Raw genomic sequence first — 57,671 nt, 5'->3', positions numbered from 1 at the left:
CCAGGCTGCCTGCGGTGAAAAGGGGAATTGGGTCCGCCAAAAAAGTCCTGGAAGAATTCGGGGAGCTGCTCGAAATCCCGCTGGCTGAATGGAAGACCGTAGCGCGTGCCGGACTGCATGGTCTGGGTGGTACTGATATTAACCACCGCACCGGAGTTTTCCTCAACCAGCTCCGTGAAGTCGGGTAACGAGCGGGCGGCGGCAGATTGAACCCCGAGCATCGACACCAACAGCGCAACAACACCTAATATCAGGGGCACTCCCGGTAACTTGATCGCAGAATCACACGTTTGTCGTGACATCGTGAACTCCCTAGCAATGTGATCTGGTGGGCAAACCTCCGAACAGTCCCGGTTGACCACGGCCCCGACGCTGTTCGGACGCTTTTCGGTTATTCTGTGGGCGTATCTGAAGTTTTCAACTTACAAATCAGTAGGGTGAGCATCGACACCCCGAATCGCCGGGCCATTGATCCGGAGCAGGAGGGGCGCGTAGTCGTCCGCGCTGCGATGCTGAGAGGTTCGGGCCAGGCCGAATCCGGCCGCCAAGCCCGCCAACGACCCCAGGATGGCCACCCCCTCCGACTCCGGCGCGGCCCAGTGCCCCAGCATGGCCCCAAGCACGAAGAGCGCCAGCGGCAGCGCGTAGATCAGCAGCGATGCGCCCAACAGAGCCGATTCGGCAATGGCCACGGTCACCTCATCACCCACCCGGGCCCCCAGGTGGTTGGCCACCAGCACCTGATTGGCCTTGCCGCCGGAGACACTGGCCAGGACCCGCTGGCCGCAGCCCTGCCGGGCCGAGCAGCTCTGGCAGGCGCTCTGGCGAATGGTCTGTACCCAGACCTTGTCACCCTCCTGGGCGACGACTTTGCCGGTTTCCGTAATCATGGTGTCTTGGTCCTGAATGCCATGGCATCTTCAATGTCCACCGAGTTGGCCACCCGCATGGCGGTTTCCGGAGGAATTTCCCCCACCACGGTGACCAGGAACGTCCGGTCACCGGCCTTCAGTTTACGCATGTAGGCGGTGGTGGCACCAATGCGGGACACGCCGGTGGGCATCTCCAGGGCGCCGACCGGCTCGACAAACACCGAGAAGGCCGCGAGACCGTCCGAGAATGCAACCGCCTGCCCCTTCCCCGACCCGGGGGCCGCCGCAGGCATGAAGCCGGCCGGCTGCCATCCCAGCGTCCAGCCGTTCATCCGGTTCACCACAACAGCCTCGGACGTCGACGGTAACGTTCGCGACACGGCTTCCCCGGTGGTCTGCACCTCGAATTCACTGTCCGGCAGAGCGTCGGTGATTTCCAGGTCGGTGAACTGGAAGCTCTCCAGGACACGGCCATCCTCACCCCTCACATGGCTCTTGACCAGCAGCCCGGTCTGCTGCTCAAGCCAGAAGCGGTGACTATAACGGTCACCATCTCTCGCCTGCAGAGCGATCACCTTCACGCTGTAGCCGGCCACCCGATCCTCACCCAGCAACTCCGGCTGGTACCATTCGCTGGTGGCGACCAGTTGATGGGCAAAGGTCTCGGCAAAGGGGCCGGCTGGCATTACCTGTTCCAGCTGAATACGGCCGTGGCGCGGCAGCACGCACACCACGCGGGTTCCCTTGCGGACAATTTCGCCGCCTTCCCCGTCCTGCTGCACCAGCCGTTCCTCCACGATTCCGTCACGGTAGCGGTGGGCCACCCGCATGGAACTGACCTGGTCGCCGCGGGCATAGACAAAGACCCCCCGATAGGTGGTCATATTCAGCGCCGGCCCCAACCGGGCCAACCAGCCACGGGCGTCCTCAGAGGGGGGCGTCTCCGCCACAGCCAGCGGCGCCGTCATCACCCACACCCCCAACAGTGCCGCTTTAAGCCACACCGAAAGCCCTCCCCCTGTCATAGCGACCCGCTCAGTCATAGCTTTCATCAAACTCAATAGGCCGGGGTCGACACGCTGGCCAACCGGGCATAGCCCACCGCTCCCCGCCCAGCGGCAACACTGTTGTGCTGGGCGTGTTCAAGCAGGTAACGGCTCAAATGTTCCCACTGCTGCTCATCCAGCCCCTGTAAGGCGATTTCCGGCATCACCTCGGCGCTGGTCGCCCCCGCAGTTTCCGCTGGCCCCAGCCTCGCTTCCCGGGCCAGCACCGGCGACTCCGCCTGCTGGATGTCCCAGCCGGTGCCCATACCAAAGCCCACCAGCAGGCCGGCCATCACCATGGCCACCGCCGGCCAGTGCCAATTGGTCGGCTCCCGGGGCTCGGGCTCCGGTTGCGGCAGGTCCACGGTCAGTCCGGTCCCGGCGAGCGACTGGCGGACCCGGTGACTGACATCGATCGGCTCCACACGCCCCTGGCCTTCATGCAACAGCTCTCGCAACTGGTGCCAACGCTGCCACTGTGACCGGACCTGCTGCTGTTCGGTATGGGACAGCACGCGCCGCACCGACAGCTCATCGGCCTGGTCGTCCAACATTGCAGACAGCGTTTCTTTGAGACGATCATCCATGTGATGCAACCTCGTTAAACCGTTCAGAATATGTCACCCTCAACCGGCGCCCAATATCGGCCCCAGCTGTCGATCCACTGCATCTCGTGCCCGGAAGATCCGTGACCTGACGGTGCCAATCGGGCATTCCAGGATACGAGCAATGTCTTCATAACTCAGCCCGTCGTACTCCCTGAGCAAAAAGGCAGAACGCAGCTCCTCCGGCAGAGCCGCAATGGCGCGGCTCAGCTCCTGCTGCAACTGGTCCCGCTGCAGCTCCCGCTCCGGCGAGGCGGTGTCCCTCAGGCGGGTGCCGTCGTCAAAGTTTTCGGCGTCCGCGGCATCGGCACTGCCCTGCGGGCGCCGGCCACGGGCCTCCAGGTAATTCTTGGCGGTGTTGACAGCAATCCGGTACAGCCAGGTGTAAAATGCACTGTCACCACGAAACCGGTCGATGGCACGGTAGGCTTTAACAAAGGTTTCCTGAGCCAGGTCCATCACTTCCTGGCTGTCATACACATAGCGGCTGATGATGGAGGCAACCCGGGACTGATACTTGATGACCAGCAGATCAAACGCGGCCCGATCGCCATGACGAACCTTCCGCACCAGTTGCAGATCGGTCTGGCTATCGGGGAGTTCCTCAACGCGTTTGCTGGGTTCAGCAGTCATGGATGGGTTGCCGGGGCTCACTCGGTGATCGGCCGGAGGGCCTGCGAGCTGTTTCTCTGTGAGTGTCATCCTGATGTCTTATCCGGCAGTATGGAATGGTCGAATAACCCGTTCGCAGCGCCGTATCAGCGCCGCGCCCCATGTGGCCAAATAGACAGCAGGCGCAAAGTTTAGTTCAATACACCTCCACATTATGGCCCCTGACTACGATCCAATGCCACAGCCTTACGATTACGACGTCCTGATAGTCGGCAGTGGTGCCGCCGGCTTGACCGTTGCACTGAACCTGCCCGAGCATCTTCGCATTGCCGTTATCAGCAAGGCCGATATCAGCAGCGGCGCCACGCTGTGGGCTCAGGGGGGCATCGCGGCGGTGCTCGACGACGAAGACTCGGTGGAGCATCACATCAGTGATACCCTCAACGCCGGCGGCGGGTTGTGCCACGAAGACGCGGTGCGATTCACCGTGGAACACGGCAAGGAAAGCATCGACTGGCTGATCGACAGTGGCGTGAAGTTCACCCGGGACGAAAATGCCGAGCTGCACCTCACCCGCGAGGGCGGCCACAGCTATCGACGCATCATTCACGCCGCCGATGCCACCGGCCACGCGGTGTCCAGCACCCTGACCGAGCAGGCGGCGGCACGAAGCAACATCGACCTGATGTCCCAACGGGTGGCGGTGGACCTGATCACCAACCGCAAGCTGTGCTTGCCGGGTAACCGCTGTGTCGGTGCCTATATCCTCAACCTGGAGACCAGCCACGTGGAGCTGTTCCGGGCCCGGTTCACGGTCATTGCCACCGGCGGCGCCAGCAAGGCCTATCGCTACACCACCAACCCCGACGGCGCATCCGGGGACGGCATCGCCATGGCCTGGCGTGCGGGCTGCCGGGTGGCCAACATGGAGTTCAACCAGTTTCACCCCACCTGCCTGTACCACCCCCACGCCAAGTCATTCCTGATCACCGAGGCGGTGCGGGGTGAAGGCGGCCACCTGCTGCTGCCGGACGGTTCGCGCTTCATGGACCGTTTCGATCACCGGGCCGAACTGGCGCCCCGGGACATCGTCGCCCGCGCCATCGACCACGAGATGAAGCGCCTGGGGGCTGATCACCTCTACCTGGACATCAGCCACAAGCCAGCGGATTTCATCAAGCAGCACTTCCCGACCATCTACGAAAAGTGCCTCAGCTTCGGAATCGACATCACCCGGGACCCGATTCCGGTGGTCCCCGCCGCCCACTATACCTGTGGCGGCATAGTTACCGACCACCGGGCCCGTTCCGACATCAACCAGCTGTATGTGGTTGGCGAAGCCGCCTTCACCGGTCTGCACGGCGCCAACCGCATGGCCAGCAACTCCCTGCTGGAGTGCCTGGTCTACGGCCGCGCCGCCGCCGCGGACATTACCCGGCGCGAACACGATATCCCGGCGCCACCGGAGGCGCCCGAATGGGACGAATCCCAGGTTCGGGATTCCGACGAGGACGTGGTGATTTCCCACAACTGGGACGAGCTGCGTCACTTCATGTGGGACTATGTGGGCATTGTCCGCACCACCAAACGCCTGCAGCGAGCCAAGCACCGGGTCGACCTGCTGGCCAGCGAAATCAGCGAGTTCTACAGCAACTACCGGGTCACCAACGACCTGCTGGAACTGCGCAACCTGGTCACGGTATCCGATCTCATTATCTGCTCCGCGCTGCAGCGTAAGGAAAGCCGGGGCCTGCACTACACACTGGACTACCCAGGGCTGTCCCCGGAAATCAAGGACACCGTCCTGGTGCCCACCACCTACCGGACCGTTGCCCCCTGACCGGCTGCGCAACGGCCATTGACCAAACGCGAGAACAACGATGTCTGACAACACCGAATTCAACCGCCTGTTCTGGCACAGCCGCCGGGGCATGCTGGAGCTGGACGTGCTGCTGATCCCTTTCCTCAAGGAGGCCTACCCGGATCTGCCGAAAGAAGACCAGGCGCGCTACCACAAGCTGCTGAACTGTGAAGATACCGATATGTTCGAATGGTTCATGCAGCGCAGCCGCCCCGAGGACCCGGACCTGCAGCGGATCGTCGACCTCATCCTCAACCGTGTCCAGCCGGACTGAACTGCATCTGTACCCCAGCCTGGCGGCCGGCCTGATCGTCGCTGCCCCCTGGCTGCTTCTGTTGCTGACCACACTGTACCTGGCCGCTAGCGGCCCGTTTATCCTGTTTCTGGCGACGCCGCTGGCCCTGGCCGGCGCCCTGGTGCAGTTCCGGCGCTGTGGAAGGCTGCAGGGGCTGGACTCCGTCGTTGCCCTCAGCGTGCAAGAAACCGGGCTCTGGGCCCAACTGCGAGACGGTCGCCGACTGCCAGTGCGCGCCTCCGGCGACAGTCGCCTCGGAGGCCGTCTGGCACTGCTGCGGCTGTCCTGCCCCGGCAAGCGGTTCTGGTCCCGCACCCTGGTACTGATTCATTACGGGGACCGGCTCCACAATGTGGATCCGGAGCCATTCCGGCAACTGCGGGTCTGGCTTAAGCTGCGGCCATCCCGTTAAGCTGTCCCCATCGCTTCACCGCAGACCCCTAACCGTTGGGAGATTTTTCATGACCGAAGCCACCCCTTCCGTTGCCGATACCCCGCTGCCCGCCAGCGGTTATGCGGCGCTTGAGGATGAGAGACTGGTTCGGGTGACCGGACCGGGCACCCGGGATTTCCTCCACGGCCAGTTCAGTCAAAGCCTGGACGAGGTGACGGACAGCCATTCCCCCCGGGCCGCCGCCTGTACTCCCAAGGGACGAGCCTACTGCCTGACCCGTCTGGTCCGCGATGGCGAGGACGTGCTGTTGTCCCTGCCGACCGAGATCGCCGACGACATCCAGCAGCAGCTCGGCAAGTACCTGATGCTGTTTCGTGGCACGTCCATGTCGGCGGAACCGGACGCTCGAATGATCGGCCTGTTTGGCCTGGAGTTGGCGCGACAGCTCAGCCCCGAGGCCGACACCGCGCTGACCAGCCCCGGCGCCACCGTCGCGGTCGGACGCCACCGACTGATTCGCAGCGAGGACACCGCCGAGGGCCTGGCCCGCTTCGAATGGTGGCAGTTGGGTCCCCTCTCGGATCAGCAGTCGGCGGCGTTGACCGGCGCTGTGGCGACCACTCCCGCCAATTGGCGGGCCTCGGAGATTGCCGCCGGCGTCGCCCGGCTAAGCGCCACCAGCCAGGCGGCCTACGTGCCGCAAATGCTCAACTGGCAGCACCTGGGAGGCATACACTTCAAGAAGGGCTGCTACACCGGCCAGGAAGTGGTCGCGCGCATGCACTACCTGGGGCAGTTGAAGAAGAGCCTGTTCCGGTTGCGGGCCGGGCACTGCCCCGAGCCGGCACAGCCCGGCACAGCCATCCTCGCCGGAGACCGGAGCGTCGGCGAAGTGGTCAACGCCATCACGAACACCGAGGCCGTCACCGAGGTGCTGGCCGTGATTCGCCACGACGCCGACACGGAGGCGCTGACACTCGGCGAAGGCGGGCCTGCCCTGACCCCGCTCCCCCTGCCCTATACCGTCACCGAGCGGAGCCCGGATACATAAGTTGACAGGCAGCAGGGCAGGAATTTGCTATAACTTAGGGGTCTTCATACGCGTCCCGGATATGGCATCCGGGGCCCCACGCTAACAATCAGCGCACGGATTCCAACTGACTATGTCAACGATTGTTGAAACCATTACCAACGACCTCGTAGAAGCCATCGAGAACGACAAGCTGGTCTTGCCCACCTTGCCCGAGGCCGCTCTGCAGGTGCGGGAAATTGCCGAGTCCGACGACTCCTCCATTGCCGACCTGGTCAAGGTTATCAGTAACGACACCGCACTCTCGGCCCGCCTGATCCGGGTCTGCAACAGCCCGCTGTTCCGGGGTTCCCGGGCCATCGACAACCTGAACATGGCGGTCAGCCGCCTGGGCATGGCCTACACCAGCAATCTGGCCATGGGCCTGGCCATGGAGCAGATGTTTCAGGCCACCTCCGACATGATCGACAAACGCCTGCGCGCCACCTGGCAGACCAGCACCGAGGTGGCGGGCATCTGCCACGTGCTGGCCCAGCACTACACCCGCCTCAAGCCGGACCAGGCTACCCTCGCGGGCCTGGTGCACCTGATCGGGGTCCTGCCGATCCTGCGGTATGTGGAGGACAGGGACATCCAGATCAGCAGCCTGATGCTGGACAACGTGGTGGACGAACTGCATCCGCGCCTGGGCAGCCAGATTCTCAAGAAATGGGACTTTTCACCGGAACTGCAATCGGTACCCCGGGAATACATGAACTTCCAGCGCCAGGCGGAGAAAGCCGACTACGCCGACCTGGTGATGGTGGCAAACCTGCAACTGGTGGCAGGTTCCGAGCATCCTTGGGCGCAGATGGACTGGAAGGGCATTTCCGCGTTCGACCGCCTGGGACTCGACCCGGACATCGACATGAGCGAGGAAGAGGACCTGAACGCCGAGATGGAAGCGGCCATGGCCCTGCTGCAGTAAACGCCGATGAACCGGCGCCGCTACTTGCGGTACCGGGCCAGGAGCTCTTGCTTGGAGGGCAGTTGCCAGTTCACCGGGCGCTGCCCCTGCTGCTGCAGCCAGTCGTTGGCCCGGGAGAAGTGGCGACAGCCGAAGAAACCGCGGTAGGCACTGAGCGGGGACGGATGCGGCCCCTCCAGCACCAGGTGCCGCTGCCGATCGATCATCTTGCCTTTCTTGCGGGCATAGCTGCCCCACAACAGGAACACCACCCCTTCGCGCTCCCGGTTGATCACATCAATCACCCGGTCGGTGAAGGTCTCCCAGCCCTGCCCCTGGTGTGCCCCAGCCTGGCCCTGCACCACCGTCAGCACGCTGTTGAGCAACAGCACCCCCTGTTCCGCCCAGGGCTGCAGGCAGCCGTGATCCGGCACGGTGATGCCGACGTCGTCCTGCTGCTCCTTGAAGATGTTGACCAGGGATGGTGGCGGTGGCACCTCCGGGCGCACGCTGAAGCACAGACCATGGGCCTGGCCCGGGCCGTGGTAGGGGTCCTGCCCCAGAATCACCACCGACACCTGGTCCAGCGGCGTACTGTTGAGGGCATTGAAGCAGTGCTGACTGGCGGGGTACAGCACCTTGCCCGCCTGCTCCTCGGCGGCCAGGAACTCCGCCAGGGTATGCATGTAGGACTGCTCGAACTCCCCCGCCAGATGTTCGGACCAGCCCCGGTCCGGCCGGAGCTGGCTCGCCAGTGTCTGGGCCGGACTCATGCTCAGTCGTCCTTTGCGGCGCTGACCTTGTGCTCCGGCCGCATCGCCGGGAACAGGATCACATCGCGGATCGACGGCGAGTTGGTCAGCAGCATGGCCAGGCGGTCGATGCCGATCCCTTCGCCGGCCGTAGGCGGCAGGCCGTATTCCAGCGCCGTCACGTAGTCTTCGTCGTAGAACATCGCCTCGTCGTCACCGGCGTCCTTCTCCGCCACCTGGGCGCGGAAGCGTTCCGCCTGGTCTTCGGCGTCGTTCAGCTCGGAGAAGCCGTTGGCGATCTCGCGACCACCGACAAAGAACTCAAAGCGCTCGGTGACGAACGGGTTGGCGTCGGAACGACGGGCCAGCGGCGACACCTCGGTGGGGTACTCGGTGATGAAGGTCGGCTGCATCAGCCGGTGCTCGGCGGTCGCCTCGAAGATCTCGATCTGGACCTTACCCAGGCCCCAGCTGTCTTTCAGCGGAATGCCCAGGCCCTCGGCCAGCTGACGGGCGCTGGCGTCGTCCGCCAGTTGCTCGGCGGTGACATCCGGGTTGTACCTGAGGATGGCCTCCACCACGGTCAGCCGGTCGAAGGGCTTGCCGAAGTCATACTCGATGCGTTCTTCCCCGCCATCCGGAAGCGCCCGGGTGTTGACCACGATGTCGCTGCCGGTGACCGCACGGGCGGTTTCCCGCAGCATTTCCTCGGTCAGGTCCATCAGGTCGTTGTAGTCGGCGTAGGCCTGATAGAACTCCAGCATGGTGAACTCGGGGTTGTGCCGGGTGGACAATCCTTCGTTGCGGAAGTTGCGGTTGATCTCGAACACCCGCTCGAAACCGCCGACCACCAGGCGCTTGAGGTACAGTTCCGGCGCGATGCGCAGGTACATGTCAATGTCCAGCGCGTTGTGGTGGGTGATGAACGGCCGCGCCGTGGCACCACCGGGAATCACCTGCAGCATCGGCGTTTCCACCTCGATGAAATCCCGCTCGGCGAAGTAGTTGCGGATGCAGTTGATGATCTTCGAGCGGGCCAGGAACACCCGCCGGCTGTCCTCGTTGGTCATCAGGTCCACGTAGCGCTGGCGATAGCGGGCCTCGGTATCGGTCAGACCCTTGTGCTTCTCCGGCAGCGGACGCAGGGACTTGGTCAGCAGCACGTAGTGGTCCATGGTGACGTAGAGGTCGCCCTTGCCGGACTTGGCCAGGGTGCCGCGCACACCCACAATATCCCCCAGATCCCAGTGCTTGGTGGCTTTCTGGACATCCTTGGCGGCGTAGATCTGGATCCGCCCGGACATGTCCTGGACCACCTTGAAGGCCTTGCGATCGAGCATCAGGCGACCGGCGATGGCCACCTGGATACCCAGCGATTCCAACTCTTCCTTGCTCTTGTCGCCGTACTTCTCCTGCAGTTCGGCGGCGGTGGCGTCGCGACGGAAATCGTTGGGAAACGGCGAACCCTGTTCGCGCAGTTCCGCCAGCTTGGCACGACGCTCTGCGATCAGTCGGTTGTCTTCCTGCTGGACGTCGTTGGGCGTTTGCTCAGTCATGGTCTCTCACTAACAGTCGGGTCTAATGGGGAAAACTTGGAATACCGGTTCAGCTTACAGGGCCATCTTGAGGCTGGCCTCGATGAACTTGTCGATGTCGCCGTCCAGTACGGCCTGGGTATTGCTGGTCTCAACCTTGGTCCGCAGGTCCTTGACCCGGCTATCGTCCAGCACGTACGAGCGAATCTGGCTGCCCCAGCCAATGTCGGCCTTGGCGTCTTCCTGCTTCTGTTTCTCGGCGTTGCGCTTTTGCATCTCGAACTCGAACAGCTTGGCCTTGAGCTGTTTCATGGCCTGGTCCTTGTTCTGATGCTGGCTTCGGCCGGCCTGACAGGCCACCACGATCCCGGTCGGGTTGTGGGTCAGTCGCACCGCGGACTCGGTCCGGTTGACGTGCTGACCACCGGCACCGGAGGCGCGATAGACGTCCACCCGCAGGTCGGCCGGGTTGATCTCGATCTCGAAACTGTCATCCACTTCCGGCGAGACGAACACCGAGGAAAAGGAGGTATGGCGGCGGTTGCCGGAATCGAACGGTGACTTGCGCACCAGTCGGTGAACGCCGGTTTCGGTACGCAACCAACCGTAGGCGTAATCGCCCTGGAAATGCACCGTAGCACTCTTGACGCCAGCCACCTCACCATCCTGGGCCTCGACAATCTCGGTCTTGAAGCCGTGACGCTCGCCCCAGCGCAGGTACATGCGCAGCAGCATGTTGGCCCAGTCCTGGGCCTCGGTGCCGCCGGATCCCGCCTGGATATCGAGATAGGCATTGTTGGCGTCCATCTCGCCGGAGAACATGCGGCGGAACTCGAGCTTTTGCAGCTCGCCATCGAGCCCGTCCAGGTCGGCGACAATCTCGTCCGCCGTGGCCTCGTCGTCCTCTTCGACTGCGATTTCCAGCAGGCCTTCGGCGTCTTCCAGGCCGGAGGTCAGGTTATCGATGGTCTTGACGATCAACTCCAGGTCCGACCGTTCCTTGCCCAGAGCCTGGGCCCGCTCCGGATTGTCCCATACGGTGGGCTCTTCCAGTTCGCGCTCTACTTCAACCAGCCGTTCGCTTCGGTGGTCGTAGTCAAAGATACCCCCTAAGCGCATCAGTGCGCTCACGAAGCTCTTTGATCTTCGTCACAATGGGATTGATTTCCATGAAACCGTTTCTCACCTTCCGGAAAATTGTGGCAGCCACGCCCTGCCCCTTGCTAAAAGCGGTCGCGACTGCAATAAATCAGACGCGGCATTTTAACGGAAATACCGGGGTAAATCAGCCTGCCAGGCCAACCTTCAGGGCCTATCCAGTGGTGGAACGATCAAGCGTCGGAGTCGGACACCGGTTCCAGGTAGTCGATCAGCAGCTGCAGACTGGTCCGGCCGCGAAAGGTATTGGCGTCCGGCTTGTACACCACCCGGGCCCCAGTTTGCGTATAGTCCGGTACCTCGGCGCCGGTATTGAAGGCGATGCCGTCGACCACCTCGGCGCTGCCGTGCGGCCGCAACACCAGCTTGAGGTGATTCTGCCCGACGACGCGCTGACTGATGACCTGAAACTCGCCATCAAACAGGGGTTCGGGAAAGTGCTGCCCCCAGGGGCCAGCCCGACGCAGCAGGTTAGCAGTCTCCAGGGTCAGCTCGTGGGGCGCCAGGGGGCCGTCGGTGGTGATCACCGCCTCCAGGTCTTCGGCGGTGATGGTGTCCCGCACCGCCAGGTCGAAGGCCTCGGCGAAGGCATCCAGGTCCTGGTGGGCGATGGTCATACCGGCGGCCATGGCGTGGCCGCCAAATTTCTTCAGCATGCCCGGATGGCGGGTGTCCACCATCGCCAGCACATCCCGGATGTGCAAGCCTGGAATGGAGCGTGCGGAGCCCTTGATCTCCTCGCTGTCTTCGCCGGGGGCGAACGCGATGACCGGCCGATGGGTCTGCTCCCGGATCCGCGCCGCCAGAATGCCGATCACCCCCTGGTGCCAATCGGGATCGAACAGCGCCAGCCCCCAGGGCAGGCCCTCCAGGTCCAGCGACATGGACGCCAACAGGTCCTGGGCCTGGCTCTTCATATCCCGCTCGATGGAACGCCGTTCCCGGTTGAAGGTATCCAGTTCGCTGGCCAGGCGACGAGCCTCCTCCGAACTCCCCGCCAACAGGCAGGCAATGCCGACGCTCATGTCGTCCAGGCGACCGGCGGCATTGAGCCGCGGCCCCACCACAAAGCCCAGGTCGGTGGCGCTGATCTGGCGGTAGTCTCGCCCGGCCACTTCCAGCAGCGCCAGAATGCCTGGCCTGGCCAGGCCCTGACGGATCCGACGCAGTCCCTGTTCGACAAAGATGCGGTTGTTATGATCCAGCGGCACCACGTCAGCCACGGTGCCCAGGGCCACCAAATCCAGCAGGCTGCCCAGATTGGGTTCCGGCTCCGGCAACTCGCCAAGCTCCCGCAGGCGCCGCCGCAGGGCAGTCAGCACGTAGAACATCACGCCAACACCGGCGGCGTTCTTGCTCAGAAAGGGACAGTTGGGTTGATTGGGATTCACGATGGCGTCGGCCTCGGGCAGGGTGTCCCCCGCCAGGTGGTGGTCGGTCACCAACACCTTGACGCCCAGCTTTCGGGCCTCGGCCACCCCCTCGATGGCCGAGATGCCGTTATCCACCGTCACCAGCAGATCCGGCAACGCCCCCTCTGCCTGCAAGCGGTGCAGGATGCCCGGCGTCAGGCCGTAGCCGTCGGCAAACCGGCTGGGCACCCGAAAATCCACATCCGCCAGGCCGAGCATGGACAACCCCAACACGGCCACGGCGGTGCTGGTGGCGCCGTCGGCATCGAAATCGCCCAGCACCAGAACCCGCTGGTTGTCACGAATGGCCCCGGCCAGCAGCTCCACCGCCCGGTCGATACCCCGCATATCCAGCGGGGAGGCCAGGTGTTTCAGGGTGTAGTTGAGTTGCTGCTCGGAGTTGACGCCGCGGGCGGCGTAGAGGCGACGCAGCAGCGGAGGCAACTGCGCGCCCCAGTCCGGCTCGGTGGCCGGTCCGGGACGACGGACGATCTTCTTCGGGGTCATAGGAGCCTGAAAATGGTTAGGCGTGCTTCCAGTGGCTGGCCATGAACGACTGCACTTCGGCCAGGTCGTTATCAAGCACCGTACAGCGTTCCTCCCGCTCGAACAGGTCGGCCATGTGGGGGGGCAGCTGGGGCTTGACGCTCAAACCGGCTTCCGCGATGGCATCCGGGAACTTGGCCGGATGGGCGGTACCCAGGGTCACCATGGGCACACTGGCGTCGCGGCGACAGTTACGGGCCGCGCGTACGCCGATGGCAGTGTGCGGGTCAAGCAGGTATTCGGTCTGCTCGTACACTTCACGAATGGTGTCGCAGGTCCCCTTGTCATCCACCGCATCGCTGTCGAACAGCTTGCGGGCGTTGCGCCAGCGGTAGTCCTCGATACTCACCGGGCCCTGCTGGGCGCGCTCCAGCAGATCCTTCACCGCGGCGCCGTCGCGACCGTGGAGGTCGAACAGCAGTCGCTCGAAGTTGCTGGACACCATGATGTCCATGCTCGGCGACAGGGTATGCTCCAGCTGGTGCTGCTCGTACTTATTGCCGCTCATGAAGCGGTGGAGGATGTCGTTGCGGTTGGTGGCAATCACCAGCTGGGCAATGGGCAGCCCCATCTTCTTGGCCAGGTAGCCGGCGAAGATGTCGCCGAAATTGCCGGTGGGCACGGAGAACGCCAGGCTGCGATCCGGGCCACCCAGGGCCAGGGAGGCCTGAAAGTAGTAGACGATCTGGGCCATGATTCGCGCCCAGTTGATGGAGTTTACGGCCGCCAGCTGGGTCTTGCCGCCCAGGAAGGACTGGTCGCCGAAGCTCTGCTTCACCATGCGCTGGCAGTCGTCGAAGTTGCCCCGCACCGCAATGTTGTGGATGTTGTCACCCAAGACGGTGGTCATCTGGCGACGCTGCACCTCGGACACCCGCTCGTGGGGGTGGAGGATGAAGATGTCGACGTGCTCGCAATGGCGGCAGCCCTCGATGGCGGCGGAACCGGTGTCGCCGGAGGTGGCCCCCATGATCACCACGTGCTGCTTGCGCTTCTCCAGCACGTAGTCCAGCAGCCGGCCCAGCAGCTGCAGCGCAAAGTCCTTGAACGCCAGGGTGGGACCGCGGAACAGCTCCATCACCCACTCGTTGGTATCCAGCTGCACCAGCGGCGCGACCGCCGAATGGGAAAAGTGCTTGTAGGTCTCATCCAGCATCGCCCGGAAGTCGTCCGCCGGGATGGCGTCGTCGACGAACGGGTGCATCACGTTGAACGCCAGCTCGCTGTAGGACAGGCCACGCCAGCTGCGAATCTCCTCCAGGCTGAAGTGGGGCAGCGACTCCGGCACATAGAGACCGCCATCGCCGGCCAGGCCGGTCAGCAGAACATCCTCAAATCCCAGGGCAGGGGCCTCACCCCGTGTACTGATATATCTCACGCTGTCTTCCTGTTAACTGAAATTTTCCGCACGGATGCGCACAACCTGGCCCTCGATGTCGGCCAACGCTTCGATGTCCTCGATCGCCCGGTTGATCTGACGCTCCTGCACCGTGTGGGTCAGGATGATCACCGGAATCTTGCCGTCTTCCAGCTCGGACTCCTTCTGGACGATGGACTCAATGTTGATGCCGTGTTCGCTGAGGATGGCAGAGACCTTGGCCAGCACACCGGGATGGTCCACCGCCTGGATACGCAGGTAATAGGCGGACTGGATATCCTCCATCGGCAATACCGGCAGGTCTTCCAGCGCCGCCTGGGCAAAGCCGAGGTAGGGTACCCGGTGGTTGCTCTCGAGGGCCACGGCGCGGGCCACATCCACCACATCGGCGATGACCGCCGAGGCTGTCGCCTCATCCCCCGCCCCTGGGCCGTAATACATGGTCTGGCCAACCGCATCGCCATCCACCAGGACCGCGTTGAGCACCCCGTCCACCTGGGCGATCAGGTGTTCCTGGGGCACCAGGGTCGGGTGCACCCGCAGTTCGATGCCATGCTCACGGCGACGGGCGATGCCCAGGTGCTTGATACGGTAGCCGAGCACTTCGGCATGGGCGATGTCGTAGGGTGTGATCTTCGAAATGCCCTCGGTGTAGGCTCGCTCGAACTGCAACGGCACCCCGAAACCGGTGGAGGCCAGGATCGTCAGCTTGTGGGCGGCGTCGATGCCTTCCACGTCGAAGGTGGGGTCCGCCTCAGCGTAGCCCAGCTGCTGGGCTTCCTTGAGCACATCGGCGAATTCCCGCCCGGCACGCATCTCGGTAAGGATGAAGTTGCCGGTGCCGTTGATGATGCCGGCAATCCAGTCGATGCGGTTGGCCGCCAGCCCTTCCCGCATGGCCTTGATCACCGGGATTCCGCCAGCCACGCCGGCTTCGAAGGCGACAATCACCCCCTTCTGCTCCGCCGCCTCAAAGATTTCATTGCCATGGACCGCGATCAGCGCCTTGTTGGCGGTGACAACGTGCTTGCCGTTATTGATGGCACTCATCACCAGCTCTTTGGCGGTTTCATAGCCGCCGATTAGCTCGATAACAATATCGACACCGGGATCGTTGACCACATCGAAGATATCAGTGGTGAAAGGAATATCGCCCAGGTCAAGGTCGGTGCGCGCGGTGCGACTCGCCACCCGGCTGATTCGAATGTTGCAGCCCGCCCGGCCAGCAATCTGGCTGGCGTTCCGGTTCAGTACATTGAAGGTACCGCCACCTACTGTACCCAGCCCGCAAATTCCGACATTGACGTCTTTCAATCTCTCACCCCTGTTCCTGATGATTGGCAAGCCTGCGAACCACCAGCCCGGATTCTATCCCGGAGCGGTCCGCAGGCTTCTTGAATTATGCGACGGCATAGTATACCGGCTAAGCAGCCGGTTGTGTTAGGGCTGCCGACAAAAGGCCAGGATCACGGCCTACTGGCAGGGGTGACAGGGCTCAACGAACGCCAAGCCCCTTGGCCAGCTGCTCGGCCGGCACGTAGCCACGGATCATGTTGCCGTCTTCCAGCACAATCGCTGGGGTGCCGGTTACGCCGAGCTGTCGCCCCAGTTGATACTGGGCCAGTACGGGGTTCTCGCAGCTGGCTGCCGCCACACGCTCTCCCCGCTTGGCGGCGTTCATCGCGGCCCGCTGGTCGTCGGCACACCAGACCGACTCATACTTGGCGAAGGAAGCGGTATTGGGACCGGACCGGGGGAAGGCATAATAGTTGACCGTGATGCCCATGGCATTGAGCTGCGGGACCTCGGTATGCAGCTTGCGGCAGTAGCCACAGTCGATATCGGTGAACACGTTGATCTGGGCCTTTTGCTCGCCCTCCGCCGGGAAACGAATCAGACCCTCCTGCCCCAACTTGTTCATGGCCGCCACCCGGATCTCCGCTCGCGCGTTCTCAGACAGGCTCACCAGGCCATCGTCCGTCAGCTGCAAAAGCTCACCGCTGATCAGGAACTGGCCGTCCTCGGTGGTGTAGATCAACTCATTCTGTTCACTGACCACCTTGTACAGCCCCGGTGCCGGGGTCGGCTCCACCACCACCTGCCCCAGGGCCGGCAGCGACTCCGACAAACGCGCGGCAATGGCTTCCTCGATTTCCCCCGCCCAGGCGGTGGCGCCGGCGGACACCGCCACCGACAACAGCAGGGCCTGCAGTTTACGGACGATCGTATTACTTCTCGACATAATGAATCCTGTATTTGTCGCCCAGCATGCTGGGCACTGGATCGGGAAACACCGACCGATTTCTGGAACCTTTGCGACCTTGGCGGCGCGGAAAAGTTCATTCACCGCTCTGGCGCACAATGTACCAAGTCGGCGGCCCCGTGACTAACCTCTGGGATGATGGGTGCGATGCAGAGACTGCAGGCGCTGGCGGGCTACGTGGGTATAGATCTGGGTGGTGGACAAATCGGAATGGCCGAGCAGCATCTGAACCACCCGCAAGTCCGCGCCGTGATTCAGGAGATGCGTCGCAAAGGCATGACGGAGGGTATGCGGGGACAGATGCTTGTGGATTCCGGCCCGCACCGCGTACTGCTTGATCCGGTGCCAGAAGGCCTGGCGCGTCATTGCGCAGGCCCTGTTGCCGGGAAACAGGTCATCGCTGGCCCGCCCCTTCAACAGCGCCCCGCGCCCGATTTTCATGTAGCGAAGCAGCCAATCGACGCCTTCCTCCCCGAGCGGCACCAGGCGCTCCTTGCCGCCCTTACCGGTGATCCGGACCACCCCCTGGCGCAGGTTGACCTGATCCACCCGCAGGGTGACCAGCTCCGTTACCCGCAGGCCACAACCGTAGAGAATCTCCAGCATGGCCTTGTCACGAAGCTCGATGGCGACGGCCGGATCCGGCTCATTGAGCAGGGCCTCCACCTCCGCTTCGGACAGGGTATCGGGCAGCCGCTTCGGCAGCTTGGGACTGTCGATGCGCAGCGTGGGGTCTTCTTGAATGACTCCCTCCCGCAGCAGGTAGCGGTAAAACCGCCTCAGGCAAGAGAGGCGACGGGCGGCGGTGGAGCTCTTACGCCCTTCCGCCATTCCCCGGGACACCCACTCCAGCAGGTCGCTACGGACCGCTGCGGCCAGCGTCTTGCCCCCCGGCCGCTCCAACAACCAGGCGGCCAGTCGCTCCAGGTCGCTGCGGTAGGCCGATCGGGTATTCTCCCCAAGCCCTTCCTCGAGCCAGATCGCCTCGCAGAAACGCTCGATCAGTCGACCATTCTCCAGGGCCATCGATTCAGTCACGCCACTCTCCCGCGATTGCCATTACCAAGCTGCCCCTCTAGCTTCCATCGCCCCGAATCTCCCCCACCGGATTGGCTTCGGCCAGACGCAAAAAAGGCAGCCAATGGCTGCCTTTTTATCCCGCCAGACCCAACAGGTCCGGCTTGCCGACTGACCCGAAAAGGTCGAATCAGCCCAGCTTCTCCTTGATGCGAGCAGCCTTACCGGACAGGTCACGCAGGTAGTACAGCTTGGCCTGACGCACGTCACCACGACGCTTGACGTTGATGCTGTCGATCAGTTTGGAGTAAGTCTGGAAAGTACGCTCTACGCCGACACCGTAAGAAATCTTACGAACGGTGAAGGAAGAGTTCAGACCACGGTTGCGCTTACCGATCACCACACCCTCGAACGCCTGCAGACGCTCACGGTTACCCTCGGTTACACGCACCTGAACAACCACGGTGTCACCCGGCGCGAAGGCAGGGATTTCCTTGGTCATCTGTTCCGCTTCAATCTGACTGATGATGTTGTTCTTGCCGCTCATCGAATTGCTCCTGATACCCAATCTCTCAATGCCCTGATCACTCAGTGGCACCCGGTTCATTTAAAATTTCATCCAGCAGCTCACGCTCTTCGTCCGTAAACACCCGCTGTTCCAGCAGGTCGGGGCGTCGCTCCCAGGTTCGCCTCAGCGACTGCTTCAGCCGCCAACGCCGGATCTGGTCATGGTGACCGCCGAGTAACACGTCCGGCACTGCCATACCCTCGTAAACTTCCGGCCGGGTATAGTGCGGACAATCCAGCAAACCATCGGCAAACGAATCCTGTTCTGCCGACTGCGCATGACCCAGCGCTCCGGGGATGAGGCGTGTAACCGCATCAATCACTGACATCGCTGCCAGCTCGCCACCGGACAGCACAAAATCGCCCAGCGACACTTCCCGATCGACTTCCGTCAAGATCAGGCGTTCATCAACACCTTCGTAACGCCCCGCGACCAGTATCAGGTTTTCCGCCGCAGCCAGCGACTCCACCACCGACTGGTTCAGGGTTTCCCCCTGAGGCGAAAGATACACCACACAAGCCTTACCCGGCGCCGCCTCCCGAGCGGCATGGATGGCATCCCGCAGGGGCTGGATTTTCATCAGCATGCCAGGGCCACCGCCATAGGGGCGATCATCAACGGTGCGGTGCCGGTCATGGGTGAAATCCCGCGGATTCCAGCTCTGAAACCTGAGCAACCCGTCACGAACTGCGCGACCGGTGATGCCGAACTCCGTGACCGCGCCGAACATCTCCGGAAACAGGCTGACTGCGCCGATCCACACCCGTCAGAACTCCGGATCCCAGTCCACCACCATGGTACCGGCGGCAAGATCGATCTCCCGGATTACCTGCTCGGGGAGATAGGGCACCAACCGCTCCCGCTGGTCGATGGAGTCGCTACTGGCGCGAACCACCAGGACGTCATTCGAGCCGGTCTCCATCAAGTGGTGCACCTGGCCCAGACAATCGCCAGCGACAGTAACCACCGTCAGGCCTTCCAGCTGGTGCCAGTAATATTCGCCTTCCGGCAGCTCAGGCAGGGCATCGATTGGCACCACGATGTCGGCACCACAATAACCACGCGCCATATCCCGGTCGGCAACACCGGCCAACTTGACGACAATCCCCGGACCGTGCCGGCGACCTTCCTCAAGCCTGATTGGCTTTCGCCGTCCATCCTGAACCAGGGTCCAGTCTGGATACTGCAAGATGCCGTCAATGGGATCGGTGTAGGAATAAACCTTCAACCAGCCCTTGACGCCATATACCGAGGTAATCCGGCCAATCACAGTTTCCTGCGAACGCTGTGTCATGCCTTCACCCCGGCCTAGATCGAACTTACTCGGCGCCTTTCAGCAGCTGAGCCACGCGTTCGCTAGCCTGGGCGCCCTGACCCAACCAGTAGTCTACGCGGTCACGATCGATACGCAGGCGCTCTTCCTGACCACGGGCAACCGGGTTGAAGAAGCCAACACGCTCAATGAAACGACCGTCGCGGGATTTGCGGCTGTCAGTGACTGTCAGATGGTAGAACGGGCGCTTCTTGGAGCCGCCACGAGCCAAACGGATTGTTACCATTTCGACCAATATCCTGTTCAGTTGTACGAACTTTGTACGATTCGCACCAGCTCAAATGCGGCTGATACGAAGACCCATACTCGAAAGGGGCGCTATTCTATGCTAAAAAACCGCCAAAGAAAACAGCTAATGCATGCGGCTATTACATACGCCCCATCGGCGGCATTCCACCACCGCCACCTGGCGGCATCATCCCGCCCATACCACGCATCATGTTGGCCATGGCGCCTTTCTTGCTGAACTTCTTCATCATCTTGGACATCTGCTTGTGCTGCTTCAGCAGCCGGTTGACGTCCTGTATCTGGGTGCCGGAGCCGGCGGCGATTCGACGCTTGCGGGAATTGTTGATGGTGTCGGGGTAGCGACGCTCTTTAGGGGTCATGGAACAGATGATGGCTTCCATCTGCCCAATACTCTTGTCATTGACCTGCTGCTGGGCCACCTGGGCCATCTGCCCCATGCCAGGTAACTTGTCCAGCAACCCACCGACACCGCCCATATTCTTCATCTGCTGGATCTGGTCGCGAAAGTCTTCCAGATCGAAACTCTTGCCCTTTTTGATCTTCTTGGTCAGCTTCTGGGCTTTTTTCTGGTCGAGCTTGCGTTCGGCTTCCTCTATTAAGGAAAGCACATCGCCCATACCCAGGATCCGCGACGCCACCCGGTCAGGATGGAACGGCTCCAGGGCATCGCTTTTTTCACCCACCCCCAGGAACTTGATGGGCTTGCCGGTGATGTGGCGCACCGACAGCGCGGCCCCACCGCGGGCATCACCATCGGTCTTGGTGAGCACCACCCCGGTCAACGGCAGCGCATCATTGAACGCCTTGGCGGTATTGGCGGCGTCCTGACCGGTCATGGAGTCAACCACAAACAGGGTTTCGATGGGGCTCACCGCCTTATGGAGCCGACCAATCTCGCCCATCATCTGCTCGTCGATGTGCAGCCGGCCAGCGGTATCGAGTATCACAACGTCGATATGCTTCTTGCGGGCGGCATCGATCGCCCCCTCGGCGATGTCCACAGGATCCTGGTCAGCGCTGCTGGGATGAAACTCAACGCCCACTTCCCCCGCCAGGGTCTCCAACTGGTTGATCGCCGCCGGGCGGTAGATGTCAGCACTGACTACCAGCACCGATTTTTTCTCACGTTCTTTCAGCAACCGGGCCAGCTTGGCGACCGTGGTGGTCTTACCCGCCCCCTGCAGACCCGCCATCATGACCACTGCCGGCGGCTGGGTCGCCAGGTTCAACGCCTCGTTGCCCTCGCCCATGACCTTTTCCAGCTCCTGCTGGACCACACGGACGAACACCTGCCCCGGCGTCAGACTACGCCGCACCTCCTGACCGATTGCGCGCTTGCGGACACTGGCAACAAACTCCTTCACCACCGGCAAGGCCACGTCCGCCTCAAGCAGAGCCTTGCGCACCTCCCGCAGCGTGTCCTTGATGTTGTCATCAGTCAGTCGGGCCTGGCCGGAAATCTTCCGTAGGCTGCCTGAGAGTCGGTCTGTCAGGTTTTCAAACATAGCGTAAATCCGTACCCCTGATTATTGGGTGCATGAACAGGGAACCGGTTGATTCCGGTTGCACAATCGCGACATTATAACCAGACTATCGCGCTGAAACGACCAGCCCGGTCAAATCATTGCATAACAGGTAACCTCTGGGCCCGTCCAGAACGCCCCAAGGCCCCTAGTGTCCCGATCAATCAACCAAATAAGGACGACATGGGAACGCTGATTCTCGCGGTGATCTCGCTTTTTCTCTACAGTGTCGGCACCGCCCTGCAAGCGCTCAGCTTTCGCGGCCGTGTTCACACCTCTCCAGCGATCACCGGGCTGGTTGGCGTACTGGCCCTGATCGGACACGGCCTGCTGATCTGGCAAACCGTGCACCATGACGGCGGCTTTGACCTCGGCTTCTTCCAGAGTTCGGTGCTGATCTCCTGGATCATCGTGGCCCTGCTGCTGGCCCTGGGCATTCGCAAGCCCGTCCACAACCTGTCGCTGGCCATCTACCCGCTGGCGGGAATCACCATTCTGGTACTGCTGGCCACCCCGAGCAGCCCACGGCTGGTGGCGGACGACAATTACGGCATGCTTTCCCACATCGCGCTGTCCATCACCGCCTACAGCCTGCTCTCCCTGGCGGCGGCCCAGGCGGTGCTGCTCTACTTCCAGAACCGGCAGCTCAAACACAACTACAATAGCCCGCTGGTGCGTAACCTGCCTCCGCTGCAAACCATGGAATCCCTGTTGTTTGAAATGGTATGGGCCGGCGTTGTCCTGCTGGTGCTGGCCATTGCCACCGGGGCCCTGTTCGTCAATGACCTGTTTGCCCAGAACGTAGCCCACAAGACCATCTTTTCCCTGATGTCGCTGGCGGTGTTTGTGGCCTTGCTGATTGGGCGCTACACCAAAGGCTGGCGAGGCACCACGGCAAGCCGCTGGACGCTGACCGGGTGCGCCCTGCTGATGCTGGGCTTCTATGGCAGCAAGTTCGTCCTGGAACTGGTCTTCCAGCAACCCGGTTAAGAAGCGCACCGGCCAGGCTTGACAGCAGCCACAGTGACCCCCTATTTTCGCAACTTATCCGCAACATAAGGACTCCCTCTTTTGAACGAGGCATCGCTTACGGCGCTGTTTTCGCTCCTCGCGGGGCTCATTTTACTGTCCGCATTTTTCTCCAGCTCCGAAACCGGCATGATGTCGCTGAACCGGTATCGCCTGAAACATCTGGCGAAAACCGGCCACAAAGGCGCCCGGCGAGCCCAGAAGCTGCTGCAGCGCACCGACCAGTTGATCGGCGTCATCCTGATTGGCAACAATTTTGTCAACATCCTGGCCTCGGCCATTGCCACGGTGATCGCCATCCGGATCTGGGGCGATGCCGGCATCGCCATCGCTACCCTGCTGCTGACCATCGTGATCCTGATCTTTGCCGAGGTCACCCCCAAGACCCTGGCAGCCCTGTTTCCGGAAAAGATTGCCTTTCCCGCCAGCCACGCCCTGGCTCCCATGCTCAAGGTGCTCTATCCGGTGGTCTGGCTGGTTAACCTGTTCACCGGATTCATCCTCAAACTGATCGGCGTATCGGCCCAGGACGCCGCCAATGACCACCTCAGCCGCGAGGAACTTCGCACCCTGGTCAACGAGGCGGGCGCGCTCATCCCCACCAAGCATAAGGATATGCTGGTCAGCATCCTGGACCTGGAAAACGTCACGGTGAACGACATCTTCGTTCCCCGCAACGAGGTCATCGGTATCGACCTGGACGACGACCTGGAGACCATCCTGCGCCAGCTGCGCAGCAGCCAGCATACCCGCCTGCCAGTCTACAAGGGCGACATCAACAACGTTCAGGGCGTGATGCACCTGCGCAATACCTCCAAGCTGCTGATGCAGGAAGACATCAACAAGGCGATGCTGATGCAGCTCTGCCGCGAGCCCTATTTCATCCCCGAAAGCACACCGCTCAACACCCAGTTGATCAACTTCCAGAAGGCCAAACGCCGTTTCGGCATCGTGGTCGATGAGTATGGCGAGGTGCTGGGCATTGCCACCCTGGAGGACATCCTGGAAGAAATCGTCGGCGAATTCACCACCGACTACGCCGCCACCAGCCCGGACATCATCCCCCAGGACGATGGCACCTACATCATCGACGGCACCGCCGCGGTACGTACCATCAACAAGACCCTGGGCTGGAAACTGCCCACCGATGGCCCCAAGACCCTCAATGGCCTGATCACTGAAACCCTCGAATCCATCCCGGAAACCAACATCTGTCTGCGGGTCCAGGACCACCGCATCGAAGTGCTCCAGATCAAGGACAACGTGGTCAAGGCTGCCATCGTTCATCCCCTCAAGCGCCGCGGCCGGGGTCATTGACCGCCGGCCGTCGCCATATACGATTCTGTTATAGTAGCCCACCGGCTAGAAAGATCATATTTTAACCATTTCCTTGACCTTGCAGCCGCCAACTCCAAAACTGAAATTGCAGTCGTGCATAATAAAAACAGGAGTGCGAGCCATGAGCCTGGGACACACGTTTGGTCTACTCACCCACCCGGACCAAGAGTGGGAAGCGATCAGAAAAGATTCAGAATCCGTCAGTAAACTGTACTTTGGGCATATTCTCCTGCTCGCCCTAATTCCTGCCGCAGCGGGCTACTACGGCAGCACACAGGTTGGCTGGCAGGTCGGGGACGGCCAGATAGTCCGACTCACCTCCGGCAGCGCCCTGCAATTGTGCGTACTGTTCTACGCAGCCATGCTGGCCGGCATCTACATCATTGGCCGGTTTATTGACTTTTTCGCAGCGACCTATGAGGTCAGGGAGCAACAGCCCCATGGAGTGACACTGGCAGCCTATACCGCCACCCCGGTGTTTTTACTGGGGGTAATTGCCGCCTATCCGAACATCTGGGTAAACATGCTGGTAGGGCTGCTCGCGATCGCCTATTCCGTTTACCTGCTTTATGAGGGGTTGCCGATACTGATGAAGATCCCGGCTGACCGCGGCTTCATGTTCGCGTCGTCGGTGCTGACCGTGGGTCTGGTGATGTTTGTGGCGCTGCTGGCAATCAGCGTCGTTATCTGGAGCATGGGGGTTGGGCCTGTTTATACCAACTGACACCAAAGGAGGGGCATTCACGCCACCTCGGTCCGGAGAGCGAGGACGGTCTTCGAACCCGAGAGAACGGAATACAGACCTTAATCAATTGGTCATTTTACCTGACAGGGAATTACGGTAAATTACGCGCATAATCATAAAAGATGCAGTTTAGCTCGGTCATGTATCCGGTTGAGGCGTAACAGGAGTCGGCCATGAAAAAGCAGTCCGGCATACATTATATCCGTGAGCACAGGGATGCCGGCAGTAAATCACAACTTCCAAGGGAGGTGGTACGGATTCGTGACACTGTCACCGCCGGGCTATGCGATTTATTGCAGGGAGCTTTCGATGCCGTAGACGATTCGTTGTTCGAGCTGGCCAACAACGCGCGGAGCAATAACGAACAGAATCGCTACTTCGAAGCCATGCGCGAGATCCGGATCAAACGCAAAGGCATAGAAAAGCACTTCCAGACGGCAATCGCCGAGCTGTTTGACCACCCTCCCCGGGCGGGCTCCGCCTTGCCTGCGGACCAGGACGCCAACAAGGCCACCCTGGATACCCTGACCCTGGTGCAGGACGACGACCTGGAAGAACAGGTCGCGCTCAATGCCATGGTGAGCAAATCCCGCGCTCATTTTCAGGGGCCACTGATTCAGCTGCAGACACGATTCTCGGTGATCTACCCGGGCGCCAGCGAGGAAGACCCGGTCAACCCGCTGGCGCCCGAGCACTTGTGCGCAGCCTTCGTGGAGGCCACCCAGGCACTGGAAATCCAGATTCGCGAGCGGCTGATCGTTCTCAAGCAGTTCGACCGCTATGTGGTCGCCAACCTGGGCATGCTGCTGGACGAGGCCAACCGCATCCTGATCCAGGCCGGGATCATTCCCAACTTCCGCTACCACGGCAAGACCAATGCCCAGGCGAGTCCATCCGGCCAAAGTCCGGGCGAATCAGCCGGCACACGGTCTTCGGCCCCGCCAGCGGATCGCGGCAGCCCGGAGAGCGAAGCGCTGTTCGAGCAGATCCGGCAGTTGCTGAACCGACAGCGACAAGTCAGTGGCCAAGCGCCCAGAGCCGCAGACCCCAACGTGCACGTGGTCGGCGGCCCGGAGTTGGCGCATCTGCTGGCATCACTGCCGCAGGCCCCCCAAGATTCAATCCAAGGCGATCTCAGCGGCGGCAAGCCGGTGGTGCTGGACCTGCACCAGGTCGTTGAAAGCCTGTTGAGCAAGACCGAAACCGCGGACGGCAAGAAACCGGCCCTCAACGAAACCGATGAAGACCTGATCAACCTGGTCTCCATGCTGTTTGAGTTCATTCTCGACGACTACAACCTGTCAGCGCCCATCCAGGTACTGATCAGCCGATTGCAGATCCCGATCCTGAAGGTCGTCATCAAGGACAGATCCTTCTTCAGCAAAGCCGGTCACCCGGCACGGCGGTTACTGAACTCGCTGGCCCGGGCCGGGATTGGCTGGAGCGAAAGCGACGAGAAAACCCGCGACAAGCTGTACGACCAGATCCACACCATTGTGTTGCGGATTCTGGAGGAATTCGACGGCGATATTTCGCTGTTTGAGCAGCTCGGCGATGATTTCGAGCAATTCCTGGCCCGGGAAAATCGTCGGGCGTCACTGGTGGAACAGCGTACCCGGGAATCCGAACGCGGACGCATCAAGTCCCAGAAGGCCCAGGAAACCGTCGACAAACTCCTGCAGGAAAAGCTGTCACAGCATTCCATCTCAGACACCGTCCACGACATTCTGGTGAACGGCTGGAGCAGGGTCATGTTCCTTGCCTACCTGCGAAACGACGTCGAAAACCGGTGGAACAGCGCCGTGCGCGTGGTCGACGACCTGATCTGGTGCCTCCACCCCCGCCTCGATGACGAAGCCCGCGATCAGTGGGTACGGGTGGTACCCGCCCTGCTGAAATCCTTGCGGGCTGGCCTGGAGGAAGTGTCCTACAACTCCAGCAAGCTCGATACCATGATGAGCGACCTCAAGCACGAGCTGACCGAGGCGTTTCGGACCCATGCCCTGGCCGAGGCACGGGAGACGCCCAAGGAGCCGGAGCCCGAACCGGAGCCCGAACCCAAGCACCCAACCGCCGTTGAGCGGCAACAGGAGCTGGAAGACGCCGCTATTGCCGAGTACATCGAGAAAGTGGATGCCATCGACATTGGCACCTGGGTGGAGTTTGGCCTGGTGAACGGCGCCAGCTTCCGCTGCAAACTGACCGCCATCATCGAAGAGGCGGACTGCTTCGTGTTCGTCAACCGAATGGGCCTCAAGGTCATTGAGAAAAAACGCGTGGAGCTGGCCCACGAAATGCGCCGGGGACGCCTCACTGTGCTGGAACAGGGGGCGCTGATCGATCGAGCACTGGATGCGGTCGTTACCACCCTGAAAGGCAAGGCGGCGGGCTAACCCCCGCCCTACCCACGCTTGCCTGCAGCCGTTATCAGGAGCCGCCCCCGTTTCATGTTTGACACCGGCAGCCGCCCCCCCCTCCCGGCCAAGTACCGGTTGCTCCTCGCGCTGTCAGTCGCATTGTTGCTTCACACCCTGGCGGTGTCACTGGTGCCGCTCATTTCCCTGCCGGATGACCGGCCGGCCCCCTCCGCCCTCAGGATTTCGTTGTCACAGCCCGCCAACGCCGACAACCAACAGGCGCGCCCCCCTGCACCTGAACGACCGGAAACACCGGTAACGCGCCCCCCCGAACCGGAGCCGGTAACGCCCGTGATCCAGAGCAGGCACGCCACCAGGACAGTCGCTACCACCCAGACGCCGCCGGCGCAGCCGCAGCCATCGTCCACGACGACACCGCGGCCTGCACCGCCGCCGCCCCGGCCAGCGGCAGCGAGCCCTGCACCTTCGACCAGCCCGGTTGAACGCACCACCGATCAGCCCCAGGAAATCACTCAGCTGGGCAAACCGGTGGAAACATCTCCCTACCTGACCGCACTGGCGGTGAGGATCGCCCGCCATGCTCGTGGGACCTTTGCCCAGGCATTGACCGCCACCCTGGAGCACGGGCAACCCGCACCGGTGGAAATTGAATTACATTTGATGGGAAATGGGGCCTTGATCGGCGCCACGGTCAGCCGTTCGTCGGGTAACCCGGTTATAGACCGTGCAGCGTATCAGGGCGCACTCAGTGCCAGCCCTTATCCACCGCCACCCGAAGGCCGTCAGAGCAGTAACCGTTTCCGGGTGGACATCGTCTTTACCCCGGAGCGACTGTGAGCTGGGCCAGGGGAAGGCCCAGCTCCAACAAAATCAGGCTTCGGCCTGTTTGGCGGCAGCCTTGACCATTTCGGCCAACTCGCCGCTCTCGGACAGCTCCAGCACGATGTCGCAGCCACCGACCAGCTCGCCATTGATGTAAAGCTGTGGATAGGTGGGCCAGCTGGAATAGACCTTCAGTGCCTCACGCAACTCCTGATTGTCCAGGATATTGACGAAGGCAAACCGTTCACCGCATGCCATCAGCGCCTGCACCGTTCTGGCGGAGAAGCCACATTGGGGAGACTGCGGGGTACCCTTCATGTAAATGATGATCGGGTTCTCCTCCAACTGACTCTTGATCGTTTCGTTAATATCCATGCACTCTTACCTCTTCGTTGCTATCCGGAACGTCACAGCAGGCTGCTTGTGGTTGACAGAGACGCCTGACCGGGGACACAAACCCAGCCGGTACACCACACCCCCTGGGACAGGGAACTTTTCAGCCTATTGTACACACCCTGTCAATCCCGCACCAAACCCTCCCGCCGCCGGCAGCATTGTCATCCCAGGATTGACCCGCTAGACTTGGCCTTTCGCCTGTCGTCGGGCACGTCACGCAATTCCCGCGGGGCTTCCCGCCGGATACCCGCTCAGCATTCAGCGGCACGGGTACTCCGGGATAAACTTGACTCCGGATTGCTATCTCTCGTTTTCCGCTTCCCAAGGATCAGCTAAAGGCCGTGAACATGGCAGTAAGACATTTTCTGACACTGAATGATTTGACTCCCGACGAGTTGGACCTGCTTTTGGCCCACGCCAGCAAGCTGAAACAGGAGTGGCGGTCTGGCCAGATTCGCGATTCCCTGAAAAACCGTGTGCTGGCCATGATTTTTGAAAAATCGTCCACCCGCACCCGTGTCTCCTTTGAAGCCGGCATGGCACAACTGGGCGGTTCCGCCCTGTTCCTCTCCCCCCGGGACACCCAACTGGGCCGAGGTGAACCCATCGAAGACTCCGCCATCGTCATATCCAGCATGGTCGATGCGGTGATGATCCGAACCTTCGCCCACAACAAGGTCACCAGCTTTGCCAGCGCCTCCCAGCGCCCGGTGATCAACGCCCTCACCGATGACTTTCACCCCTGCCAACTGCTGGCCGATATGCAGACCTTCCGGGAGCACCGGGGCAGCATCCAGGGCGCGACGGTAACCTGGGTTGGCGACGGCAACAACATGTGTAACTCCTACATCAATGCCGCCATGCAGTTTGACTTCAATCTGCGCATTGCCTGCCCGAACGGCTATGAACCGTCCAGGGAACTGCTGAATTGGGCCGGCGATCGGGTGACCGTCATCACCGACCCCGCCGAGGCAGCCCGGGGAGCTCACCTCCTGGTCACCGACGTCTGGGCTTCCATGGGGCAGGAAGAAGAGCAGCAGGCCCGGGAATCCGATTTCAGGGAATACCAAATCAATCCCAAGCTGATGCAACTGGCGGACCCGGATGCCCTGTTCATGCACTGCCTGCCCGCCCACCGGGGTGAAGAGATCTCCGATGACATGCTCGAGCATGCCAGCTCGGTGGTCTGGGACGAGGCGGAGAACCGCCTGCATGCCCAAAAGGCCCTGCTTGAGTTCCTGATTCTCGGCCAACTGGGCTGACCACGTCATGACGAGCGGCAAGACCCCTGTCTCCGATTGGCTGCTGGAGGTCAACAACCTCGCCTGTGGCTACAATGGCGAAACCGTGGTTCACGACGTCAACTTCGCCCTCGGTCACGGTGACATCGGCTGCCTACTCGGTCCCAGTGGTTGCGGCAAGAGCACCATCCTGCGAGCCCTCGCGGGCTTCCTGCCGCTGAAGTCCGGCGAGATCCGTCTGCAGTCGCGGGATATCAGCCTGCCTGGCCGCACCCTGGCACCTGAGAAACGCAAGATAGGCATGGTGTTCCAGGACTATGCCCTCTTCCCTCACCTGACGGTGGCGGGCAACGTCGGCTTTGGCCTCAAGCACAGCTCCCGCGAGGAGCGGCAGCAAAAAGTCATGGAGCTGCTTGATCTGGTGCACCTGAAAGACCTGGCGCACAATTACCCGCACGAACTTTCTGGCGGCCAACAGCAGCGCGTTGCCCTGGCCAGGGCTTTGGCACCAGAGCCCACCCTGATCTTGCTGGACGAGCCATTCTCCAACCTGGACGCCGACCTGCGCCGTCGCCTGAGCCTGGACGTGCGGGAAATCCTCAAGTCCCTGGGCATCAGCGCCCTGCTGGTCACCCACGACCAGCAGGAAGCCTTCGCCATGTGCGATCAGGTGGCGGTGCTTCGGGCCGGTCGCATTCAGCAATGGGACGAGCCCTACAATTTATACCACGAGCCAGCCAACCGCTTCGTAGCCGGCTTTATCGGCCAGGGCGGATTCATCCCCGGCACGGCCATGGGGCCGGATGCCATCGACTCGGAACTGGGGGTGATCCGCGGCAACCGGGCCTACAAATGGCCATCCGGTACTCTGGTGGACGTGCTGATCCGCCCCGACGACATCGTTTACGACGCCGACTCGCCGCTGCAACCCCGGGTGGTGGAAAAAACCTTTGCCGGCACCTCAACACTGTACCGCTTCAAGCTGTCTGACGAGACCGAGTTCGAAGCTCTGTTCCGCAGCCACCTGGACTTCCACCTGGGCGAAACCGTACCGGTCAGGGTTGAGGCCGATCACCTGATCGCCTTCGAGCGCTCGGAATAACCGGAGCCCGCCAGCCCTGGCAGGCCCCTGACGACGGCATCAGTTGTGGCTGATGCGTTCGACCGCATCTTCCCAGCCGGCATAGAGCGACTCCCGCAGCCCCGGTGCCATCTCCGGCACAAAGCGGCGCTCCCGCTCCCACATAGCGGCAATGTCCTCCAGCCCCTGAAAGACCCCCACTTGCAGCCCAGCCAGGTAGGCCGCGCCCAGGGCTGTGGTCTCCGTGACCCGGGGGCGATCCACCGGCACATTGAGGATATCCGCCAGGAACTGCATCACCCAGTCGTTGACCGCCATGCCGCCATCGACCCTCAGCTCCTCAAGCCGGGCACCGTCATTCTGGATGGCCCGAATCAGATCCTTGGTCTGGTAGCACACCGACTGCAGGCCGGCGGTCACAACCTCCGCAATCCCGGTATCCCGGGTCAGCCCAAGGATCGCCCCCCGGGCATCCGGGTCCCAGTGCGGGGCACCCAGCCCGGTAAACGCCGGCACCATATACACCGCATTCTCCACGCCAACCGCCTCGGCAAGGGCGGTCGACTCGCGGGCATGGCCGATCAGCTTGAGACCATCCCGCAGCCACTGCATGGCGGCGCCGGCCACAAAAATGCTGCCCTCAACCGCGTAATTGGTCTGGCCATTCAGCCGATAGGCGACGGTGGTCAGCAGCCGGTTTTCGGACCGCACCGCTTCGGTGCCGGTATTGAGCATGAGGAAACAGCCGGTGCCATAGGTACTCTTGGCCATGCCACGCTCGAAACAGGCCTGCCCCACCAGGGCCGCCTGCTGATCGCCGGCAATGCCCGCCACCTTGATCGGTGCGCCCAGAATATCGTCCGTCAGGGTGCCAAAGTCGGCTGCCGAGTCTTTCACTTCCGGCAGGATGGCCCGCGGCACCCGGAACAACGCCAGCAGTTCGTCATCCCAGCTCTGGCTATGAATGTTAAACAGCGCGGTACGCGAGGCGTTGGTGGCGTCGGTGAGGTGGGAGCGACCGCCGGTGAGCTGCCACAGCAGCCAGGTGTCCACGGTACCGAAGGCCAGTTCACCGGCCTCGGCGCGGGCCCGGGCACCCTCCACCTCGTCCAGGATCCAGGCAATCTTGGTGGCGGAAAAGTACGGATCGATCAACAGCCCGCTACGCTCCACCACCAGGTTTTCATGGCCCTTGCTTCTCAGCTGGGTACAGGTGGCGGCGGTACGCCGATCCTGCCAGACCACCGCAGGATGGATCGGCTTGCCGGTCGCACGGTCCCAAATGACGGTTGTTTCACGTTGGTTGGTGATGCCGATCCCGGCGATGTCCCTGGCCTCAATACCGGCCTGGCGAACCGCATTGCGGCAGACTTGCAGCGAGCTTTCCCAGATCTCCATCGGATCATGCTCGACCCAACCATCGCGGGGAAAATGCTGTCGAAACTCCTGCTGGGCAACCGCAAAAATTTCACCGCGACTGGTGAAAACGATAGCCCTGGAACTGGTCGTGCCCTGGTCTATGGCCAGCAGATAGGTTGGCATCCTGAACATCCCTCTTCGTCACGTGAAAGCCGCTTAATTATCGCATTTATTGCTCGGGACTTGGCCCGAAAACGGCGGTTTGTCGTTGGATTTTCTCAAACGAAAATTATAATGAAGGCATTTTCGTTCGGAAACCCACACAGCCTTACCCACGTCACACAACCGGATCGAGCCCATGACCCTCAATGCCCGCCACGAAAACATTGTCGAACTGGTCAGCGACCGCGGTTTCATGACCGTCGAAGCCCTGGCCGAGCATTTCAATGTTACTCCGCAAACCATTCGCCGGGACATCAATACGCTTAACGAAGCAGGCAGGCTGAGGCGCTACCACGGCGGCGCCGGCCTCCCGGCCAGCACTGCCAACCTCGCCTATTCCGAACGCCGCATCCGCAACCCGGACGAAAAACAACGCATCGCCGAAGCCATTGCCGAGCAGGTTCCCGACAACAGCTCGCTGTTCATCAACATCGGCACCACCACCGAGACCATCGCCAAGGCGCTGCTGAACAAATCCGGGCTGACCGTGATCACCAACAACCTGCACGTAGCCAGCATCCTGTGCAGCAAGGACGACTTCACCGTGATCATCGCCGGCGGCATGGTCCGCAACCGGGACGGCGGCATCATTGGCGAGGCCACTCAGGAGTTCATCCGTCAGTTCAAGGTCGACATTGCGGTCATCGGCATCAGCGGCATCGATAACGACGGCGACCTGCTGGATTTTGATTACCAGGAGGTGCGGGTCGCCCAGGCCATCATCGAACACAGCCGCCAGGTTTTCCTGGCCGCCGACCACACCAAGTTTGGACGCAACGCCATGATTCGCCTGGGCCACATATCCCAGGCCACCCACCTGTTCACCGACCTGCAACCGAACAGGCGCCTCAGCGCCTGCATCAAGGATTCGGGCGTCAACCTGATCATTGCCCCGGAATCAGACACTTTCCGAGCGTAGATGTTCGATCTCGAATATTTCACTTGGTTTCCGCTTCGACTTTTCGCTACTATGCCCCATATTTTTTTACTTATGAATATCCGGAAGACAAGATGGGCACTCAGGACAGCCGAACGAACAGCACTTCCTACACGGTATCGAACACTTATGACCTTCTGGTGATCGGCGGCGGCATCAATGGCACCGGCATCGCCGCGGATGCGTCCGGTCGCGGTCTCAGCGTCCTGCTCTGTGAGCAGAACGACCTGGGCTCCGCCACCTCATCCGCCAGCAGCAAACTGGTGCACGGCGGCTTGCGCTACCTGGAGCACTACGAGTTCCGGCTGGTCCGGGAAGCCCTTGCAGAAAGGGAAGTGCTGCTGAAGATTGCGCCCCATCTGGTGCGCCCGATGCAATTCACCCTGCCGCACCGCCCGCACCTGCGCCCCGGCTGGATGATTCGATCCGGCCTGTTCCTGTACGACCACCTGGCCCCTCGGGAAATCCTGCCACCGGCTCGCAAGGTGCGCTTCAACGGCTCAGGCCCCCTCAATCCGGGCATCCGCAAAGGTTACAGCTACTCGGACTGTTGGGTGGACGATGCCCGCCTGGTGATCGCCAATGCCCAGGCGGCCCGCAACCATGGCGCCCGGATCATGCGGGACACCCGCTGCATCAAGGCTTGCCAATTGAAGGACCAGGCGCTGTGGGCAGTGGACCTGCAGGACACCCGCTCCGGCGACGCCCACACCGTCTACGCCAGGGCCCTGGTCAACGCCAGCGGCCCCTGGGCCGCCCGGATCTTTGACCAGGCGCTGGACCGGCCTTCGCCCCACGGCGTTCGGCTGATCAAGGGCAGCCACATCATCGTGCCGCGGCTGATCGAGTCAGAGGAAGCCTACATCCTGCAGAATACCGATCGCCGCATCGTGTTCGTGCTGCCCTACGAGGAGCGGTTCAGTCTGATCGGTACCACCGACAAGGAGTATCAGGGCAATCCGTCCGAGGTGGGCATCGACGATGACGAAATCGACTACCTACTCGAGGTGGTTAATGACCACTTCACCGGCCAGCTCACCAAAGAAGACGTCGTTCACACCTACTCTGGCGTGCGCCCGCTGCTGGATGACGAGTCCACCGACCCGTCGGCGATTACCCGGGACTACACCCTGGAGCTGCAGGGAGATGGCAATGAGGCCCCACTGCTGAGCGTCTTCGGCGGCAAGATCACCACCTACCGCAAGTTGGCGGAAGCAGTGGTGGAACGCCTGCGAGACTGGTTCCCCACCATGGGGCCGAGCTTCACCGCGAGCGCCCCGCTACCGGGTGCCACGCGGCAACTGAACAACCATGCCGGGATCCTGGAATGCCTGACCAGCCTCTACCCCCAGTTTCCCCCAGAGATGCTCGAACGCTTCAGTCGCAGTTACGGCCTGCTGGCCATTCGCTTCCTGGGTGAACGCCAGAGCACCGCCGAGCTGGGCCAGCACTTTGGCAGCACTTTGTACGAATGCGAAGTCCGGTACCTGATGGAGCAGGAATGGGCGCGAACCACAGACGATGTGCTGTGGCGGCGCAGCAAGCTTGGCTTGCATCTCGAACCGGAGGAGGTGGAGAGCCTGCAGCGATGGATGGAAGAGCGGGGCGGTCGCGGCGGACAAAAAAAAGGGCCGGAAATTCCGGCCCTCAAATGACGAATGAAACAAGGAAAGTTCGTAAGAACTACAACCTCAAAAGTCATCCCTTACACGTGCAGTATGCTCGCTGCCCCCCAGCGGCTCAGTGAGCATTACGTGTGTCTTTGTTACATTGGGTGACGTACCGGTACAGGTGTCACAAAAGCATCACGGGGCGACTGTCTCCAACGGCTTCTTCCGCGGCCAGACCAGACTGAAACGGGCCCCGCCGAGATCCTCACTCCGGTTCACGAAGGCCTGGCCACCATGCCAGTACAGGATACGCCGAACAATGGACAGGCCCAGGCCATAGCCGCCGGACGTGCGGGTCCGGCTGTCATCCAGCCGGGCAAAGGCGGTAAAGACTTTTTCCCAGTCTTCTTCGGGGATGCCAGGGCCATCATCCTCGACATCCACCCGGCAGTTGTCTTCATCGAGCTGGCAGTGCACCCGGACCCGGCCTTTGGCGTAGCGGGCGGCATTGCCCACCAGGTTCTGAATCGCCCGGTGGATGTAGCGGGGCTCGATATCCGACAGGGCCCAGCGTTCTGATGCCTCATCAATGTCCGCCTCGATGACCGTGTCCGGACGAATCAGCTGCTGCTCGCCGACCACCTGCCGGACCAGGTCCGTCACCGAGGCCTCCACCAGGGTGAACACCGGCCCCCCCTGTTCCAGCCGGGCGTAGGTCAGAATCTCATCGATCAGTTCGTCCAGCTCCTGGATATCGCCGTCAATGCCGTCCAGCTGCTTCTGCAGCGCTTCCGGACTGCTGCAGCCCTCCAGCATCTGAACCCCGAACCGGATTCGTGCCACCGGCGTACGCAACTCGTGGGATACTGCGTGAATCATCTCCCGTTGCACCCCTACCAGACGCTGGATCTGCTCGGCCATGCCATTAAAGGCGGCGGCCAGCCTGGACACCAGCGTACTGTCGCTGGCCTCCACACGGGCCCCCATCTCGCCCCGGGCAATCCGCACGGCGACCGATTCCACGGCACGCAGGTTGTGGTCGACATCCCTCAACAACAGGTAGAGTGCGGCGGCCAACACCCCTGCGGCCACCAGGGCAAGCAACAGAACCACGGTCCAGTGCCATGAATTGAACGGTGGCGACAGGGACATACCCAACAGGGTGCCATCCTGCAGGCGGATCAGGACCTGGGAGGTCTCGCCGTCGGCGCCCCGGTAAAATGCGACATGGCGCTGGGTCACCTGCTCCAGCACCTCGCTCGCGGGCACCCGGGCATCGGAGATAGGCCGCAGGCGCACCCCCAGGGATTCGGAGAGCTGGGCCATCAGGGCGTCCCGGTCATCCGGGAGGGTTTCGTTCAGATGGTAGAGGGAAATGTAGGCAACCGCTTCGGCCACCTGCTTGTAACTGTCCTGGAAATGGGCCACCAGTGCCCGCCCCTGCCCCCTGGCCAACATCACCCGCCAGCCCAGGCTGGTTTTCTGGGCAACCAGTTGACCATACCCCAGGCGTTCTGCAACGACCGGGGTCACGTCCAGTTCCTCCATCGCGGTGAGCCGCAGATCATACAACTGGGCCAACCAGTGGTACTGGCCCAGCGGATCCGGCACCGAGGCCAGCCACCGCATCATGGGGGCGGGGTATTGTTCTTGCCAGGCTTGCAGTCGAACGGCGTTGATTCCCCAGAACAGGGAGAAACACAACAACAGGACCACTGTTGTCAGCCCGATTAACCGCAGGTACAACTTCAGGAACAACTTCAGGGGCATTGGTCCTACCCTGGAGATACACGCCGGCCTTCATCCGGCGCTGGCGACTGGTAGTCAGGCTTCCTTGACGAACAGATAGCCCTTGCTGCGAACGGTCTTGATACGCCGTGGGTGCACCGGGTCGTCGCCGATCTTGGGACGAATCCGGGAAACCCGGACGTCAATCGACCTATCCTGGCCATCGTATTCAATGCCCCGCAACGCCGTGAAGATCTCCTCCCGGCTCAGTACCCGGCCGGCGCTGCTGGCCAACAGCCACAGCAAATCGAACTCGGCACTGGTCAGGTCGATGCTCTTGTCGTTGAGCCAGGCCTCGCGCATGGAGCGGTCCACGACCAGGTCATTGAACTGCAAGCGGACCGGTTCGTCTTCACCCTCGGCCTCGGCGGCGGTGCCACCGGTCTCGCCTACCCGGCGCAGCAGTGCCCGAATCCGGGCCAGCAACACCCGTGGCTGAACCGGCTTGCCAATGTAGTCATCCGCGCCCATTTCAAGGCCCAGGACTTGATCCAGATCGTCGGTCCTGGCCGTCAGCATGATGATCGGCCCTGAGAAAAACGGCCGCACCCGACGGCAAATGGACAAGCCATCCTCCCCGGGCAGCATCAAATCCAGCACCACCAAATCCGGCTGTTCGTTGCGGATGCGTTCGACCGCGTGCCCGCCGTGGGACTCGACCGCCACCGTGAGCCCGTTGTTCTCCAGGTACTCCCGGGTCAGATCCGCCAGCCGTTCATCATCCTCGACTATGAGGATACGCCAACTTTCATTCGTCTGTTCCACGCCATCCATCTCTGATTTTGTTTTCCGGAACGGGTACCCGCCATAAGACAGGCCCAACCTCACCTCCGCCTTACGGAGATCGTAACTGCCTGAGCGCAGATTAGCCGCCATGGCCAACCCTTCAACTATTGCTGACTGAGAGCACTCCTGATCTTACGTACTTCCGACTTTAAGTACTCTCTCAAACAGTACAGGCAACGTCCTGTAACAGCAATTATACATGCTATTCAGAAATATACATGGAACCGCCCATTCGCAACCCCCTGTTACGTTCCAGCCCGCTCCCGGGATAGCACATTCACCGGACGGGAGACCGACACCTGGCCCAATCGGCCAGGCTCCTGTCACAGTCCCGTCACCACCGCTTCATCGCGCTGTCACACCGGCTTCATAGGCTTGTCTGAAAATGGAAACAAAGAGACAGCACCATGACCGTACAAACCGCTCGCGCTGCCCGTTCTGCCCGTCGTCTCAAGACCGTCATTACCCGCCAGCCCAGTCTGATTGAGGCGGCCCAACGTCTGCGATACGAGGTGTTTTCCGAAGAGTACGAGTCTGACCTGGGAAGCTGCACCCCCGGCCTGGATGCTGACGAGTTCGACGGCTGGTGTGACCACCTGGTGGTCACCGACGAGGCCAGTGGCCAGTTGGTCGCCACCACCCGCATCCTCCACCGGGACAGCGCCGATCAGGCGGGAGGCTTCTACTCCGAGGGCGAGTTCGATCTGTCCAACCTTTACCAGCTGCCCGGGACCGTGGCCGAGCTGGGCCGCACCTGCGTCCACCCGGACTACCGCAGCGGCGCGACCATCAGTCTGCTGTGGGCCTCGGTGGCGGAGTACCTGGTGGCTCACCAGGTCGATTACCTGATCGGCTGCGCCAGCATTGGCATGTCCGATGGCGGCCAGAAGGCCTGGCGTATCGCCAGACACCTGCAACAGGAATACCTGGCGGATAACCGGTTTCGGGTTACCCCCAGACGGGAACTGCCCCACCTGACCCACCCGGTCGGCGACGACCGTCCCGTGGAGGCGCCAGCGCTGATCAAGGCCTACATGCGTCTCGGGGCGCGGGTCTGCGGTGAGCCCTGTTGGGACCCCGATTTCCGCTGCGCCGATCTGCTGGTGGTGCTGGAGGTCAACAAGCTGGCCGACCGTTACAGCAAGCACTTCATGCGCCGCCAAAAGGCCTGACACCGATTAACCAAGGGAGACATGCATGGGCTATCTTCGACTGGCCGCTCGACTGATCCTTTTCTTGCTGTTCCTGGTCTTTACTGCCGGGGTCGCCGTGACCGTATCGCTGGCAGAATGGATCAAACGGCGTCCCATCGACCGCACGCCCTATGCCCGCTTCTGTTTTCACGGAGCCGTGCGCAGCCTGGGAATTCAGGTTCAGCAGCAAGGCCAGGCTGCCCGGGGCCCGGTGCTGTTCATCAGCAACCACATTTCCTGGTCGGACATTCCGGTGCTCGGCGGTACCGCCCCACTCCGCTTCCTGTCCAAGGCAGAAGTGGGCCAGTGGCCGGTCATTGGCTGGCTCGCCCACCAGGCCGGCACCCTGTTCATCCAGCGGCGAAGCGGCAAATCCGCCCGCAGTCGGGAGGAAATTGCCAACACCTTGCGCCAGGGGCAGTCGGTCCTGGTATTCCCGGAGGGTACCACCACCGCAGGCCTCACCGTCCTCCCCTTCCATCAACGACTGCTATGGGCGGCGGCGGATGCCGGTGTCAACATCCAGCCCATCAGCATCGGTTACCTGCGAGACGGTCAGCCGGATCACCTGGCACCGTTCATCGGCGACGATGACTTCCAGTCACATCTGACGCGACTGCTGAAAAAACCGGCCGTGAAGGTGGGCGTGATCTATCATGCCCCCGTCGCGGTAAGCGCACAGACGGATATGGACGCGTTGTGCCGGCAACTGCACCAGACCGTAACGGCCGGCCTGAGGCGGATTCATCAGGCCGATGGGGCACACGGGGAATCCGCCAGCAGCCCCATCACCGCCAATTAACAGCCCCTGATCAGCGCCGGATTCAGGCCAGCGGGCGACCTGCGCGAACTTCCTCCTCCGTCGCTTCCCGCCGGGCGACAATCTCCAGGTCGAAATACAGCGTCAGTCCCGCCAGCGGGTGGTTGGCGTCCACCATCACCAGGTTGCCGTCGATCCCAACCACCTGGACCACCTGGGCCTGCTCGCCGGTATTGGTCTGGAACTTCATGCCCACCTGCAGATCCTCGATTCCCTCAAAGGCGGAGCGGGGCACCTTGCGGACCAGGTCCGGATTGTGCTCGCCATAGGCCATGGCCGGGGGAATGGTCACCTCCAGGCAGTCGCCGGGACCTCGCTGCCGCACGGCTTCCTGGATTCCGTCGATGACGCCGTCGCCGCCGAGCAGAAAGTGCAATGGCTCACCGCCCTCGGAGGTGTCGACCACCTCGCCGGTCCGGTTCTTCAGTCTGTAGTGAACGGTGTAGACAGCAGTAGTTTGCATTATGCCTTTGGTGATCCCTTGGTTTTGAGGAGGCCAGCCAGCAGGAATCCCTGTACCAGCAGGCGCTGATCCAGCTTCTCCCGCACCCCTTTCGGTGCATCCAGCCCCATGCGTTTCAACAGTGGCATTACCGGCGAGACGTCCGCAGGAGCCCGCAGGGCGCGCCACAACGTCACCAGTTTACCACGACGACTTGCCATCGCCGCTTTCAACGCCTTCAGCGCCCGACCGAGCTGCAGCTCCTGGTCGCTGAAATCACAGCCGAACGGAAACGCCGGAAACAGGTTCTCATCCCCCCCTGGCTGGAACAGTGCCCGAACGGCCTCCGGGGTGTTGTGGCACCAGGCGTCCGGGAGTTCGAAGTCCGGTGCCACCTTACCCGCCTTCTTGGCCTGTTTCAGCAAATCCGGCTGGAACCGGGAGTCGGCGATGCGAATCATCTCCAGATACACCTGCTCGTCCGACTTGCCGCGTAGATCGGCAATCCCGTATTCGGTCACCACCAGATCCCTCAGGTGCCGGGGAATGGTGCAGTGGCCATAGCTGAACACGATGTTGGAAACGGTCCGGCCACCGCTGGAGCGGGTACTGCGCAGGGTAAGGATTGAACGGGCATCCGGCAGCTCATGAGCCATGGCCACGAAGTTGTACTGACCGCCAACCCCGCTGACCACGCGGCCGTCGTCCAGGCCATCGGACACCGCCGCCCCGCCCAGGGTGTACATCATGGCGGAGTTGACGAACCGGCTCTCCTTGCGCTGGGCCGCCTTCAATTGCTGGTTGCCGAAGGCGTGGTCGTAGAGGTGATTGATGTAGTTGACGCTGGTCATGCAGATACGGTCCCGCTGTTCCGGGGTCAACTCCCGCAGTTGCTGGTAGAAGGCTTCCGGCCCCAGGTAGAAACCACCGTGGAGCACCACCCCGCCCCGCAATCGCTCGCCGAGCGCCAGCAGCTCCAGCCGCTCGCGGGCGGCGGGATCGTCCAGGTCGGGCTCCAAGGTCTGATCCTCCACCACCAGGCGCCCACCCTTGAAGCGCACAGCCGGATGGAAGATGCCGTAACGGCTCAGCCAATGGACGTCCCGCGCTCGCAGGGGCGAATGGATCAATTCGGCCTCTCGCAGAGTATCCAGCGTCGCCAGACTCACCTCGGCGCCGATTTTGCCCTCGTTGATCAGCCGCTGCAGCCCGGCGTGATCAAAGACTTCCCGCTTGAGCACCCCGGCCTGCAACAGGTAGACAAAGCCATCCACCATCATCTCACTGCAGCCATAGAGCCCCTCGGCAAAGGGCCCGGTGCCGCCCCAGCGCTCGACCACCGGATTGCGGCGGGCCACTTCGAGGCGGTCATATACCTGTCGCCAGGCATCGTTGCGGGTATGGCGCAGCACGGTGCTGTGCACCAGGGCGGCCCCCAAAGAGCCAATGCCGACCTGCAGGGTGCCGCCATCCTTGAGCAGGGCGCTGGCATAGAAACCGATGGCGTGATCGGCCGGGGTCACGGCCATCTGCGGAACGGAGAACAGGGGATACTCGCTCCGTTGCCGGTCCAGCAGGATATCGAAGCTGCTGCCGGACACCTCACAGTCACGACCGAAATAGGGCAACTGACGATTGGTTTCGGCCACCAGGGCGATGGCATCTCCGGCCTCGGCGCGGGCGCGAAACACCGGCAGCAGGTCCAGCGACAGGTCCGGGTTGCAGCTCAGGCTGACCAGATCCGAGTCTTTGTCCGGCGAGGGTGCCACCATCTGACCAACCACATTGACGCCCTGGGCCAATAGATCGCGAACCGCATGGGTGTAGTTGGTGCACACGTAGTTGCGTTGCTGGTCCGGGTGATCGAGGAAGCTCCCGGCCTTAAAAAAGAATTCCGACACCCGGACATTGGGCGGCAACTGACCGTCCACCACATCCCGGGCGTATTCCAGCTCGGGTATGTCACCATACAGGCGGTGGACGAAGGGCTCCAGGAAACGCTGTTCCAGGGAAGAATGGCCCTGCGGGGCCAGCATCGATATGGCGGTAATGATGTGAAGTTCGATGGAGGCGTCCTGCTGGGCGCGACGGTACAGCGCATTCACAAAGCGAACAGGCTTGCCCAGCCCCAGCGGCAGGCCCAGGACAATACGCTTGCCCACTCGCTCAACGACCGCCTCTACGCTGGCCTCGCCACTGGTCACCACCATTGGGCTCTCTGCCACCATCGCAACACTCCCCTATCACGAAACCAATGGTCTGGGATGATCACACGACTGAACGCGGCAGACAATGTGTCAGGTCAACAGAAGGAAACTTGTCCAGACATTGGCGCAAGCGGACAGGGGGAGCGGGGATTGGCGTAAGGCCGGGAGTCGAAGACAGGGAAGCGGGACCGAGGGGGCCGGTTGGGGATCGGCGATCAGAAATTCCACTTCAGGTTCAGGCAGGCGCCCCGCTGCAGCAACGCCACCCCGTGATCCGGCGTTACCGCCTGGGAGGCGAACTGCTTTTCACCGCCGGCTTCACTGATCCCCCAGCTCAGCAACCGGGAGCCGATCTCGGTCAGGGCGTCGGTCTCATCCCGCTCAAAGTCCCCGGACATCTGCTCCTGGAGCTGATACAGGTTGTCGAAGGCGATGTCGGCCACCACGGGCTCCCGTTCCGCCGCGTCGGCACGAACCACGAAAGTCACCATGTTGAGCGCCAGCAGTGCGATAAAGATTCGAAGTACCATAATTAGCCTGACCACCAATTCACGAAGCGAATTTTAGGGTTCCTTTAGGCTAAAGTCTAATCAACTGACGACTCAGGTCTGTGATGGCTGGCACATTGGTATCGGCTTTTTGTCACTAAATGCAACGTAACGTGTCAATTAATCATCACCACGCCACCAAGCCCCACCCACTCCGCCCGCCTGCCAGGCCTTCTTGCCCAAGCGGGCTTCGATGACGCCGGGCGGCCACGACATCATTACCAATTGTTCATTTTTCATTCCGCGACTGATCAGCGAGTAATCAGAATGTCATAACCCTGTCGCCAGTCTGTCACACAGCCTTTCCATAGTGGATGAAGGGAGATGGAAGGCTATCCGCACGGCCGGAAGCCCTCCATCAGCCAGCTAACACCGGCATGGTACGCGCATGACAGAAACAGCACAGATACCCAAACGGCCCCGACACATCGCCATTGTTTCCGAGACCTTCCCTCCGGAGGTCAACGGCGTGGCCAATACCCTGCGGCACCTGTGCCAGGGACTGATGCAACAGGGGCATCGGGTATCGGTTGTGCGTCCCCGGCAGCACGACGAAAACCATGCCGAGGCACAGGGCGTCGGCCAGGCGCTGTTCACCAGCGAACACCTGGTGACCGGCATTCCCCTGCCCGGCTACCCGGAGCTGCGCTTCGGCCTGGCCCGCAGCGGGCGCCTGGCCAAGCTCTGGCGTCGTCAGCGTCCGGACGCCCTCTACGTGGCCACCGAAGGCCCGCTGGGGGTGGCGGCAGTCAGTGCCGCGCGCCGCCTCGGCATACCGGTGAGCTCCGGCTTCCATACCAACTTCCACAGTTACAGCCACTACTACGGCGCCGGTTTCCTGGAAAAGCTGCTGTGTGGCTATGGCCGCTGGTTCCACAACCGCACCGCCATCACCCTGGTCCCCACACGCAAGATGCAGGCGGTGGTCCAGGGCATGGGCGTACACAGTACCGGGCTCTGGAGCCGGGGCGTTGACTGTATGCGGTTCGCCCCTCACAAGCGGGACGAGGCGCTGCGCCGGGCCTGGGGCGTGGCGGCGAATGACCGGGTGGTGCTCTACGTGGGTCGGCTGGCCTCGGAAAAGAACCTGCAAATGGCGTCCGCCTGCTACGAACGGATTCGCAACCTGCACCCCAAAGCCCGCTTTGTCCTGGTGGGCGATGGCCCACTGAGGAAGCGGCTGGCGGAAAGGCATCCGGACTACGTCTTCTGCGGCATGCAGCGTGGCGAGGCCCTGGCGCGGCATTACGCCTCCGGTGACATTTTCCTGTTCCCCAGCAAGACCGACACCTTCGGGAACGTGGTGACCGAAGCCATGGCCAGCGGCCTGGCAGTGGTGGCCTATGACGATGCCGCCGCCAGCGAACACATCCACCACGAAGGCAACGGCATGAAGGCCGACCTCAGTGATGATGACGGCTTCATCGACGCCGCCCTGAAACTGGCGGATCAACCCACCCTGCTCAATCGGATCCGGGCCCAGGCACGGCTCGATGCCCTGGACCTGAACTGGAGCGCACAAATCGAACAGTTCGAACAACTGGTTTTCAACCAGCAACAAAGGACCAAATACCATGTCCTCAAGCAAAGCATCCCGCTTCTTTAACGCGGTCGACCAACGGGAATACGCCCTGTGTCAGGCCATCAACCGGTCCCTGCGGTTTCGACCGGTGCATGGCTATTTCCAGGTGACCAGCAAGCTGGGTGACGGCTGGTTCTGGTACGCACTGATCCTGACCCTGCCAGTGCTGCGCCCCCAGGACGGTCTCGCCATCGCCCTGCTGATGGTCGCCACCGGACTGACCTGCACCCTGAGTTACAAGTTGCTCAAGCGCTGGCTGATCCGGGAACGGCCATTTATCTCCTTCCCGAGCATCAACTGCGGTACACCGCCACTGGACCGGTACAGCTTTCCGTCCGGCCACACCCTGCACGCGGCCTGCTTCAACACCATGCTGGCGGTACTGGTGCCGGGGCTGGCCTGGCTGATCCTGCCCTTCACCCTCAGTGTGGCCGCGTCAAGGGTGGTGCTGGGTCTGCACTACCCCAGTGACGTGGCGGCCGGGGCGCTGATCGGCAGCAGCCTGGGGCTGGCGGCGGTGTATGGCTTCACCGATCGATTCCTGGTGCTCTTTGGCTGAGCGCGGCTCAGTCGAACAACCGCAGCTGTTGGGTGGGCGACTGGTCGTTGCGGAAGCGAACCCCCAGCCCCAGCAGGCGTACCGGCCGCTCGGCGTCAGACATCAGCTCCTGCAGCAGGGGCAGATAGTCCTCCGGTTGCGGCTGCTGCACCGAATCCCGGACCCGCTCCAGGGTGTGGGTTGAAAAATCGCTGTAGCGAATCTTCACGAACAACTTGTGGATCGGCGTTACCGCCGCTTTCCGGGCCAGCCGTCTCTCCAGATCCGCCATCAATTCGGGCACCATCGCCTCACACGCCGCTCGCCCCGGCAGATCCTGGGCAAAGGTACGTTCAACACTCAAGGACTTGGCAACGCGGGTGACCACCACCGGGCGTTCATCCCGGCCGTGCGCCATCTCATAGAGCCGGTATCCCTGTTTGCCAAAGTGCTCGGCCAAGGTCTCCGGCCGCATCTGCTGCAGGTCGGCACAGGTGGCGATGCCCTGCTCGTGGAGCTTGCGGGCGGTGACCTTGCCCACGCCGAACAGCTTTTCCACCGGCAGGGCCCGGACAAACCCGGCCACGTCCTCCGGCCGGATCACAAACAGGCCATCCGGTTTTTCCCAGTCACTGGCGATCTTGGCGAGAAACTTGTTGGGGGCCACCCCCGCGGAGACGGTGATACCCACCTCCCGGTGGATGCGTTCGCGCAGGTAGCGGGCCATCAGGGTGGCACTCCCCCGATGGGCCTCGACCTCACTGACGTCCAGAAACGCCTCGTCCAGGGACAAGGGCTCCACCAGGTCGGTCAGCTCGCGGAAGAGGGCCATGACCTGGCGGGACACGTCGCGGTAACGGGGCATGTTGAGGGGAACAGTGACCAGTTCCGGGCACAGCCGACGAGCCTCGCCCCCCGGCATTGCGGACCGGACGCCAAAAGCCCGGGCGAGGTAGTTGCAAGTGGTAACCACCCCACGACCTCCCTCCCCGCCAACCGCCAGCGGCACATGGCGCAAGGAAGGATCGTCCAGCATCTCCACGGCGGCATAGAAACAGTCGCAATCTATGTGAATGATTTTCCGCTGGCTCATGCCCGCCCATGCCCCTGTAAGTGGAAACTCCCGGGCCCTCCGGCCCGGTAAACAGAACTTTTTACGCCGGCAAAAACATTATCAGGACAAAGTCTTGCCTTCATAAGACTGAAAAAGTCCGGAATCACGGCATTTTTCCCTTTCCCAAGTTGCGGTACCATGCCCCAAACCGGTTGAGCCGGCCAATCCAGCCCGCCGAGCGCACCCTGGGATTGGCCCCGTACCGCCCATAAAAGGATGTCGAACACTATGACAGCCCCCATGTCGAAGCAAACCGAAACCGAAATCGAGGCCGCTGCCTTCCGCCGACTGGTCGAGCACCTGCGGGATCACCCCGAAGTCCAGAACATCGACCTGATGAACCTGGCGGGCTTTTGCCGCAACTGCCTGTCCAAATGGTACCGGGCCGAAGCCAGCGAACGCGGCGTGGAGCTGTCCGACCCGGACGCCCGCGAGCGCATCTACGGTATGCCCTACGAGGACTGGAAGGCCCGCTACCAGAAAGGCCCCAAGCGGGACCACCAGGGCGGCCACCAGTCATGAATATCAACGAAGCCATCAAGATTCACCTGGCGTCACTGGAGGCCCATCGCTGTGACTTCGAGGACACCCTGGCGTTGATCGAACGCTACTTCGATTATACCCCCGCGGCTTTCCATAACGGCCCATTGTTCAACGGCCCTGGCGAGAACGAAGGTTCCTGCAAGCTGTTTGCCCTTGGCCAGCTCTGCAACCTGAGTGAGCCCGAGACCCTGCGCTGTTTCGGCCGGCACTACCAGCAGGTGCTGGACGACCCCACAGGCACCAGTCATGGCAACATTCGCCAGTTCATCGGCACCGGCTGGTCCGGCATCCGTTTCGATCAGTCGCCCCTGCGCCTGAAATCCACACCCTCACAACAAGAAGCCCTGGAACCGCATCCGTCATGACCCATGCCACAACCCCGGACGTAGCACAGTGTTTTCAGCTCAAGAGCGCCAATGTCTCCCTGACCGCCCTGGAGCTCTACTTCTTTGACAATGACAGCTTCGAGTCGACGTTGCGGGACAAGATCAGCCAGGCCCCGGGCTTCTTTCGGGACACGCCGCTGATTGTCAGCCTGGAGAAGTACGAAGGCCCCACCAGCGAGCTGGACTTCTTCAAGCTGATCGGCGCCTGTCGCCGCCACAACATCCACGTGATCGGCGTGCGTGGCGGCACCGAGGACTTGCGCAGACTGGCCCGTAACGCGGCGCTGGCGTTGCTGCCCGCCGCGCCGCAACGGGACAGCAGCCCCAGGCCAGAAGCCGACGCCGAACCCGCCAATACCGGCGAACCCGCCCCGGCTCCCCAGCAGCCGGAGACGGCGGCCGCGGAACCCCGCCCCGCCAAGATAGTCACCCAGACCGTGCGTTCCGGGCAGCAGGTTTACGCGCCCGACGGCGACCTGGTCATTTTGGCCCCGGTTCAGGCTGGCGCGGAAGTGTTGGCTGCGGGTAACATCCACGTCTATGGTCCGCTCCGGGGACGTGCCCTGGCCGGTATCCACGGCGCCGCTGGCGCCCGGGTATTCTGTCAGTCGCTGGAAGCCGAACTGGTTTCCATCGCCGGCCAGTACAAGATTTCCGAAGACTTACAGGAGAGCGGTTGGAAAACCGCCGTACAAATCCAGCTCAACAATGACGTACTGGTGGTCTCAGCATTGGCCGCCGGATGAGCCGCGGAATGAAACACAGTTCGTCACACTCACGTAAAAGGGATTGCAACCTTGGCTAGAATCATCGTCGTTACCTCAGGAAAAGGCGGCGTAGGTAAAACCACAACCAGCGCCTCTATTAGCACCGGGCTGGCCCGTCGTGGCCACAAGACCGTGGTCATTGATTTTGACGTCGGCCTGCGGAACCTGGACCTCATCATGAACTGCGAACGTCGGGTGGTGTACGACTTCGTCAACGTCATCCAGGGCGAAGCCTCCCTGAACCAGGCCCTGATCCGCGACAAGCGGGTCGACTCCCTGTACATCCTGCCCGCGTCCCAGACCCGGGAGAAGGAAGCGCTGACCAAAGAAGGCGTGGAAGCGGTCATCAATGAGCTGTCCGAAACCTTCGACTACATCGTCTGCGACTCCCCCGCCGGTATTGAGCACGGCGCCCAGATGGCGCTGTACTACGCCGACGAAGCCATCGTCGTGACCAACCCGGAAGTGTCCTCGGTGCGCGATTCCGACCGCATCCTCGGCATCCTGCAGAGCAAATCCCGCCGGGCGGAGATGGGCCAGGACCCGGTGAAGGAACACCTGCTGCTCACCCGCTACAACCCGGACCGGGTCGACAAGGGCGAAATGCTGTCGGTGGGTGATGTGGAAGAGATCCTCGCCATTCCCCTGCTGGGCGTGATCCCGGAATCCCAAGTGGTCCTCAACGCGTCCAACCAGGGCACCCCGGTGATCCTCGAAGAAGACACCGATGCCGGTCAGGCTTACGAAGATGCCGTGGCCCGTTTGATGGGCGAAGAACGGGAGCACCGTTTCATGACCGCGCAGAAGAAAGGATTCTTTTCACGGATGTTCAAGGGGTAAGAGCGGATGAGTTTCCTGGATTACTTCAGAAGCAAGAAGACAACCAGTGCCAGCGTGGCCAAGGAACGGCTGCAGATCATTGTGGCCCATGAACGGGGCCAGCGTGAGCAGCCGGATTACCTGCCCCAGCTCCAGCAGGAGCTGCTGCAGGTGATCCGCAAGTACGTCCAGATCGATGACGACATGGTGCAGGTGGAGGTCGACCGCAACGACAGCTGTTCGGTCCTCGAACTGAACGTGACCCTGCCGGAGAGCTGAGGCGCGACCACGTCATTGCCGGCGGCCGCCCGGGTCGTCGGCGCTCCTCAGCGCCTACCAGCGGGCGAAATGGTCTTCCATCAGCCCGCGCAGACCATCGACGGAAATTTCCCGGCCCGCCTCGTCCCTGACCAGCCCCTCGAAGGTGCCCGCATACTGGCGGAAGTTGGACGCCAGCAGCAGGATGTCCATACGCTCCTGCCGCACGCCGGACGGTACGAACCGCAGGTCCACCCGGCCGTCGGAGGTGGTGACGCGCCAGGGGGATTCCGGCGCCTGCCGGTCAAATTCGAATCGGGCCATGTCCAGTTTGTGGCAGCGTCCGTCGATCCAGAGCGCGTTCTCGGTCACGCCGGTTTCATTGACCCCCGCGGCCAGATTCAGGCCCACTGAACGGCCATCCGCCGACTGCCCGGCCAGGCAGGCCCAGTTCCAGGCCGTTTCCCGGCGCATGTAGCCACAGCTCCAGTCGATGGTACCGCGGAACCGGTCGTCGCAGTGATACTCCCGCCCTTCCCAGCTCACGGCGCCGGTCACCGGCAAGCCGGCCGATTTACGGGTGAAGACCCAGCCGTTATACCCGGCCTGACAGGTCACGCGCAGCGGATCGTCGTCCCGCAGCAACGTCAGGTCGGCAGTAACCCGGTGTCCGTCCCGGATGCGCAATCGACGGGCATGGGCCGATGGCTCGATGAGGATTTCTGTCCCGCCTCGGGCAAACCGGGACACCCCTGCTTCTGGCCTGGGTTCCATCCGGGTCTTTCTGGCCAACGGCTGCAGCATGCTGCGCTCATACAGGTCCCCGGAGCGGAAGTCGAACAAGTAGAAGAAGGCATTGCTCACCAGCTTGAGATCGACAATGGCCACGCCCAGCAGCCAGTCCGGCCCCATCACGCTGATGAACTGGAACTGGTTGAACCGCCAGCGCCGGGCCAGGCCGGAGCGCGGTCGGTCCATCACCGTGCGCAGGTCGTAATCCAGATAGTTGATGGTGTCCACCGGTTCCGGCAGCACGCCGAGGTACGGCCTGCCCTGTTCGTCGATTAGCTTGTTCATTGGCTGTCCTGTACTGGGCCTGAGAGGCCAAAGTGTTCACCGACCCGCGCGCTTCCCAAACTGTCGGATACCGCACACTTGTGCCGCCGGGGCCTTGTTAGACTCGGGACCGAGTCAGACGCATTCCCGGGAACACAGTGCCTGGGCCTGAGTCGCCAGTTATTCAGAAGCCCCTATAAAAATCAAGGAAGTATACCCCATGGCAAAACACCGTGTCTGGCAATTCATCGCCCGGACCTTCGCCACGACGGCGCTGGCGCTCAGTCTGTCGGCCCAGGCCAGCCTGCCCGACGAGGCATCCCCGGACTGGTCGCTCAGCAAAAGCACGGACGACATTCGGGTGTACACCATCGAACAACCGGATTCCAGCTTCCGCGCCTTCAAGGCCATCGCGCTGCTGGATGTGCCCATCGAAAACCTGATGGCGGTGATGATCGATCCCACCTCCTGCGAGGCCTGGGTGCATGGCTGTACCGAATCCTACGGTTTTGGCAACGGCACCTTCCACGACCGCTACGCCTATTCGGTGAACGACATGCCCTGGCCGGTCGCCGACCGGGACTATGTCCTGCACATTGTGACCGAGGGCAGCGAGCGCACCGGCGAGGTGGTGATGAACCTGAACGCGGTACCGGACCACCGGGAAGAGTTCGAAGACTACGTCCGGGTGGACCGGTCGGACACCCTCTACCGGTTCGTGCCGGAGGGGGAGCAGACCCGCATGGTGTGGATCCAGCACACCGATCCCAACGGCGCCCTGCCGGGCTGGCTGGTCAATTCCCTGCTGGTGGATATTCCCATCAAGTCCCTGCAAAGCCTGGAAAAAGTCGCCAAGCAGGCCAAGTACCGAGAGCATCAGCTGGAGTTCGATGACCAGGGCCGCCTCACCGCCGTGAGCGGACCAAAATCAGGGGATGACTAAGCGGCATTGAGCAGCTAAGCTCTCGGTAAAGGATCACCATCGAGCAGGACCCCATCAATGACCGTTCTCGCTTACGAGATCATGACACCCAGCATCAAGGCGGTACCCCAATCCTGGACCATGGAACGGCTGGCCCGCTTTCTCACCGACAATGAAATCACCGGCAGCCCGGTTACCGACGAAAACGGCGAAATTGTCGGCATCGCCACCCTCAAGGACATTACCGAGTTCCGCTGGAACGCCACCCGCAACGGGTTCGACAGCCGGCTGACGCCGGAAGAGGAGCAGGAGGCCCGGCGGCTGCGCATGGCCATCTTCGAGGAAATGGGTAAGGTGCCCGTCGAAGTCCGCGACATCATGACCCCCATCGTGCTGTCCGTGGATGAGCAGACCCCGGTCAGCAAGATTGCCGACGTCATGATGGAAGAGCATCTGCATCGGATTTTCGTGACCAGCAACGACAAGATCACCGGCATCATCACCACCTACGATATGCTGAAGCTGATTGCAGACAAGGACCTGACCAAGCGCTGCGCCGATGACGTTTGACTCCGAGTTACCCACTCAGACTCCCACTGCCGCCTGCCAGAGAGGTATCGAGCCTATGCCCAGAGCCCAAAACGCTCGCAGGAAGATGTATGTCCTCGACACCAATGTCCTGATCCACGACCCCAACGCCCTCCTCAATTTCGAAGAACACGACGTCATCATCCCGATGACGGTGCTTGAAGAACTCGACAACCTCAAGTCCGGCAAGCAGGCGGTCGCCGCCGACTGCCGGCAGGCCATCCGCAACATCGACAAGCTGCTGGGCGATGCCGTACCGAAGGACATTGAACGGGGGGTGCCCATCAAACGGGCGCAGAAAGCCGAGCCCCTGGGCACCCTCTCCATCCTGATGAGCACCGAGCATGTGGGTTCCCACTCGCTGCCGGAGAACCTCAACGACAACAAGATCATCAATACCCTGGCGGAGCTGCAAAACCGCCACAAGTCCCGGGACATCATCCTGGTGAGCAAGGACATCAACATGCGGCTCAAGGCCCGTGGTTTTGGCGTCGAAGCCCAGGACTACCACAACGACCAGCTGCTGGACGACATCGACCTGTTGCCCACCGGCTATCGCGAGTTTCCCAATTCCTTCTGGGACACCATCGAGAAGGTCGAGACCAAACAGCGGGAGGGGGTGACCGAGCACATCCTCAAGCGTGAGGGTGACCTGGCCCGCCTGAACATCAACGAGTTTGTGATTGATGAGCAGGGGTTTGTCGGCAAGGTGGTGGACATCCAGGACGACAAGCTCATCATGCAGGACCTCCACCAGGACGACCTGATGAACGAGGAGGTCTGGGGCCTGGTACCACGGGACATCTACCAGGCGTTGGCGCTGAACCTGCTGCTGGACCCGGACATCCACCTGGTGAACCTGACCGGCTCCGCCGGCTCCGGCAAGACCATTCTGGCCCTGGCGGCGTGCATTGAAATGACCGTCGCCAGCAAACAGTACAAGCGCATCATCGCCACCCGCAGCACCCAGGGCCTGGACGAGGACATCGGGTTCCTGCCGGGCACCGAAGCGGAGAAGATGGAACCCTGGCTGGGCGCCATCGTCGACAATCTGGAGGCGCTCCACGAGGACGACGAGAACATGACCGCCAGCGTGGACTACATCCTCAGCAAGGTGCCCCTGCACTTCAAGTCAATGAACTACATCCGGGGCCGCAGCTTCCAGTACAGCCTGATCATCATCGACGAGTCCCAGAATCTCACGCCGCACCAGATCAAGACCATCATCACCCGGGCCGGCAATGGTTCCAAGGTGATCTGCCTGGGCAACCTGGCACAGATTGATACGCCCTACCTCAGCTCGCTGAGCTCCGGGTTGACCTACATGACCGAGCGCTTCAAAGGCTTCCGCCACGGCGGCCATATCCACCTGCAAGGGGTACCGCGGTCCATTCTGGCCGAGTACGCCGAGTCCAACCTTTAACCCCGGCTCATTTCGTTAGCCAGCCTCGCGGGCACTTGCCGGTGCCCGCACCATTCCAGCCCCACCTGACTGCTATTTGACCAAAACGACAACCCCTCCTGGCGATCTGGCCATCCACGCTGCCTGTCGACGCGGATATTGTGACGAACGTCACAGGCTGTGACATTCGCGAACAAACAATTACAAAAGGCGACGATATGAACAAGCAGTTGGCAGCCGTGCTGCTGGGCACGAGCGCCCTCCTCCTGGGGGCGTGTGGCGGCGGCAGCGATGGCGGTTCGTCCAGGGGCGCAATCAGCTCCACCCAGATCAGCCGGGACAATCCGGTGGTAGCCGGCGACACCGCCCAAGCCAGGCAGGCCAGGCCCCTTCCGGAAAGCATCACCACGTTAACCCCCGCCGCCTGCGGCAATGACACCCTGCCAGAGGGCGGTCGCCAGTACCGGGTGGAAATGCCCTCGAGGGTGGACGGCGCGGCGATCGTGTTCGAGGTCTTCGAGCCCATCAGCCTCGATTGCCAGGGCAAGCACCCCCTGATCCTGCAGGGCCACGGCTTCAGCGGCTCCCGATCCACCGAGGCCGGCACCGATCCCCTATCCCCCATCCTGCCGCTGATCGAAGCCGGCTACACCGTCATCAGCATTGACCAGCGGGGCCACGGCGAGAGCGGCGGCACCGTCCGCGTGATGGACCCGGATTACGCCGGAGAGGACCTGGTACAGATTGTTGACTGGGCCGAGGCCAACCTGGACTTCCTCAAGTACCGGCGGGACAACCTGTTGCTCGGTGCCGTGGGCGGCAGCTACGGCGGCGGTTTCCAGTACCTGCTGTACAACGTGGACCCGGACCGGCGCATGGATGCCATGGTGCCCCAGATCACCTGGCACGACCTGACCGACAGCCTCAACCCGGGCAACGTCACCAAGAACTACTGGCTGCTGTTCCTGGCCCTGATGGGGGATATCGGCAGCGGCGGCTCCATGGATCCCTTGCTGCGTTCTTCCATCCTCGACGGCTTGCTGCAGAACCGGTTCCCGGAGCCGATGCTGGACTTTGTCCACTACCACAGCCCCAGCTACTTCTTCGACAACGAGCGCGGCCTGGAACTGCTGGATAGCGGCAGCACCCAAGACTACCTGCTCGACCCAATCACCGGTCAGGTGCCCGTCACCGCCGATGGCCGCTACATCGTCAAGACACCGCGCACCAATCAGTATCCGGTGGACGTGCTGATGTTCCAGGGCATGCGGGACAGCCTCTTCCCCTTCAACGACGCCTACGAGAACTACCTCAGCATGAAAAAGGCCGGCGGCGATGTCCGGCTGCTGACCTACCCGTTCAGTCATCATTACCTGGCGCCGAATGCCGGGCTGGTTCAGGAGACCCTGGAAAGCCTGGGCTTCTACGGCCAGGCCCTGCCCGAGTTTGCCACTGACGGCCTGGGGCCGCTGGCCAACTGCGGCGATATCAACATCAACGACGCCACCGTGGCCTGGTTCAATGAGAAGCTCCTGGACCGCGGCGACGCCGACGAGGTGATCACCAGTGGCCAGCAGATCTGCTACACCCTGACGCCCGGGGATGCGGTCACCACGCCCTCGGTGACGGTGGGCGGTCAGTCCTTCGATGTGGTCACACCGGTGCTGGACACCCCCGTCGAAGTGCTGCTGGGGGCCAATCCGGTTCCCGTTACGGTGCCGCTGGCCACCCTGGAAGCGGATGGGGTGATCGCGGGCATTCCAACGGCACGCCTGAGCGTCGGCACCGGCTCGGCAGAGCTGGATGCCCAGTGCCTGGACGCCTCCGACCCGATTCTCCACCTGGGTACCTGTGACGCCATGATGTACGTTGGCGTGGGGGTGATCCGTAATGGGCTGAGTGTGCCGGAGTTGATCGATGAGCAGGTGATGCCGGTGCGGGGCTTTGGCGAACACGACATCGAGCTGGTGGGAATCGCCGAACGGCTGCAGGCCGGCGACCAGTTGGTGCTGATGCTGTACGGCCAGCATCCCACCTTCGTCGGCGCTTTCTCCCGGGACCTGGCGAGCTGGCGGGTGCAGGTCAGTGGCGAGGTGGCCCTGCCGCTACTGAGCCCGGATGGCCAGTCAGCCCTGTAAAACACACAAAAAAACGGTGCCCGAGGGCACCGTTTTTTGATGTGGCAGGAAATGAGGATCAAGCCGACTGCCTGGCTTCCTCCTCCGCCTGCTGACGCAACAGGAAGCGCTGGATCTTGCCGCTGGAGGTCTTGGGCAGCTCGTCCACGAACTCGATTTCCCGCGGGTAGGAGTGCGTCGACAGACGGGTGCGAACGTGCTGCTGCAGCTTCTCCACCAGTTGCTCGTCACCGTCGAACTCCGGCCGGGTCACCACATAGGCCTTCACGATGGCCCCCCGCTTGGCATCGGGCTTACCCACCACGGCACTCTCAATCACCGCCTCATGCTCAATCAGCGAACTCTCCACCTCCGCCGGACCGATTCGGTAACCCGCCGACGCAATGATGTCGTCGTCACGGCCGGTGTAGGAGAACGAGCCGTCGCCATTATTGATCACGATGTCCCCGGTCAGGTAGTAGTGGCCGTGGAACGGGCGCTTCTCGTTCCAGGTGTAGCCCTGGAAGAAGTACAGTGGGGAATTCTCCATATCCACCGCCAGTTCACCGGTCTCGCCGACACCCACCTCATTGAAGCTGGCGTCCAGGGCCACCAGCCGATAGCCGGGGATCTGGTAACCCATACTGGCATCCCGGTGCGGATGCTCCAGTTCATGGAAGTTGGCGGAGGTCATACCGGTCTCAGTCTGGCCGTAGTGGTCGCACACCGTGCAGTCGAAGCGCTTCTTCACCCAGCTGATCACCTCGGGGTTCAGCGGTTCTCCGGCGCTGCTGGCCACCCGCAGGTTGATACCGGGGAAGTCCGCCACCAGCGAGTCGTTGGCCTTCAGCAGGCGGTAGGCCGTCGGTGCCGCCGCCAGGTTGGTGATCTTGTACTTGCGCAGGAACTCCAGGGTGTTGTCAGCGGTGAAACCGGCCTCATTGAAGTGGGTGGTGCATCCCAACAACAACGGCCCGACCACCGCATAGTACAGGCCATAGGCCCAGCCCGGGTCCGCCACGTTCCAGAAGTTGTCCTCCTGGCGCAGGCCGATGGCGTAGCGCATATACATCCAGAACGCCGGCAATGCCTTCGCCGGCACGGTAACCCCCTTGGACTTGCCGGTGGTGCCGGAGGTGAACATCTGCAGGAACGGGTCTTCCGGCCCGATCAGCACCGGCTCGAACTCGTCCGCCTGCGCCTCCAGGCTCTGCCAGAACAGGTGGTTTGCCTCGGACGCGGCCGGGGCGGAGTCCTCGGCCACCAGCATGGTTTCCGGCAGGCCATTGACGTCCGCCAGCTTGGGCCATTGCTCCGGGTTGGTCACGATCAGCTTGGTGCCGGCCTTGCCCAGACGATACTCGATGGCACCGGAGCCAAATGCGGTAAACAGTGGCTGGTAGACCGCACCCACCCGCAAGGCTCCCAGCACACAGATCATCAATTCCGGCGTCCGCCCCAGCAGGCAGGCCACCCGATCGCCCTTGCCGATACCCCGGGACTTGAGGAACCCGGCAAACTGGGCCGAGCGGCGCTTGAGTTCGGCGAAGGTCATCTCACCGCTGGTACCGTCGGCGCGCTCGTAACGCAGGCCCACCCGAGTGTCGTCGTCGGCGTAGCGATCACAGATCTCGGTGCAGACGTTCAGGCCGTCGTTATAATTGCCCCGGAAATTCTGTAAGATCGAGTCAACGGAGAAAGTTTTCGCAAATTCGTCGTAGCTGATAGCGTCCATAAACACCTGCCTTTATTGATTTTTTGTTAGTGATTGCTGCAACCACTGCTCGGAGGCTGTCAAATCAGGTTAAGGAAAGGTGTTTGGCAACAGAATGACAGGATTCAGCAGATAACTTGACAAGTTTTGCAACAGGCCACGCAGCGCGCCCATGAAAAACCTGACCTTCTCATCCCACTATGCCCGCGCCATCCTGTACGGGCTGGAGAAGACCGGCCGTGACGTGGAGGCCCTCCTGGCCAGCCGGGACATCGATCCGGAACTGATCCGCGAACCCAAGGCCAGGGTCCCCACCCAGCAGTTCATCCGCCTGTTCCGGCTGGTATGGAAGGAACTGGATGACGAGTTCATGGGGCGCACCACCCGCCCCTGTCGCATCGGTCACTTTCACCTGATGGGCTCCCTGGTGGTGCACAGCGCCAACCTGGAAGAGGTCATCCGCCAGAGCATCCGCTGCTACCGGCTGTTTTCAGAGGACATCCAGATCGACCTCAACCTGGACGGCGACGAGGTGGAGCTGAGCCTGACCCACCACCACCCGGAACTGGACCCGGACAACTTCCTGATCGAGTGGCTGCTGCTGGTCTGGCACCGCCTGGTGGGCTGGATGATCGGCCGCAAGATTGTGCTCAGCCACGCCACGTTTACTCACCCGCTGCCCCATCACTTCGACGAGTACCGCTTCGTCTTCCCCTGCCGGTGCGACTTCGACCGCCAACGCAACAGCCTGTTCTTCAGCAAACAGTACCTGACCATGCCGGTGACCCGCAGCCCGGAGGAGCTCGATGAGTTCGTCCGCAATTCGCCGCGGGACCTGCTGATCTGGACCGAGGAGGACAACAGCGTCACCACCCGGGTGCGGCAGTTGCTGGAGAACTCGGATGAAGAAAAACTGCCCAACCAGGACTGGGTGGCCGAACAACTCCACATGACCGCCTACACCCTGAGCCGCAAGCTCAAGGCCGAAGGCAGCTCCTACCAGAAGATCAAGGACAACCTGCGCCGGGACCAGGCGGTGACCATGCTCACCCGCCAGAACCTCAGCATTGCCGACATCTCCAGCCGCCTCGGTTTTGCCGAGCCCGGAGCCTTCTCCCGGGCCTTCAAGCACTGGACCGGGGTAAGCCCGCTGGCGTACCGCAACCAGGACCAGTTACCCACCGGCTGACCCACCCTGTGACAAAACTGTGACAGACAGCTCACCGCGCCGGGCCTGGCCGCTATAGGCTGGTTGCACACGGATGCTCAACGTCAACTAAGGATGGCTGACGATGAAAATTGTAAAAACCGGCGACCTGGTGGCGGCGGACCTGCCCAACCTGGAAGCGCCCTTCTTTGCCGCCGTACAGGCCCGCAGCCTGCTTCTCGGCGACCACTCCGGTCATTTTAACCCAGCCAGGCTGCTCGGCCGCCTCCCCTCTTCCGGAGGCCGAGCCTCAGAACGGCTCCAGCTGATCGACGAAGTCACCCAGAAAATACAGAACGGTGAACTCTGGCTGGTCTACGG

General features: G+C 62.0%; 56 protein-coding genes and 1 pseudogene (1 of these 57 running past the window's edge). 29 read left to right on the top strand and 28 right to left on the bottom strand.

From position 1 onward, the window contains the following. The 5 genes from R3175_RS00285 to rpoE form a co-directional block, all read right to left on the bottom strand. Positions 1-221, bottom strand: partial view of a DegQ family serine endoprotease gene (locus R3175_RS00285; protein ID WP_413231704.1) — the beginning only. The gene continues 1,153 nt to the left of window position 1, outside the view; the window shows 221 of its 1,374 coding nt (coding positions 1-221); the start codon lies at positions 219-221; its stop codon lies beyond the left edge, outside the window. Positions 222-422: 201 nt separating this feature from the next. Continuing rightward, positions 423-890 (bottom strand): SoxR reducing system RseC family protein, encoded by a 468-nt coding sequence (locus R3175_RS00280; protein WP_318941477.1) that lies wholly within the window; start codon positions 888-890, stop codon positions 423-425. Continuing rightward, a complete protein-coding gene (locus tag R3175_RS00275) occupies positions 887-1,876 on the bottom strand; it encodes a MucB/RseB C-terminal domain-containing protein (protein WP_318941476.1) in 990 nt (329 codons plus the stop codon). Before R3175_RS00275 ends, R3175_RS00280 begins: the two co-directional genes overlap by 4 nt. 53 nt (positions 1,877-1,929) lie before the next feature. Further along, complete coding sequence (locus R3175_RS00270; protein WP_318941475.1) at positions 1,930-2,505, bottom strand: sigma-E factor negative regulatory protein; 576 nt, start codon at positions 2,503-2,505, stop codon at positions 1,930-1,932. A 39-nt stretch (positions 2,506-2,544) separates the two neighbouring features. After that, on the bottom strand, positions 2,545-3,156 hold the full coding sequence (gene rpoE / locus R3175_RS00265) for an RNA polymerase sigma factor RpoE (RefSeq protein WP_318941474.1): 612 nt from the start codon (positions 3,154-3,156) through the stop codon (positions 2,545-2,547). Between the two features lie 214 nt (positions 3,157-3,370). Between rpoE and nadB the strand changes: the two genes are divergently transcribed. The 5 genes from nadB to R3175_RS00240 all read left to right on the top strand — a co-directional run bounded on the left by nadB (position 3,371) and on the right by R3175_RS00240 (position 7,682). Continuing rightward, the gene (nadB, locus tag R3175_RS00260) at positions 3,371-4,975 is read left to right on the top strand and encodes an L-aspartate oxidase (RefSeq protein WP_318941473.1); all 1,605 of its coding nucleotides are present in this window, start codon (positions 3,371-3,373) and stop codon (positions 4,973-4,975) included. A gap of 40 nt (positions 4,976-5,015) precedes the next feature. After that, positions 5,016-5,270, top strand: a complete 255-nt coding sequence (locus R3175_RS00255; protein ID WP_318941472.1) for a succinate dehydrogenase assembly factor 2 — start codon at positions 5,016-5,018, stop codon at positions 5,268-5,270. Then, positions 5,254-5,703, top strand: a complete 450-nt coding sequence (locus R3175_RS00250) for a hypothetical protein (protein WP_318941471.1) — start codon at positions 5,254-5,256, stop codon at positions 5,701-5,703. The genes R3175_RS00255 and R3175_RS00250 overlap by 17 nt, the downstream gene beginning before the upstream one ends. A gap of 49 nt (positions 5,704-5,752) precedes the next feature. Continuing rightward, positions 5,753-6,736: a folate-binding protein gene (locus R3175_RS00245; RefSeq protein WP_318941470.1), complete on the top strand. Its 984-nt coding sequence runs from the start codon at positions 5,753-5,755 to the stop codon at positions 6,734-6,736. Between the two features lie 112 nt (positions 6,737-6,848). Then, positions 6,849-7,682 (top strand): HDOD domain-containing protein, encoded by an 834-nt coding sequence (locus R3175_RS00240; protein WP_318941469.1) that lies wholly within the window; start codon positions 6,849-6,851, stop codon positions 7,680-7,682. A 20-nt stretch (positions 7,683-7,702) separates the two neighbouring features. Here the strand turns inward: R3175_RS00240 and ung are convergent, their stop codons facing one another. The 13 genes from ung to ffh form a co-directional block, all read right to left on the bottom strand. After that, positions 7,703-8,434 (bottom strand): uracil-DNA glycosylase, encoded by a 732-nt coding sequence (gene ung, locus R3175_RS00235; protein ID WP_318941468.1) that lies wholly within the window; start codon positions 8,432-8,434, stop codon positions 7,703-7,705. Positions 8,435-8,436: 2 nt separating this feature from the next. Further along, positions 8,437-9,969 (bottom strand): lysine--tRNA ligase, encoded by a 1,533-nt coding sequence (gene lysS, locus R3175_RS00230; protein ID WP_318941467.1) that lies wholly within the window; start codon positions 9,967-9,969, stop codon positions 8,437-8,439. Between the two features lie 54 nt (positions 9,970-10,023). Then, positions 10,024-11,119 (bottom strand): peptide chain release factor 2 gene (prfB, locus tag R3175_RS00225; protein ID WP_318941466.1). Its coding sequence is split into 2 segments (ribosomal slippage): positions 10,024-11,046 and positions 11,048-11,119, totalling 1,095 coding nucleotides; the frame shifts between segments, so codons are not numbered across the junction. Between the two features lie 160 nt (positions 11,120-11,279). Further along, positions 11,280-13,025 carry a single-stranded-DNA-specific exonuclease RecJ gene (recJ, locus tag R3175_RS00220; RefSeq protein WP_318941465.1) on the bottom strand — a complete coding sequence of 582 codons (1,746 nt, stop codon included), beginning with the start codon at positions 13,023-13,025 and terminating at the stop codon, positions 11,280-11,282. Positions 13,026-13,041: 16 nt separating this feature from the next. Continuing rightward, the gene (gene thrC / locus R3175_RS00215) at positions 13,042-14,442 is read right to left on the bottom strand and encodes a threonine synthase (RefSeq protein WP_318941464.1); all 1,401 of its coding nucleotides are present in this window, start codon (positions 14,440-14,442) and stop codon (positions 13,042-13,044) included. 12 nt (positions 14,443-14,454) lie between these two features. Continuing rightward, entirely contained in the window at positions 14,455-15,756 is a 1,302-nt protein-coding gene (locus R3175_RS00210; RefSeq protein WP_318941463.1) for a homoserine dehydrogenase, read from the bottom strand. Between the two features lie 181 nt (positions 15,757-15,937). After that, positions 15,938-16,684, bottom strand: coding sequence for a DsbC family protein (locus R3175_RS00205; RefSeq protein ID WP_318941462.1), 747 nt, complete (start codon positions 16,682-16,684; stop codon positions 15,938-15,940). A gap of 144 nt (positions 16,685-16,828) precedes the next feature. Beyond that, a complete protein-coding gene (xerD, locus tag R3175_RS00200; protein WP_318941918.1) occupies positions 16,829-17,731 on the bottom strand; it encodes a site-specific tyrosine recombinase XerD in 903 nt (300 codons plus the stop codon). Between the two features lie 181 nt (positions 17,732-17,912). Next, positions 17,913-18,269: a 50S ribosomal protein L19 gene (gene rplS, locus R3175_RS00195; RefSeq protein WP_318941461.1), complete on the bottom strand. Its 357-nt coding sequence runs from the start codon at positions 18,267-18,269 to the stop codon at positions 17,913-17,915. Between the two features lie 37 nt (positions 18,270-18,306). Continuing rightward, entirely contained in the window at positions 18,307-19,053 is a 747-nt protein-coding gene (trmD, locus tag R3175_RS00190; RefSeq protein WP_318941460.1) for a tRNA (guanosine(37)-N1)-methyltransferase TrmD, read from the bottom strand. A 3-nt stretch (positions 19,054-19,056) separates the two neighbouring features. Beyond that, positions 19,057-19,584 (bottom strand): ribosome maturation factor RimM, encoded by a 528-nt coding sequence (gene rimM / locus R3175_RS00185; RefSeq protein WP_318941459.1) that lies wholly within the window; start codon positions 19,582-19,584, stop codon positions 19,057-19,059. Between the two features lie 25 nt (positions 19,585-19,609). Next, positions 19,610-19,849 carry a 30S ribosomal protein S16 gene (gene rpsP / locus R3175_RS00180; RefSeq protein ID WP_318941458.1) on the bottom strand — a complete coding sequence of 80 codons (240 nt, stop codon included), beginning with the start codon at positions 19,847-19,849 and terminating at the stop codon, positions 19,610-19,612. 142 nt (positions 19,850-19,991) lie between these two features. Next, positions 19,992-21,377: a signal recognition particle protein gene (ffh, locus tag R3175_RS00175; protein WP_318941457.1), complete on the bottom strand. Its 1,386-nt coding sequence runs from the start codon at positions 21,375-21,377 to the stop codon at positions 19,992-19,994. A gap of 201 nt (positions 21,378-21,578) precedes the next feature. Here ffh and R3175_RS00170 point away from each other — a divergent pair, with 201 nt between their 5' ends. The 5 genes from R3175_RS00170 (at position 21,579) to R3175_RS00150 (ending at position 27,722) form a co-directional block, all read left to right on the top strand. Further along, complete coding sequence (locus R3175_RS00170) at positions 21,579-22,385, top strand: inner membrane protein YpjD (RefSeq protein WP_318941456.1); 807 nt, start codon at positions 21,579-21,581, stop codon at positions 22,383-22,385. A gap of 81 nt (positions 22,386-22,466) precedes the next feature. Beyond that, the gene (locus R3175_RS00165; protein ID WP_318941455.1) at positions 22,467-23,741 is read left to right on the top strand and encodes an HlyC/CorC family transporter; all 1,275 of its coding nucleotides are present in this window, start codon (positions 22,467-22,469) and stop codon (positions 23,739-23,741) included. 142 nt (positions 23,742-23,883) lie between these two features. Next, a complete protein-coding gene (locus R3175_RS00160) occupies positions 23,884-24,486 on the top strand; it encodes a Yip1 family protein (RefSeq protein ID WP_318941454.1) in 603 nt (200 codons plus the stop codon). Between the two features lie 194 nt (positions 24,487-24,680). Next, a complete protein-coding gene (locus R3175_RS00155; protein ID WP_318941453.1) occupies positions 24,681-26,900 on the top strand; it encodes a DUF1631 domain-containing protein in 2,220 nt (739 codons plus the stop codon). A 54-nt stretch (positions 26,901-26,954) separates the two neighbouring features. Next, positions 26,955-27,722, top strand: coding sequence for an energy transducer TonB (locus tag R3175_RS00150; RefSeq protein WP_318941452.1), 768 nt, complete (start codon positions 26,955-26,957; stop codon positions 27,720-27,722). Between the two features lie 33 nt (positions 27,723-27,755). Here R3175_RS00150 and grxD read toward each other — a convergent pair whose 3' ends face one another. Next, a complete protein-coding gene (grxD, locus tag R3175_RS00145) occupies positions 27,756-28,082 on the bottom strand; it encodes a Grx4 family monothiol glutaredoxin (RefSeq protein ID WP_318941451.1) in 327 nt (108 codons plus the stop codon). Positions 28,083-28,450: 368 nt separating this feature from the next. Between grxD and argF the strand changes: the two genes are divergently transcribed. Next, a complete protein-coding gene (argF, locus tag R3175_RS00140; protein WP_318941450.1) occupies positions 28,451-29,365 on the top strand; it encodes an ornithine carbamoyltransferase in 915 nt (304 codons plus the stop codon). Between the two features lie 7 nt (positions 29,366-29,372). Next, complete coding sequence (locus tag R3175_RS00135) at positions 29,373-30,446, top strand: ABC transporter ATP-binding protein (RefSeq protein ID WP_318941449.1); 1,074 nt, start codon at positions 29,373-29,375, stop codon at positions 30,444-30,446. 39 nt (positions 30,447-30,485) lie between these two features. Here R3175_RS00135 and glpK read toward each other — a convergent pair whose 3' ends face one another. Continuing rightward, positions 30,486-31,967, bottom strand: coding sequence for a glycerol kinase GlpK (glpK, locus tag R3175_RS00130; RefSeq protein WP_318941448.1), 1,482 nt, complete (start codon positions 31,965-31,967; stop codon positions 30,486-30,488). Positions 31,968-32,142: 175 nt separating this feature from the next. Here glpK and R3175_RS00125 point away from each other — a divergent pair, with 175 nt between their 5' ends. Together R3175_RS00125 and glpD are read left to right on the top strand one after the other, a co-directional pair. Beyond that, a complete protein-coding gene (locus R3175_RS00125) occupies positions 32,143-32,925 on the top strand; it encodes a DeoR/GlpR family DNA-binding transcription regulator (protein ID WP_318941447.1) in 783 nt (260 codons plus the stop codon). A 92-nt stretch (positions 32,926-33,017) separates the two neighbouring features. Continuing rightward, positions 33,018-34,598 carry a glycerol-3-phosphate dehydrogenase gene (gene glpD / locus R3175_RS00120; RefSeq protein WP_318941446.1) on the top strand — a complete coding sequence of 527 codons (1,581 nt, stop codon included), beginning with the start codon at positions 33,018-33,020 and terminating at the stop codon, positions 34,596-34,598. 150 nt (positions 34,599-34,748) lie between these two features. Here the strand turns inward: glpD and R3175_RS00115 are convergent, their stop codons facing one another. After that, on the bottom strand, positions 34,749-36,323 hold the full coding sequence (locus R3175_RS00115; protein ID WP_318941445.1) for an ATP-binding protein: 1,575 nt from the start codon (positions 36,321-36,323) through the stop codon (positions 34,749-34,751). A gap of 54 nt (positions 36,324-36,377) precedes the next feature. Next, a complete protein-coding gene (locus R3175_RS00110; protein WP_318941444.1) occupies positions 36,378-37,115 on the bottom strand; it encodes a response regulator in 738 nt (245 codons plus the stop codon). 419 nt (positions 37,116-37,534) lie between these two features. Here R3175_RS00110 and R3175_RS00105 point away from each other — a divergent pair, with 419 nt between their 5' ends. Then, positions 37,535-38,299 (top strand): GNAT family N-acetyltransferase, encoded by a 765-nt coding sequence (locus tag R3175_RS00105; protein WP_318941443.1) that lies wholly within the window; start codon positions 37,535-37,537, stop codon positions 38,297-38,299. Between the two features lie 25 nt (positions 38,300-38,324). Continuing rightward, entirely contained in the window at positions 38,325-39,122 is a 798-nt protein-coding gene (locus R3175_RS00100; protein WP_318941442.1) for a lysophospholipid acyltransferase family protein, read from the top strand. Positions 39,123-39,144: 22 nt separating this feature from the next. On the opposite strand, the gene R3175_RS00095 is transcribed toward R3175_RS00100, so the two are convergent. The 3 genes from R3175_RS00095 to R3175_RS00085 form a co-directional block, all read right to left on the bottom strand. Next, positions 39,145-39,603 carry a peptidylprolyl isomerase gene (locus tag R3175_RS00095; protein WP_318941441.1) on the bottom strand — a complete coding sequence of 153 codons (459 nt, stop codon included), beginning with the start codon at positions 39,601-39,603 and terminating at the stop codon, positions 39,145-39,147. Then, positions 39,603-41,810 carry an acetyl-CoA hydrolase/transferase C-terminal domain-containing protein gene (locus R3175_RS00090; protein ID WP_318941440.1) on the bottom strand — a complete coding sequence of 736 codons (2,208 nt, stop codon included), beginning with the start codon at positions 41,808-41,810 and terminating at the stop codon, positions 39,603-39,605. Before R3175_RS00090 ends, R3175_RS00095 begins: the two co-directional genes overlap by 1 nt. Before the next feature lie 194 nt (positions 41,811-42,004). Next, on the bottom strand, positions 42,005-42,319 hold the full coding sequence (locus R3175_RS00085) for a hypothetical protein (RefSeq protein ID WP_318941439.1): 315 nt from the start codon (positions 42,317-42,319) through the stop codon (positions 42,005-42,007). Positions 42,320-42,725: 406 nt separating this feature from the next. Here R3175_RS00085 and R3175_RS00080 point away from each other — a divergent pair, with 406 nt between their 5' ends. Beyond that, positions 42,726-43,943, top strand: coding sequence for a glycosyltransferase family 1 protein (locus R3175_RS00080; RefSeq protein ID WP_318941438.1), 1,218 nt, complete (start codon positions 42,726-42,728; stop codon positions 43,941-43,943). Then, positions 43,912-44,478: a phosphatase PAP2 family protein gene (locus tag R3175_RS00075; protein ID WP_318941437.1), complete on the top strand. Its 567-nt coding sequence runs from the start codon at positions 43,912-43,914 to the stop codon at positions 44,476-44,478. The genes R3175_RS00080 and R3175_RS00075 overlap by 32 nt, the downstream gene beginning before the upstream one ends. 7 nt (positions 44,479-44,485) lie before the next feature. Here the strand turns inward: R3175_RS00075 and dinB are convergent, their stop codons facing one another. Then, entirely contained in the window at positions 44,486-45,550 is a 1,065-nt protein-coding gene (dinB, locus tag R3175_RS00070; protein WP_318941436.1) for a DNA polymerase IV, read from the bottom strand. A 261-nt stretch (positions 45,551-45,811) separates the two neighbouring features. Between dinB and R3175_RS00065 the strand changes: the two genes are divergently transcribed. From R3175_RS00065 to minE, 5 genes are read left to right on the top strand one after another with little or no spacing between them, the layout of a single operon-like run. Continuing rightward, on the top strand, positions 45,812-46,093 hold the full coding sequence (locus tag R3175_RS00065) for a DUF1244 domain-containing protein (protein ID WP_413231694.1): 282 nt from the start codon (positions 45,812-45,814) through the stop codon (positions 46,091-46,093). Continuing rightward, the gene (locus tag R3175_RS00060) at positions 46,090-46,479 is read left to right on the top strand and encodes a HopJ type III effector protein (RefSeq protein ID WP_318941434.1); all 390 of its coding nucleotides are present in this window, start codon (positions 46,090-46,092) and stop codon (positions 46,477-46,479) included. Before R3175_RS00065 ends, R3175_RS00060 begins: the two co-directional genes overlap by 4 nt. After that, positions 46,476-47,246, top strand: a complete 771-nt coding sequence (gene minC, locus R3175_RS00055; RefSeq protein WP_318941433.1) for a septum site-determining protein MinC — start codon at positions 46,476-46,478, stop codon at positions 47,244-47,246. Before R3175_RS00060 ends, minC begins: the two co-directional genes overlap by 4 nt. 51 nt (positions 47,247-47,297) lie before the next feature. Continuing rightward, positions 47,298-48,107, top strand: a complete 810-nt coding sequence (minD, locus tag R3175_RS00050) for a septum site-determining protein MinD (protein ID WP_318941432.1) — start codon at positions 47,298-47,300, stop codon at positions 48,105-48,107. Between the two features lie 6 nt (positions 48,108-48,113). Continuing rightward, positions 48,114-48,365, top strand: coding sequence for a cell division topological specificity factor MinE (minE, locus tag R3175_RS00045; RefSeq protein WP_318941431.1), 252 nt, complete (start codon positions 48,114-48,116; stop codon positions 48,363-48,365). A 54-nt stretch (positions 48,366-48,419) separates the two neighbouring features. Here minE and R3175_RS00040 read toward each other — a convergent pair whose 3' ends face one another. Then, on the bottom strand, positions 48,420-49,421 hold the full coding sequence (locus R3175_RS00040; RefSeq protein WP_318941430.1) for a DUF2804 domain-containing protein: 1,002 nt from the start codon (positions 49,419-49,421) through the stop codon (positions 48,420-48,422). A 199-nt stretch (positions 49,422-49,620) separates the two neighbouring features. Between R3175_RS00040 and R3175_RS00035 the strand changes: the two genes are divergently transcribed. From R3175_RS00035 to R3175_RS00020, 4 genes are all read left to right on the top strand, one after another. Then, positions 49,621-50,343 carry an START domain-containing protein gene (locus R3175_RS00035; protein ID WP_318941429.1) on the top strand — a complete coding sequence of 241 codons (723 nt, stop codon included), beginning with the start codon at positions 49,621-49,623 and terminating at the stop codon, positions 50,341-50,343. Positions 50,344-50,400: 57 nt separating this feature from the next. Next, entirely contained in the window at positions 50,401-50,892 is a 492-nt protein-coding gene (locus tag R3175_RS00030) for an HPP family protein (RefSeq protein WP_318941428.1), read from the top strand. A 46-nt stretch (positions 50,893-50,938) separates the two neighbouring features. Further along, positions 50,939-52,333, top strand: a complete 1,395-nt coding sequence (locus R3175_RS00025) for a PhoH family protein (RefSeq protein WP_413231703.1) — start codon at positions 50,939-50,941, stop codon at positions 52,331-52,333. 197 nt (positions 52,334-52,530) lie between these two features. Continuing rightward, a complete protein-coding gene (locus R3175_RS00020; RefSeq protein WP_318941427.1) occupies positions 52,531-54,450 on the top strand; it encodes a CocE/NonD family hydrolase in 1,920 nt (639 codons plus the stop codon). Between the two features lie 58 nt (positions 54,451-54,508). Here the strand turns inward: R3175_RS00020 and R3175_RS00015 are convergent, their stop codons facing one another. After that, complete coding sequence (locus tag R3175_RS00015) at positions 54,509-56,164, bottom strand: AMP-binding protein (RefSeq protein WP_318941426.1); 1,656 nt, start codon at positions 56,162-56,164, stop codon at positions 54,509-54,511. 151 nt (positions 56,165-56,315) lie between these two features. Between R3175_RS00015 and R3175_RS00010 the strand changes: the two genes are divergently transcribed. After that, entirely contained in the window at positions 56,316-57,332 is a 1,017-nt protein-coding gene (locus tag R3175_RS00010; protein ID WP_318941425.1) for an AraC family transcriptional regulator, read from the top strand. Positions 57,333-57,435: 103 nt separating this feature from the next. Then, positions 57,436-57,671 (top strand): annotated as a pseudogene (locus R3175_RS00005) (hypothetical protein); the annotation flags it as partial.

This window comes from Marinobacter sp., from assembly GCF_033722735.1.
Taxonomy (GTDB): Bacteria; Pseudomonadota; Gammaproteobacteria; order Pseudomonadales; family Oleiphilaceae; genus Marinobacter.
Note: the sequence above shows the minus strand (reverse complement) of the source record. Positions and strands in the feature narration are given on the sequence as shown.

Bases quoted from the DNA above. Each gene is read 5' to 3' on its own strand.
- R3175_RS00280 (WP_318941477.1), bottom strand. From the start codon at position 890: ATGATTACGGAAACCGGCAAAGTCGTCGCCCAGGAGGGTGACAAGGTC.
- R3175_RS00270 (WP_318941475.1), bottom strand. From the start codon at position 2,505: ATGGATGATCGTCTCAAAGAAACGCTGTCTGCAATGTTGGACGACCAG.
- rpoE (WP_318941474.1), bottom strand. From the start codon at position 3,156: ATGACTGCTGAACCCAGCAAACGCGTTGAGGAACTCCCCGATAGCCAG.
- nadB (WP_318941473.1), top strand. From the start codon at position 3,371: ATGCCACAGCCTTACGATTACGACGTCCTGATAGTCGGCAGTGGTGCC.
- R3175_RS00255 (WP_318941472.1), top strand. From the start codon at position 5,016: ATGTCTGACAACACCGAATTCAACCGCCTGTTCTGGCACAGCCGCCGG.
- R3175_RS00245 (WP_318941470.1), top strand. From the start codon at position 5,753: ATGACCGAAGCCACCCCTTCCGTTGCCGATACCCCGCTGCCCGCCAGC.
- R3175_RS00240 (WP_318941469.1), top strand. From the start codon at position 6,849: ATGTCAACGATTGTTGAAACCATTACCAACGACCTCGTAGAAGCCATC.
- ung (WP_318941468.1), bottom strand. From the start codon at position 8,434: ATGAGTCCGGCCCAGACACTGGCGAGCCAGCTCCGGCCGGACCGGGGC.
- lysS (WP_318941467.1), bottom strand. From the start codon at position 9,969: ATGACTGAGCAAACGCCCAACGACGTCCAGCAGGAAGACAACCGACTG.
- recJ (WP_318941465.1), bottom strand. From the start codon at position 13,025: ATGACCCCGAAGAAGATCGTCCGTCGTCCCGGACCGGCCACCGAGCCG.
- R3175_RS00205 (WP_318941462.1), bottom strand. From the start codon at position 16,684: ATGTCGAGAAGTAATACGATCGTCCGTAAACTGCAGGCCCTGCTGTTG.
- xerD (WP_318941918.1), bottom strand. From the start codon at position 17,731: ATGGCCCTGGAGAATGGTCGACTGATCGAGCGTTTCTGCGAGGCGATC.
- rplS (WP_318941461.1), bottom strand. From the start codon at position 18,269: ATGAGCGGCAAGAACAACATCATCAGTCAGATTGAAGCGGAACAGATG.
- rimM (WP_318941459.1), bottom strand. From the start codon at position 19,584: ATGACACAGCGTTCGCAGGAAACTGTGATTGGCCGGATTACCTCGGTA.
- rpsP (WP_318941458.1), bottom strand. From the start codon at position 19,849: ATGGTAACAATCCGTTTGGCTCGTGGCGGCTCCAAGAAGCGCCCGTTC.
- ffh (WP_318941457.1), bottom strand. From the start codon at position 21,377: ATGTTTGAAAACCTGACAGACCGACTCTCAGGCAGCCTACGGAAGATT.
- R3175_RS00170 (WP_318941456.1), top strand. From the start codon at position 21,579: ATGGGAACGCTGATTCTCGCGGTGATCTCGCTTTTTCTCTACAGTGTC.
- R3175_RS00160 (WP_318941454.1), top strand. From the start codon at position 23,884: ATGAGCCTGGGACACACGTTTGGTCTACTCACCCACCCGGACCAAGAG.
- R3175_RS00155 (WP_318941453.1), top strand. From the start codon at position 24,681: ATGAAAAAGCAGTCCGGCATACATTATATCCGTGAGCACAGGGATGCC.
- R3175_RS00150 (WP_318941452.1), top strand. From the start codon at position 26,955: ATGTTTGACACCGGCAGCCGCCCCCCCCTCCCGGCCAAGTACCGGTTG.
- grxD (WP_318941451.1), bottom strand. From the start codon at position 28,082: ATGGATATTAACGAAACGATCAAGAGTCAGTTGGAGGAGAACCCGATC.
- argF (WP_318941450.1), top strand. From the start codon at position 28,451: ATGGCAGTAAGACATTTTCTGACACTGAATGATTTGACTCCCGACGAG.
- R3175_RS00135 (WP_318941449.1), top strand. From the start codon at position 29,373: ATGACGAGCGGCAAGACCCCTGTCTCCGATTGGCTGCTGGAGGTCAAC.
- glpK (WP_318941448.1), bottom strand. From the start codon at position 31,967: ATGCCAACCTATCTGCTGGCCATAGACCAGGGCACGACCAGTTCCAGG.
- R3175_RS00125 (WP_318941447.1), top strand. From the start codon at position 32,143: ATGACCCTCAATGCCCGCCACGAAAACATTGTCGAACTGGTCAGCGAC.
- glpD (WP_318941446.1), top strand. From the start codon at position 33,018: ATGGGCACTCAGGACAGCCGAACGAACAGCACTTCCTACACGGTATCG.
- R3175_RS00115 (WP_318941445.1), bottom strand. From the start codon at position 36,323: ATGCCCCTGAAGTTGTTCCTGAAGTTGTACCTGCGGTTAATCGGGCTG.
- R3175_RS00110 (WP_318941444.1), bottom strand. From the start codon at position 37,115: ATGGATGGCGTGGAACAGACGAATGAAAGTTGGCGTATCCTCATAGTC.
- R3175_RS00105 (WP_318941443.1), top strand. From the start codon at position 37,535: ATGACCGTACAAACCGCTCGCGCTGCCCGTTCTGCCCGTCGTCTCAAG.
- R3175_RS00100 (WP_318941442.1), top strand. From the start codon at position 38,325: ATGGGCTATCTTCGACTGGCCGCTCGACTGATCCTTTTCTTGCTGTTC.
- R3175_RS00095 (WP_318941441.1), bottom strand. From the start codon at position 39,603: ATGCAAACTACTGCTGTCTACACCGTTCACTACAGACTGAAGAACCGG.
- R3175_RS00090 (WP_318941440.1), bottom strand. From the start codon at position 41,810: ATGGTGGCAGAGAGCCCAATGGTGGTGACCAGTGGCGAGGCCAGCGTA.
- R3175_RS00085 (WP_318941439.1), bottom strand. From the start codon at position 42,319: ATGGTACTTCGAATCTTTATCGCACTGCTGGCGCTCAACATGGTGACT.
- R3175_RS00080 (WP_318941438.1), top strand. From the start codon at position 42,726: ATGACAGAAACAGCACAGATACCCAAACGGCCCCGACACATCGCCATT.
- R3175_RS00075 (WP_318941437.1), top strand. From the start codon at position 43,912: ATGTCCTCAAGCAAAGCATCCCGCTTCTTTAACGCGGTCGACCAACGG.
- dinB (WP_318941436.1), bottom strand. From the start codon at position 45,550: ATGAGCCAGCGGAAAATCATTCACATAGATTGCGACTGTTTCTATGCC.
- R3175_RS00065 (WP_413231694.1), top strand. From the start codon at position 45,812: ATGTCGAAGCAAACCGAAACCGAAATCGAGGCCGCTGCCTTCCGCCGA.
- R3175_RS00060 (WP_318941434.1), top strand. From the start codon at position 46,090: ATGAATATCAACGAAGCCATCAAGATTCACCTGGCGTCACTGGAGGCC.
- minC (WP_318941433.1), top strand. From the start codon at position 46,476: ATGACCCATGCCACAACCCCGGACGTAGCACAGTGTTTTCAGCTCAAG.
- minE (WP_318941431.1), top strand. From the start codon at position 48,114: ATGAGTTTCCTGGATTACTTCAGAAGCAAGAAGACAACCAGTGCCAGC.
- R3175_RS00040 (WP_318941430.1), bottom strand. From the start codon at position 49,421: ATGAACAAGCTAATCGACGAACAGGGCAGGCCGTACCTCGGCGTGCTG.
- R3175_RS00035 (WP_318941429.1), top strand. From the start codon at position 49,621: ATGGCAAAACACCGTGTCTGGCAATTCATCGCCCGGACCTTCGCCACG.
- R3175_RS00030 (WP_318941428.1), top strand. From the start codon at position 50,401: ATGACCGTTCTCGCTTACGAGATCATGACACCCAGCATCAAGGCGGTA.
- R3175_RS00020 (WP_318941427.1), top strand. From the start codon at position 52,531: ATGAACAAGCAGTTGGCAGCCGTGCTGCTGGGCACGAGCGCCCTCCTC.
- R3175_RS00015 (WP_318941426.1), bottom strand. From the start codon at position 56,164: ATGGACGCTATCAGCTACGACGAATTTGCGAAAACTTTCTCCGTTGAC.
- R3175_RS00010 (WP_318941425.1), top strand. From the start codon at position 56,316: ATGAAAAACCTGACCTTCTCATCCCACTATGCCCGCGCCATCCTGTAC.